Below are 55,993 nucleotides of genomic sequence, written 5' to 3'. Positions count from 1 at the left end.
AGCTTCGCGTTCTGGACCTGGCGTGTCTCGAGGGGCAATACGGGATCGAGTTCGCGCTCCATGGGGCCGACGTGCTCGCCATCGAGGGTCGGGAGGCGAACCTTGAGAAGGTGCACTTCGCTAAGGAGGTACTCTCCCTGGACAACCTCGAACTCGCCCTAAATGACGTGCGCAACCTCGACGAGGAGCGCCATGGTCGTTTCGATGTAGTTCTATGTTTGGGGATCCTTTATCACTTGGATGCTCCGGATGTCATGGACTTCGTGGAGAGAATCTCGAAGGTTTGCGGAAAGATGTCAATAATCGATACCCATATCAGCCTCAGCGACGAAGCGTCATACACTTGGAAGGGGAAGACCTACTGGGGCAGGTATGGCAAGGAACACGATACTGATGCGACCTCCGAGGAGAAGCTGGCAGCGCACTGGAACTCGCTCGACAACCCGAAGGCCTTCCTCTTCACGCGTGCATCGCTCTGCAACCTACTCCGACACGTGGGCTTCACGTCCGTCTACGAGTGCTTGAACCCCTACGAGTATCATAATCCCAACTGGCCGCTGGCTGCAGAAGGGGACAGGCATGTCGTCTGGAGGGATCGCATCACCCTGGTTGCTATCAAAGGGCGGAGTCAGCCACTGCTCTCCTCGCCCATTACGGACGCATCGCCCGAGATCGATCGCCCCGAAAGGCCAGAGTATATCGAGCAGCTCCCGTGCATTCCCGGAGTGTCGCGCAGAAGGTCGAGAGGTCTGCGGTCGCGATTGAGCAGGTTCCTGCCCGGCCCTGTGAAGGCAGTGCTGAGGAGGATCATCCAATGAAATGTCGGACAGACGGCGGCGTTGACGCACCTTCACCGACGGCTGCAAGCCGCCTGAATTCCCCGGAGGCGTAAAGGAGGTCGGCTCTTGGCACTTTTGATACTGCTGGCGAAGTCGGAAATAAGCCCAGTTCGGGGGCAACATGTTGCTTGTAAACTCGGGCTGTCAATTGTCTAGCCGCGGCCAAATTGACTTCGCCAGCAGTATCACTTTTGGTGACATCGAGCGCACGGGAACCTTAACGAGGGGAATGGAAGAATGATCAGTTCACGCGCAGAACGAGGCCGCGGCTGGGCACGGTGTCCGCCTCGCCCGGCATGGAGACATAGGGCGACGTCTCCTCGGCACGTGTGACGACGCCCTTCGCCTCGAGGTCGGCGATCCGTGCGGAAAAGCCGGCGTCCCATAGCGTGTTCTTGACCGTCAGCACGATTATCCCGCCCGGCCGGCAGATACGGATCAGTTCGTCGAGCCCCTCGGCGCCGACATGGCCCGAGGTGAAGACGCCGGCCGATATGATGCCGGCATAGGCGTCATCGGCGAAAGGCAGCTGGCCGCCGAGCGTCAGGCAGTGAAGCGCCGAATAGACGCGCTTGCGCGCTGCCTGGGCCAGCATGCCCTCGGAAATGTCGAGCGCCTCGACCTGCGGATAGCCCGCGATCTTCAGCCACTCGCCGATGAGCCCGGTGCCGGCACCGGCATCGAGGAGCGGTGCCGCGCCCCGCGGCAGATGGCGGGCAAGCAAGGCGAGGCAGATAGTCGGATGGCGATAACCGGCCGCCGACATGTCGGCGTCGTAGGTGTCGGACCAGCGGTCGTAGAGTGCCGCCACTTCGTCTGGCCGCTTCGCCGCATAGGCCGCGGCGAGCGCGCCCTCATTTTTCCTGTCCACCATCACAGTCCCGTCCGCAAAATCAAAGTGCTGCAGCGTCCTTGCGCGTCCGACAGGACGGCGCGGCGCTGGCGTGAATCGCATGCCATCCGATGATAGCCAAACGGCGAAATTTGTGGAACCGTCGTCGCCACAATAAAGACGCGAAAGAGGGGCGGAAGCGATGGTGAACGAGGAAGCACGCGCGGCGCTTGCAGCCATTCCGGTGCTGGCCGGCTACGAGGGACCCTTGGAGCGGCTTGGCGGCCTCACCAACCTCGTCTTCAGGGCTGGAGATGTCTGCCTGCGGATTCCCGGCAAAGGCACAGAGGAGTATATCAACCGCGCCAACGAGGCGGTGGCGGCACGGGAAGCCGCCAAGGCCGGCGTCAGCCCCGAGCTGCTGCATGTCGACGGCGAGACAGGCGTGATGGTGACGCGCTTCATCGCCGGCGCCGAGACGATGTCGCCGGAAAAGTTCAAGACACGGCACGGCAGTCCGGCGCGCGCCGGCAAGGCCTTTCGCAGACTGCATACATCCGGCGCGATGTTTCCCTTCCGCTTCGAGCTTTTTGCGATGATCGACGACTATCTGAAGGTGTTGTCGACCAAGGACGTCGCCCTGCCTGCCGGTTACCACGACGTCGTGCTCGAGGCGGAAACCGTGCGCTCGGCGCTTGCCGCGCATCCCCTGCCTCTTGTCGCCTGCCACTGCGATCCGCTGTGCGAAAACTTCCTCGATACGGGCGACAGGATGTGGATCGTCGACTGGGAATATTCCGGCATGAACGATCCGCTCTGGGATCTCGGCGACCTCAGCGTCGAAGGACAGTTTGATACGGCGCAGGAGGAAGAGATGATAGGCGCCTATTTCGGTGGCGAGCCAACGCCGGCGGAGCGCGGCCGCATCGTCATCTACAAGGCGATGTGCGATCTCTTGTGGACGCTGTGGGGGCTGATCCAGCTTGCCAACAGCAATCCGGTCGACGATTTCCGCGCCTATGCCGACGGTCGCTTTTCACGCTGCAGGACGCTGATGGAGACGGCCGACTTCTCAAGGCATCTGGCGGCGGTGCGCGCGGGTTAAGTACCAAAAATCTGAACCTTAAGGCACCAGAAATCTGGACCCTAGTTGACACCTTTCGGCACGTTTTCGGGCGGCACCGTGTCGACCACTTTCTGGCGATGGAAGATGAACAGGCCGGCCAGCACGATGATGCCCGAGCCGATCAGGATGCGCGGGCCGGGCATGTCGCCGAAGAACGCCAATCCGAAGATGACGGCCCACAGCAGCAGGCTGTAATGCAGCGGCGCCAGCGTCGAAGCCGGCGCCAGCTTCAGCGCCCTGGTGATCATCAGGTGCGCGCCGCAGGAGACGACGCCAAGAAGCAGCATGGCGCCGAGATCGAGCGAGGACGGTGTCTGCCAGTTGCCGATGCTGAGAAACCCGCCGACCAGCAATGTGCCGATGGTTTGCCAGGTAACGAGCGAGGTGTCGCTGGTGCCACGCAACCGCCGGTTGAGGATGATGGCGAAGGCGAATGAAATGCTACCGGCCAGCGCGAAGGTCGACGACAGCGAAAACGCGGCTGAGGACGGTTTGAGCATGATCAGCACGCCGCAGAAGCCGACCAGGATCGCCATCCAGCGGCGCCAGCCGACCTTTTCACCGAGCAACAGGTGGGATAGCGCCGCCACATAGATCGGCCCCGCCATATAAAAGCTCATGACGTCGGCGAGCGGCAGATAGACGACGGCGGCGTAGAACAGCGCCGTGTCAAGCGTCGTCATGACGACGCGCAAGACCTGCAGTTCCAGGCGTTCCATGCGGAACAGCTTGGCCGTACCTTGACGCGCGATCATCGGGCCGAGCACGAAAAATGCGCCGATGGAACGGATCAGCACGACCTGGCCGACAGAAAAGCTGGCGACCAGCCATTTGCCCATTGCATCGTTCAACGCAAACAGGAAATCGCCGGCCAGCATCAGCAGAATGCCCGCCAAAAGCACGTTCCTAATCGTCGAATTCTGGGCTGGTGGCTGTGCCATGCCGATGTCGCTTCCTCCCGCATGAAAGCTCGGTGAGCAGCGTCGTAGACGCAAGCAGCCGCTTTGACGAGCGGAAATCGGGAACCCCGGCCAGACCAGAGCCGGAAATCGGCTGGGCCTATGGCGCAGATCGCAGCTTGAATGGCCGCTCTGCGGCTAAGCTAAGGGTTGCGCCTACTTTGGCCGTGGCCGAATGATGACCGAACGATTGTCGTGAAGTGGGCGGCGATGCCTGCGGTTCACTGTTCCCGGCCGTCCGGCGATCGAAAGCCGCGTTTCCTGCCTGGCCCGCTCGGCCACCACCTTGCCCCTGGCGATGACGCAGAGGCGCTCGGGGCGCAGGCGCAAGGCCTCGACCGGGTCGCCGGCATCGAGGACGACGAGACTGGCGCGCTTGCCGACCGCCAGGCCGAGATGGTCGAGGCCCATGATGGCAGCGTTGACGTTGGTGACCATGTCGAAGCAGCGTGCCATGTCGGCCGGGCTCGACATCTGGGCGACGTGAAGGCCCATGAAGGCGACGTCGAGCATGTCGGCGGTGCCCAGCGAATACCAGGGGTCAAGCACGCAATCCTGGCCCCAGCCGACGCGGATGCCGTGGGCAAGCATTTCCTTGACCCGCGTCAGGCCGCGGCGTTTGGGGTATGTGTCGTGGCGGCCCTGCAGCATGATGTTGATCAGCGGATTGGGGATCGCCGAGACGCCTGCCTCGGCGATCAGCGGCAACAGCTTCGAGACATAGTAATTGTCCATCGAGTGCATCGAAGTGAGATGCGAGCCGGCGACCCTGCCCTGCAGGCCGAGGCGTTGCGTCTCATAGGCTAGCTGTTCGATATGGCGCGACAGAGGATCATCGGTCTCGTCGCAATGCAGGTCGACCATCAGACCGCGCTTTGCCGCGATTTCGCAAAGTTCCGTCACCGAACGCGTGCCGTCGGCCATGGTGCGCTCGAAATGCGGAATGCCGCCGACGATGTCTACACCCATGTCGAGCGCCCGGATGGTGTTATCGCGCGCCGTCGGCGAGCGATAAAACCCATCCTGCGGGAAGGCGACCAGTTGCAGGTCGATATAGGGCGCGACCGTCTTCTTCACATCGAGCAGGGCTTCGACCGCCAGCAACCTGGTATCGCAGACATCGACATGGGTGCGGATGGCGAGCAGGCCCATTGTGACAGCCCAGTCGCAATAGGCGAGCGCGCGCTCGCGCACCGCTTCGTGCGTCAACAGCGGCTTCAGCTCGCCCCACAGCGAAATGCCTTCCAGCAGCGTGCCCGACGCGTTGATGCGCGGGATGCCCAAGGAGAGCGTGGCGTCCATGTGAAAATGCGGATCGACGAAAGGCGGCGAGATCAGATTGCCATGGGCGTCGATCGCCGTGCCCGCGCTAACGTTCAGCTGCGGCTCGATGGCTGCGATCGTCTCGCCGATGATGCCGATATCGGCGATCGTGCCGTCGGGCAGTATGCCGCCGCGGACGATAAGGTCGAAATCCATCTACCGTCATCCCTTTGAAGAAGCGAACCTATTCCGGCACATACCTTACAGCACCCTTTGCAGCACTGGTCGCCATCGAGGCGTAGGCGCGCAAGGCCATCGTCACCTTGCGCTTGCGCTTTTCCTCTGGCTTCCAGGCGGCAGCTCCCTTTGCCTCCATCGCGGCGCGGCGGGCGGCCAGTTCGGCATCGTCGACGGCAAGCCGGATGGTGCGGTTCGGGATATCGATCTCGATCGTGTCGCCCTCATGCACCAGCCCGATCAGCCCGCCTTCCGCCGCCTCGGGAGAGGCATGGCCGATCGACAGGCCCGAAGTGCCGCCGGAAAAGCGGCCGTCGGTGACCAGCGCGCAGGCTTTGCCGAGGCCCTTCGACTTGAGGTAGCTGGTCGGGTAGAGCATTTCCTGCATGCCGGGGCCGCCGCGCGGCCCTTCGTAGCGGATGACGACGACATCGCCGGCCTTGATCTCGTTGGACAGGATCGCCTTGACGCTGGCGTCCTGACTTTCGAACACCCTGGCCGGGCCGGTGAATTTCAGGATGGATTCATCGACGCCCGCGGTTTTTACGATGCAGCCGTCCAGTGCCAGATTGCCCTTGAGCACGGCAAGGCCGCCGTCCCTGGAAAAGGGATGCTCCACCGAGCGGATAACGCCGGTTTCGCGGTTCGTGTCGAGATCGTCCCAGCGCCGGTCCTGGCTGAAGGCGACTTGCGTCGGCACGCCGCCTGGTGCCGCAAGGAAGAAATCGCGAACGTTCTGGCTTGAAGTGCGCGAGATATCCCAATGGTCGAGCGCTTCGCCGAGACTTGCGGTGTGCACGGTCGGCAGGTCGCGGTTGATCAGCCCGGCGCTATCGAGCTGGCCGAGGATCGCCATGATGCCGCCGGCGCGGTGGACGTCCTCCATGTGCACATCCGCCTTGGCCGGCGCAACCTTGCACAGCACCGGAACCCGCCGCGACAGCCGGTCGATGTCCTCCATGGTGAAATCGACCTCGCCCTCATGCGCGGCAGCCAGGATGTGGAGCACGGTGTTGGTCGAGCCACCCATGGCGATGTCGAGCGTCATCGCATTCTCGAAGGCGCCCTTCGAGGCGATGCTGCGCGGCAGCGCGGTGTCGTCGTCCTGCTCGTAGTAGCGCTGGGCGAGATCGACGATCAGATGGCCGGCCTCGACGAACAGCCGCTTGCGGTCGGCGTGCGTCGCCAGCGTCGAGCCGTTGCCGGGCAGCGAAAGGCCGAGCGCCTCGGTCAGGCAGTTCATCGAATTGGCGGTGAACATACCCGAGCAGGAGCCGCAGGTCGGGCAGGCCGAGCGCTCGATGGTCTTGACGTCCTCGTCGGAGATCTTGTCGTCGGCGGCAGCGACCATGGCGTCGACGAGATCGAGCGCCTGCGTCTTGCCGGCGAGCACCACCTTGCCGGCTTCCATCGGCCCGCCGGAGACGAAGACCGTCGGGATGTTGAGGCGCAGCGACGCCATCAGCATGCCCGGCGTGATCTTGTCGCAATTGGAGATGCAGACCATGGCGTCGGCGCAGTGGGCATTGACCATGTACTCGACCGAGTCGGCGATCAGCTCGCGCGACGGCAGCGAATAGAGCATGCCGTCATGGCCCATGGCGATGCCGTCGTCGACAGCGATGGTGTTGAACTCCTTGGCCACGCCGCCGGCCTTCTCGATCTCGCGGGCGACCAACTGGCCGAGGTCCTTCAAATGGACATGGCCCGGAACGAACTGGGTGAAGGAATTGACGACAGCGATGATCGGCTTGCCGAAATCGGAATCCTTCATGCCGGTGGCGCGCCACAGGCCGCGGGCGCCGGCCATGTTGCGGCCATGGGTGGTGGTGCGGGAGCGATAGGCAGGCATGAATTTTCCTTGACTGGCCGGCGGCGCTCGATGGGAGCGCGGCGGCGCTGAATTCGACCTCAGGCGTTATAGACGCCGACGCCTGGTCTGGCCACAATTTTGCGCCGCGCCAGATTCTTTCGAAAATTTCGATGCCACTGTCGGATTGCGTGCCGAGCAGCCGTCCTTGGGCAAACGGCAAGAGGATGGCAGCATTCTCGGAGCTAGCCGTTTCACCGTGATAGCAACCGAAGACAGCCCGAGGAGCAAGCAAAATGCAAAAGATCACCCCCTGCCTGTGGTTCGACGACCAGGCCGAGGAGGCCATGAACCACTACATCTCCATCTTCAAGAATTCGAAGGTGCTGAGCGTGATGCGCTGGCCCAAGGGCAGCGGCGATAATGAGGGCAAGGTGCTGGTGACCTATTTCGAGCTCGACGGCGTGCAGTTCCAGGCGCTCAACGGCGGGCCACAATTCAAGTTCACCGAGGCACTCTCGCTCTCCATCGACTGCAAGACGCAGGAGGAGGTCGACTATTTCTGGGACAGGCTCATCGAGGGCGGTGGCGAGCCCAGCCAGTGCAGCTGGCTGAAGGACAAATTCGGCGTCTCCTGGCAGGTCGTGCCGGAGCAATTGCCGAGGCTGCTGCAGGACCCCGACACAGAAAAGGCCGGCCGTGTCATGCAGGCGATGATGCAAATGACCAAGATCGACATCGCCAAGATCGAAGAGGCAGCCAAGGGCTGAGTGAGCCGTCCGATCTTCCCTTCTCCCCTTGTGGGAGAAGGTGGATCGGCGCGCAGCGCCGAGACGGTTGAGGGGTGTTGGACAGAATGAGGCGTCGGTGTTCCCTGGAACACCCCTCATCCGTCGCCTTAGGCGACACCTTCTCCCACAAGGGGAGAAGGTGAAGAGTGCTCAAGCCGCCTTGTCGCGGACCTGATAATCCTTCACCGCCGCAAAGCGGATCGCCTTCCAGCGCTCGGCCTCGTAGTTGAGCGAGAAGGCGTGCTGGGCCAGGAACACCGGATCATTGTCGAGATCGCGGGCGATGTCGCCGCGATGCGCCTCGATGAAACGATGCACCTCGGCCTTGTCGTCAGCCGATATCCAGCGGCAGACGGAAAAGCGCGACATCTCGAAATCGACGGGCAGCGTGTATTCGATGCTCAGCCGCTCCTTCAGCACGTCGAGCTGCAGCGCGCCGACGACGCCGACGATTGCCGGCGAACCATCCTCCGGCGAGAACAGTTGCACGACGCCTTCCTCAGCCATCTGGTGCAGCGCTTCCTTCAGCTTCTTGGCCTTCATCGCGTCGCCGAGGCGGACGCGGCGCAGGATTTCCGGCGCGAAGTTCGGAACGCCGCGGAACAGGATCTCCTCGCCCTCGGTCAGCGTATCGCCGATGCGCAGCGTGCCGTGGTTGGGGATGCCGACGACGTCGCCGGCAAAAGCCTCGTCGGCGGTGACGCGGGTGCGGGCGAAGAAGAATTGCGGCGCCGACAGGCTCATCGGTTTTCCCGTGCGCACCAGCTTGGCCTTCATGCCGCGCTCGAGCTTGCCCGAGCAGACGCGGACGAAGGCGATGCGGTCGCGGTGGTTAGGGTCCATGTTGGCCTGGATCTTGAAGACGAACGACGTCATCTTGTCCTCGGTCGCCTCGACCTTACGCGTGTCGGCCTCCTGCGCACGCGGCGGCGGCCCGTAGGCGCCAAGCGCTTCGATCAGGTCGCGCACGCCGTAATTGCGCAGCGCCGAGCCGAAATAGACCGGCGTCAGGTGGCCCTCGCGAAACGAGTCGATGTCGAGCGGCCGGCAGGCTTCGCGCGCCAGCTCGAGTTCCTCGATGAAGGCTTCGCGCTCGTTCTCCGGCAACAGGCCGGCGACGCGGTTGGAATCCGGACCGTTGACCGGCGTGCGTTCCTTCTCCGCGTCGCCCTTTCGCACGGCGTTCAGCGCCAGGTGGTAGGTGCCGGAAAAGGTTTTGCCGCGGCCTATCGGCCAGGTGATCGGTGCGGTGTCCAGCGCCAGCTTCTGCTCGATCTCGTCGAGTATCTCGAACGGGTCGCGGCTTTCGCGGTCCATCTTGTTGACGAAGGTGATGATCGGGATGTCGCGCAGCCGGCACACCTCGAACAGTTTTAGCGTGCGCGGCTCGATGCCCTTGGCGGCGTCGATGACCATGACCGCCGCATCGACCGCCGACAGCGTACGATAGGTATCGTCGGCGAAATCCTCGTGGCCGGGCGTGTCGAGCAGGTTGAAGACGTTGTCCTCATACTCGAAGGTCATCACAGAGGTGACGACGGAGATGCCGCGCTCGCGCTCGATCTTCATCCAGTCCGACCGGGTCTGGATGCGATCCTTCTTGGCCTTGACCTCGCCGGCAAGCTGGATGGCGCCGCCGAACAGAAGCAGCTTTTCGGTTAGCGTCGTCTTGCCGGCGTCCGGATGCGCGATGATCGCGAAAGTGCGGCGGCGCGCCACCGCGTTCGTGATGTCTTCAGCCAATTTATGGAATCCCATGTGGTGCGCGGCTTCTAGCAGCGCTTTTGTGGCCTGTCGAATAAATTTGGCCCGGAGCGGCCCGACTGAGGGGACATGCTGGTTTCTCGCGCGATGGAATCGATGAAATCCTGTCACATACTTTCGATGGGCGTGGCTGTGTTCCCTCTTGTTCAAGTGAGGAGATAACCTCTCGCCGCGTTCGCGCGACCGTGGGTTCGTTGTTGGTAAGTGCATATCTTGTCTTTCAGACCCGCGGACGGCGGCTGACGTCCCTGCCGCCGAACCAAGTGATCGACGGGATTTCGGAGCGGTTTATGCCGATGTCGTGGAGCAGGTGATCCGGCAGTTCATGGAGCCGTGTCCGGTCGCTGCGAATGCGGATGATGCGGGCCAAGGCGCGCGGGCCGGCAAGGCACATTTCGGCGGCCGCAGCAACGATCCGTGAGCTGACGGGTTGATTGACGATGAAATCCGGTCCTGTACGTTCCATTGACATGGTCATATTTCCTCTTGTTCAAGCGATGGGATGACCGCTCGCCGCATTCGCGCGGCAACGGGATCGCTGTTAAGCACGAGATGATTGCAGGGGCGGCAAACGGGGTGCCGTCCGCCCTTTGGCGAAAGCGCCGCCAGTCACGCCGACTTACGCCAGGGGATGAGCATCGACACGCGCTCGCGGTAGCGCCGATACTCGTCACCAAACATTTCGATCAGGTCGCGCTCTTCGAGAAAGATGCCGACCAAGATGTAGGCCGTGGTTACCGTCGCAAACAGCAGGTGGCCGAAGGTCATCGTTGGCGCCATCCAGAACGCGGTGATGAAGCCGAGATAGATCGGGTGGCGCACGAGCTTGTAGAGCACCGGCGTCCTGAAGCGGACCGCGGGCATGTCGCGACCGACGAGGTTGTTGGCGACCTGATGCAGGCCGAACAACTCGAAATGGTTGATCAAGAAGGTACTAGTGAAGACCAGCACCCAACCGACGAGTGACACGCCGACGATCGCCATGGCGACGTTCGGATCGCCGACCTGCCACACCACCGCCGGTATAGCGCGCCACTGCCAGAACAACAGGTCGAGCGCGAGACTCGCGAGCAGCACGTAGGTGCTGCGCTCGACCGGCTTCGGGACGTAGCGCGTCCAGCGCTTCTTGAACTGCTTGCGCGCCATCACGCTGTGCTGGACGGCGAAGAGGCTCATCAGCAGGATGTTGACGATGACAGCCTCGGCAAGAGGTACGACCGCTCCGGTGTCGATGGCCTTGGGAACGACCAGATCGGTTACAAAGCCGATGGCGTAGAGAATGGTAACGAAGAATACGAGATATGCGGCTAAACCGTAGATGAATGCGAAAATGCGACCCATGGTCGATCCTCCTCCAAGTGATGGCTCATGACAGCGTCGGTCGGACGACGAGGTCGTTGATAGTTGCAAGAGTGGTGAAAACTGCTCCGGCGGCGCTCGACTGCCGGCGATCAGTCAGATCGCCCCGAAAATGTTGGGAGAGCCATGCAATGACCCTCCCCTGCGCCGCGTGAGGGGCGTCAAGACCGGTCGTGTTCGCAGCTCACATAGGGGTTCCAGTCGGCGAACATGCCGGCCGGATTGTGCCGCCAGTGCCAGACATGAACCTCGTAGTAAGGGTCCACCGGATGAACACCGACCGTCGTCTTGTGCTGGAGGGTGCGGCCGAGGAACTCGGGAATACTCTTGCCCTTCCAGTCCTTCTCGAAAACGATGTATTCCATGCCAACGAGTTGCATGGAGCCGTCGGACTCAGGTTCGTAGGTCAGCACGTCCGGCTCGCCGAGCACCAGCTTGCCGTCGCCGGCACGGCCAGGATGGATGAAGTGCACGCCCATGTTGCCGTGCCGGTCGTGCGTGGTGCATTCGAACAGCTGCTGGTAACCATCGGCCTTGGCGACCTCGATGTTGAGGTATTTTGCCGCCATTTCCCGGGACCGGTTGAGCACCGGGTCAGCCATGTCATGGGCGTCCGTGGTGCCGCAAGCGAGTGCCGAGGCCCAAATGACACCGGACAAGGCCGTGCCGAGGATGAGGTTTGCGAGGAGTTTCACGGTCCTCATGCCCCAACGCGATCGGAAGCAGTGGTCGGATCGAACAGGCGCTTGACCTGCGTGATCTTCGTGGCGGGGAAGCCGCTCATCTTGGCATGGCGCTGGATGATTGCTTCGTCCTCCGCGAGGTAGACGCAGAACGTCTTGTCGTCCGCCACGAATGACTCGATCCACTGAATCTCCGGGCCGAGTTCGGCGAGAACGGCGTTCGAGGCCTTGGATGCCTCGCGAAGTTGCTCACGCTCGAAAGTACCGACCTTCGGAATCTCCCGTTCGATGATGTACTTATGCATTTCATATCTCCTTGTGTTGGGTTCAGATGCTGCCGGAATCGCTGCCGGTGACATCGCCGGGGGCGCTGAGCTACAATGCTCGTTGGCTCGCCGGGCACAGGGAGAATGACAGGAGGGGCGGGCAACAGTCCTTACGCCGCTCTTATCTTCTTCTGATCCTTTATCCATTGTCGTAGGAGGAATGCTGCCTATGGGGGTCTATTGCTTCGGTGACTTCGAGTTAAACGAGGAATCGCGAGGCCTTCGTCTCGCCGGCAGGGAGATTGGGGTGCAGCCTCTGGTCTTCCATTTCCTGGCTACTCTTCTGCGCAACCAGGACCGGGCCCTTAGCAAAGAGGAATTGCTCGAAACGCTATGGCCAGGCGTAACGGTGACGGAGGCATCGTTGCAGCGTGTCGCCAGCCTGGCTCGCAGCATTCTTCGCCAAGGCGGCATGGAGGCAGCGCTGCGTAACCTGCCCCGGTTCGGCTACCGGATGTGTGTGGATCCCCCGGCAGTTTCGGAGCGAGGGTCCCATCTCCCAGATTCATCGATTGCGAATTCGAGCCCCAGCCTGCGGATTCTGGCCGCTCGGGCAGCTGCTTCGGCCAGGAAATGGCACGAAGCCTCGGCGTCGTTCGCCGAAGCGGACGCTGCCGATGAGTTGCTGACGGCCGACCTCGAGGAATGGGCGCTGGCCCTGGAATGCATGGGGCGGCCGGCCGAAGCCATTCCGCAGCTGACGCGCGCGGTGAGAGCATACAGCATTGCGGGGCTCGGTTCGCGGGCGGCGGCTCCGGCAATTACACTTGCAAGAATCCATCTGGAGCGAGGAGAGCTTGCGGTCGCCAAAGGCTGGCATCAGCGGGCGGCGGCATTGATCGGAACTGCCACCGATAGCCGGGAACACGGCCTGTGGTGCTGGATGGGGTCGCGGATCAAGGCAGCGGACGCGGAGCCGGAACAGGCGCTGGCGTTTGCCGAGCAGGCCTGCGTCGTTGGCAAACATCTGCAAGATCCGGTCGTGGAGTCCCTCGGCCTTGTCTATCGCGGTTTTTTCAAGCTTTGCCTTGGCGAGACCCAGTCTGGGCTCGAAGATCAGGACTTCGCCGCCGCGCTCGGTTTGTCCAGCGACGTCGATCCGGTGGTCGGCGGAATCCTCTATTGCAACGTTCTTTGGGCCTGCCGAAATTTCGGCGACTGGTCGAGAGCGAACCAGTGGACCCTCGGTTACGAGAACTGGTGCAGGGGCCATGGGCTAGAGGACCTGTCGGGCTCGTGCCGGTTGCATCGGGCCGAGGTGCTCGGCGTGCACGGCACGCTGAAGGAGGCGGAGGAATTGGTGCGCGCCGCTCTCGACCAGCTTGCACTGGACGCACCGTGGGCGACGGGCGATGCATTGCGTGTACTGGGCGACATTCATCTTGCCGCGGGCGACCTCACCGAAGCGGAAGCTGCATATCGTGGTGCCCATGCGGTCGGTTGGGACCCACAGCCGGGGCTTGCGCTGCTGCAGCTCGAGCAAGGACAGGCGGAGGCCGCGTTCAGTGCTCTCGAGCGGTCCCTGATCGGTTCAGCCTGGCCAACGCTGCAGCGCCGGGGTCTCATACTCGCCACCCTGGCAAAGGTGGCGGCACGAACGGGTCGGCTGGAGCGCGCGAAGGAGGTCATTGTCGAATTAGAGACTCAGCCCCAGCGCTGGCCGATGGCATCCATCCGGGCGCTCACCTCGGAAGCCAAGGCCGAGCTCTTCACGCGGGAAGGCCGTCTGGACGAGGCTGTTGGAGAGCTGCAAGTTGCATGCTCGCGCTGGAACGAGATCGGTTCGGCAATCAATGCGGCCAACGCGCGGCTGTCCCTCGCGGCGCTGCTCATTCAATTGGGCGATCGCACTGGCGCAGAACTGGAACTCGGCACCGTGCTGACGATCGCAAAGAAAGTGGACTCGTCACGGCTGATACGGCGCCTCGATGAGCTGAAGAGGGTGCTCGCCGGCGTGAAGAGCGAGGCACCTGCGTAAGAAGCTGCGGCGGCGTGATAACGTCTCGCCGTACCAGGCTCAGTTATTGGTCACAGTCGCTTCAGTGACCGAAGCGGCATCATCCGTTCGGATGGCGAGCCATTCATAGTCGATCGAAAAGCGAAAGGCTCTCGAGGGCTATCTCGGGAATCCACTCGGCAATTGCGGCGCCGATCCTGTCGGCATGGTCCTCCTGCAGATAATGCGCGCCGGGTCCGAGATCGATCAACCGGCAGTTTTTCAGGCCCGCCGCGAATTCCCGTGCCGCCTGCGGCGAGACGAGGGCGCCCGGATCGCCTGAGAAAAGCAGCTTCGGGTAGGAGGAAAGCCGGAGCACCCGATGGTCGTGCTCACTGATGGCGGCGACATCGGCAGGCTGGCCTTCGATCGGCAGGTCGCGCGGCAGCTGCAGGACCGGCTTGCGCGATTGCGGCGTCGGGAACGGCGCCCGGTAGGCTCCCATTTCCTCATCGCTCATCGTGCGCAGCACAGCGGCCGGCAGCACCTTTTCGACGAAGACGTTGTCTTCCAGGACAAGCTTCTCACCGATGCCCGGCGTGCGCATTGCCTTGAACAATTCGCGCGCTTGTGGACGCTGGTGAAAATCGTCCCAACTCTCGAAGGGGCGGATGAATTCCATGAAGGCGAGGCCGAGGATCCGCTGCGGCCGCCGGGCCGCGAGATGGAAGGCGAGTGCGGTGCCCCAGTCCTGCGCGACAACCAGCATGTCGGTGATGCCAAGCGTCTCGATGAAAGCATCGAGATACCGGACGTGGTCGAAGAAGCGATAGTCGATGTCCGGCTTGCCGGACTGGCCATAGCCGATCAGGTCGGGCGCTATGCAGCGGCCGAACGGCGCCACATGCGGGATGATGTCGCGCCAGATGTAGGACGACGTCGGGTTGCCGTGCAGGAAGAGCACCGTCGGACCGGCAGTATCTGCCTCGACATAGGAGATGGTGGAATCGAGTACCGCGACTTGCGAGCGCCGCAACATTGTGCGGGATTGCTGCTTTTCGAGTTTCGGGTTCATCGGATCAGCTCCTTTTTGCGAAGACTGTTTTGAAAACGATATTCTTGAAACGCTCGAGCGGTTCGGGACTGCGCTCCACCTTCATGCGCAGCATCGCGCCTTGCCAGGAGCTCAACAGGAAATCGGCGAGATCCTCGGCATCGAACGCGTCGGTGATATCGCCGGCCGCCTGGCCCTCGGCGATGCATTCCGCGAAGGGCTTGCGCCAGCGTTCGAAAATGGCGACGAGTTGCAGCCTTAGCGGCTCGCTGTGAGCCGCCGTCTCGAGGCTGAGATTGCCGATCATGCAGCCCCGTGCCCAATCATGCGCCTCCAGCTTCGAAGTGATGACATCGAGATAGCGCCGCAAGCGCCCGACCGGGGGCTTGCCGTCCCGGGCGAGGGCCTGCTCCACCAAACCGCTCACATAGGCGAAATAGCGGTCCAGCACCTCGCCGGTAAACGCCTCCTTGGATGCAAAATGATTGGTGAAGGACCCCGGGCGGGCATCGGCCGCGGCGACGATGTCGCGTACGCCGGCGGCCGAATAGCCGGAACTCCAGATGGTCTTGAAACCGGCGTCGAGAAGTTTTTCGCGAAGTGAATGTCTAGCCATCGCGATACAATACGTACGTACGTATTAAAATCAAGAGGCATATTTGATACCGAACGCTCTTGGCAGAACCCACAGGCAATGGCATCGCAGTGCTGGGCGTTGGAACGAGGGGTGGAGCATGACAGCGGCGAAAGAAGTCATCGTCATCGGCGCCGGCATCATCGGCGCCTCCATCGCCTGGCACCTGACCAGGGCCGGAGCAAAGGTGACGGTCATTGCCGGCAGCGGCGCCGGCGGGGTCGCGACGCCGAATTCCTTTGCCTGGATCAATGCCAGTTGGGGCAATCCGGAGGTCTATTTCCGCCTGCGCATTCGGTCGATGGCCGAATGGACGCGGCTTGCGCATGACGTGCCCGGCATTCCGTTGGAATGGTGCGGCGGCCTGTGCTGGGACCTGCCGCCGGCCGAGTTGGAGGCCTATGCCGTCGAGCATTCTGCCTGGGGCTACGGCATCGAGCGTGTCGACCGTGCCGGAGCGGCGCGCATCGAGCCCAATCTGACCGAGCTTCCCGATTTCGCCCTTTATGTCGCCGGGGAAGGCGTCGCCGAACCGGTCGCCGCCGCGCAGGCATTGCTGGCCGACGCCGAGCTGCGCGGCGCGCGGGTGATGACCGGCACGACCGTCAGCGCGCTAATACAGACCAATGGCAGGATTACCGGCGTCGATACATCCACCGGACCGATTGCCGCCGACGAGGTGGTGATCGCGGCGGGCGGCGGATCTCCGGCAATCGCCGCGACGGCCGGGATAAAGCTGCCGATCGAGACGCCGCCCGGCCTGATCGTCCACTCACGCCCCTACGAAAAGCTGCTCAACGGGCTGGTGATCGGCGACCGGCTGCACATGCGCCAGACTGCGGAACGCCGCATCATCGCCGGCTCCGATTTCGGCGGCGCCGATCCGGGCATGGATGCCGAAGTCACCGCTCGCGGTTTGTTTGCGGCGATGAAGAGCATGCTGCGCGGCGCCGATGGGCTGGAACTGGGTTTCCACACGGTCGGCTACCGGCCGACGCCGATCGACGGCTTTCCGATCATCGGACGTGCTGAAGGCATCAGCGGACTCTACGTCGCGGTCATGCATTCCGGCATCACGCTGGCGCCTGCCGTCGGCCTGTTCGCCGCCCGGGAAATCCTCGACGGCGCGCGCGATCCGCTGCTTGAGCCTTATGGGCTGACGCGGTTTGCTCAATAGCCGGGCGGACGGCGAAAACCGCCGCTCAGCGGCGCTATTGCCCTGGCGATGCCGAGCAGCCGCGATTCGGACCAGCGTCTGCCGACCAGCTGCAGACCAATGGGCAGGCCGTCACGATCCTGCGTGTAAGGCAGCGAAAGTGCGGGGTGGCCGCTATAGTTGAACACCGCGCCATAGGCCGGCAGCATCCAGTAGCTCTGCTCCTTGTCACCGACCTTGATCGGTGTTCCCGGCTCGCAATGCGAAAAGGCCGTGGTCATGGCGGCCGGGCACAGCAAGGCATCGCAGCCTTCGAAAAAACGCTCCCAGGCAAGGATTGACCGATCGCGGCGGCTGAGCGCCTCGAACCAGCGCGAGACCGGCGTCGGTTCTTCTGGCGGTTCAGGCTGCGTTGCCTCCAGCATCATGCCGATCAGCGCACCGCCTTGCGTCAGGTCGTCATGCAAGTCGAGCGTCGGCAGTCTTGCTTGCTCGACGATCGCGCCTGCAGACTGAAGCTCCCTTGCCAGGTTCTCGACAGCGGCCCTGATTTCGCCGGCCACCGGAAAACCCGGAAAGGCCGGCGCGAAAGCGATGCGCAGGGTCTTGAGGTCAAGCTCCGGCGTGCCCTCGACAGGCACCGGCGCAAGATCGGTGTCGCTGCCATCCGGCCCTGCTATGATCCCCAGGATCAGCGCTAGATCGTCGACGTTGCGGGCCAGCGGACCGATACAGGACATCAGCCGCACGCTGCGCGGCGCACCGGCGGGATCGGGAAAGGCGCCGGCCAGGGAGACGCGATGCTCGGTCGGCTTGAGGCCGTAGACGCCGCAAAAGGCTGCAGGCAGGCGGATCGAATCCTGCATGTCGGTGCCGACCTCGAATGGTGTCATGCCGGTGCTGAGCGCTGCCGCGGCGCCGCCGCTGGAGCCGCCGGCGGTGCGCGAGAGATCCCATGGATTATTGGTGCGGCCGAACAGCGGATTGTTCGATTGCCAGTCGCCCAGCATCGTTGCGACATTTGTCTTGCCGACCAGCACTCCGCCGGCCACCTTCAACCTGAGAACGACCGGGCTGTCCTTTCTCGCCACATAGTCGGCAAAGGGCGGGAAGCCAACCGTGGTCTTCATCCCAAGTGTTTCGTGCGTGTCCTTCAGCGTGAACGGCACGCCGTGCAGCGGCCCGAGAGCGTCGCCGCGCGCCTGCGCTTCGTCGGCCTTCTTCGCTCGAGTGCGAGCCCCTTCCCTGTCGAGCGTGACGACCGCGTTGACCGCCTCATTGTGCCTGTCGATCTCAGCCAAATGCGCGTCCAGCGCTTCCACGGCGGAAATCTTGCGGTCGCGAATCGCGGCGGCGAGTTCGATAGTCGAGGAAAAGACGAGGTCCATGACCAATGCTCCGGCTTGCTAGCGGCGCCAGCCTCACCAAATGGCGGGCTACGGCGCGTCTTCAAGCCGAGTTCAGCATTCAAGGACAGGTGGTGCTTGATCGGAATTGCGCTGCGAGAGTCTGCTGAGGGGGGCGCTGTCCAGGGCGCTGTCCCGCGATGTTGCCGCGATAGCGAGGAATCTACACGGCCAGCGCCAGTCTTACCGGTTCCGGCGCAAACGGACGAATGGTCATGCCGTCTCTGGTAATGGTGACGAAGCTAGAGGGCGGGATCGGCTGCCAGTCGCCGCCATCACGGTCGAAAGGCTCCGACATAAGGCATCGCCCGCCGCCATTGCGGAAGACGGAGGTGTAGAGCGTCGGCGCGTGGGCATCGGTCGCATAGCGCACCGCATGCAGCGATTCGCCGTCCGACAAGGCGGCGGTAAGTCTCAGCGCCGGTTCGAAGCCGGCGCGGCGCGAGGCGTCGATCACCCGCGCCGTAGCGCGCGACACCGCGCCTTGCGGATCGCCCGCCAGACCCTCGTCGATCATTGGGAGAAAGAAAAGTTCGGAATCGGTGGTGCCCTCGCGCCGATCGAAGACGTCGTCGGAGAGCGCGTTTTCCAGCGCGCGGCGGATTTTTTCGAAGCCGCCGATCTGGCCGTTGTGCATGAACGACCAGCGGCCCGATATGAAGGGATGACAGTTCATGCGGCTGGTGGCGCCGCCGGTCGAGGCGCGCACATGGGCGAGAAACAGGCCGGATTTGATCTGCCGGCACAGGCTCTTCAGATTGGGATCGGACCAGGCCGGCAGAATGTCGCGATAGAGACCCGGTTCGGGCCGGTCGCCGTACCAGGCGAGGCCAAAGCCATCGCCATTTGTTGGCGACTTGGCTTCCTGGGCGCAATGACTCTGGGCGATCAGCGAATGGCAGGGCGCCGTGACGATGTCTTCGAGGAAAACCGCTTCGCCAAGGTAGGCCGCCCACCGGCACATCGCTTAATCTTCCCTCAGGCGCGATCCATGCGAGCCGCAGGCTCCTTGATTGCGTGTGTGCCTCTGTTGTGCGTGCGCTCATAGAGCTCGCGAACGATTCGGCTGGCCGTAGTCTCAAACAGAAACGGCAAGAAAGCGTGAATGAGCGCGGCGAACGCTGCCATGAACAGACGCGAGCAGAACCACGCCGCGAAGGCCATATGGCTGAAATAGGTCTCGCCCACCTTGGCCGGGTGAGAGGTAAAGAGCCTTGCAAGCCGTGTCGTCATGGTGATCCCTCCTGCCGGGATAAGCCCCGATTGCTGAGTATTCTGGCACGAGCTTTTGGTTCATCGGTCCCAAATCATCCTTGTGTTTGGCCAATTATTGGGACAAATATCCCACATGTCTCTGGAAATCGATGAAATCGACCGAAGATTGCTGGCCGAGTTGCAACGCGACGGCACATTGTCGGTCGACCAATTGTCGGAAAGGGTGTCGCTGTCACGCAACGCCTGCTGGCGCCGGGTGAAGCGGCTCGAAGAAGACGGCGTCATTACCGGCCGGGTGGCGCTGGTCGATGCGGACAAGCTTGGCCTTGGCCTTTCGGTGTTTATCCTGGTCCGGACCTCCAACCACGATCCGGACTGGCTGCAAAAATTCCGGGCGGCAGTGACCGGCTTTCCCGAGATCACCGGCGTCTACCGCATGTCCGGCGACCTCGACTATGTCTTGCGTGCCCGCGTCGCCGACGTGAAGGCTTATGACAGGCTCTATCAGCGGCTGATCGCCAAGGTGGCGCTGTCAGACGTTTCGGCCTCCTTCGTCATGGAGGAGATCAAGGAGACGACGGTCGTCCCCGTAGAGCTGCGCTGAAGCGGAACTGCGCTGAAAGAAAGCCGTTGATAGCCTAGCCACCGAGTTGACCGAATCGGCGTTGATAGCGATAGGATCAGCCTCATGCGCGCAGCCCTCTACACTTCCTCCGTCATCGGTCCGGCCGTCGGCTTCGTCAGGTTGCCGCATGGTGAAGGCCTGCCGCTTCCCGCCTATGAAAGCGCGGGCGCCGCCGGCATGGATCTGCGCGCCGCGGTGCCGGATGACCGGCCGCTGCTGATCCTGCCGGGAAAACGCGCGCTGGTGCCGACCGGGCTGATCCTGGAGATCCCGGAGGGCGTGGAAGGTCAGGTCCGGCCGCGTTCAGGCCTCGCCTTCAAGCACGGCCTCACCTGTCTCAACACACCGGGCACCATCGACAGCGACTATCGCGGCGAGGTGAAAGTGCTGCTGATCAACCTCGGCGACGAGGATTTCGCAGTGACGCGCGGCATGCGGATCGCCCAGATCGTCTTTGCGTCCGTGATGCAGGCGACCGTGGAGGAGCGCACATTGGCCGGCGGCACGGCGCGCGGCTCGGGCGGCTTCGGATCGACCGGCACGGCCTGATGTCCCTACCCAAACTCGTCATCTTCGATTGCGACGGGGTTCTGGTCGACACCGAGAACCTGGCCAATCGGCGCCTTGCCGAATGGCTCAGCGCTGCCGGCTACCCGGCGAGCTTCGAATATTGCCGCAAGAATTTCTCCGGCCGCAGCATGGTCTCGGTGCAGAAGGAAGTCGAGGCGACCGGCGTCAGCCTCGGCGCCGATTTCGTCGAACGCTGGAACTCCGGCCTGCCGGACCTGTTCGCGCATGGCGTCGAAGCCGTCCCCTATGTCAGGGAGTTCATCGAAGCCGTGTACGCTGCCGGCATCGCAACTTGCGTCGCTTCATCGGCACGGGTTTCTAAAATGCACATCACGCTCGGCCAGACCGGGCTGCTGCCGCTGTTCGAGCATGCGCTGTTCAGCTCGACCATGGTTTCGCGCGGCAAGCCGTTTCCCGACCTGTTCCTGCATGCGGCAAGCACGATGGGCTTCGCGCCCGCCGACTGCATCGTCATTGAGGACAGTGTCGCCGGGACGTTAGCCGGCATTGCCGCCGGCATGCGCGTTTATTCCTATCACGGCGACCCGCATTCCGACCGCGACGGCCTGACCGAGGCCGGCGGCATCCTGTTCGACGACATGCGCGAACTTGCCGGGCTGGTGCCGATCCACTGATCTAATCTTCAGGCTTGTTATCCGGCTGTACGCCTCGGTCGTCCGTGCTAGCTTGCGGACGCTCGACCGTGGGAGGCGCCAGCGTATGAATTCCATCCTGCTTCGCTTCGTCCTCGCCTGTTTGCTGCTGCCGTGCCTGTGGACGACGGCCGGCGCGCAAGACGGCAGCTTCCCGGACCTTGGCAGCGCCGTTCCCGGCCACCAGGACACGACCTATTTCGACCTCGCCAGGGTGGTCATTCCCGATCTGGCGGCGGACAAGGACGGCTTCTACCGGGGTTCTATGCCGATCGAGATGCGCCATATCGAGGGCCCGGATAGCGGTGGCTCGCCGCCCGAAACGTCGGGCCTTTCCAACGCCGCCGCGCTCGACATCAAGGCCGGCGGCAAGGATCGGCTGGCCATGCTGTTCGACCTCGGCAGCTCCTCCGACAGCGCCGAGGGTTTCGCGGTGCTGGCGCTCTACGATCTTGCTGGCAAGCCGAGACTGCTCGACGCTGTCAATGTCGCCGTCGACCGAAGCAACTCTTTCCGCGATCCGGGCAAGCTGCCGATCGGGCCCGGTGATGACGCGATCATCACCCTGAGCACGCATTTCAATTCGAGCCAGGGCTATATGAGCACGCCCCTGATCCTGGTCCGCGACGACAGGTTCGAGTTGATCGACATGATCTATACGTTCGACGAGTCGCTGTGCGCCTACAGGCGCACGCAGGAGTTGGCGTTTCAGACCGTTGCGGACGGCCAGCCCTATGCGGGCATCAAGGCGACGGTGACCGATGCCACCGTGCCGAATGGCGAAAGCTGCGACGATCCGGCGCCCGAGGCTTCCTCGCGCGACATCTCCGTCACCTACCATTGGGACGGGACCGCATACTTCAAGGGGTCCGACGCATTGGACAAATTGGCAGGAGAGAACGCCAATCGCTTCTGAACCAATCGCATTCGTTTGCCCGTCGGGCAGTGGCGGGATAAAATGTGCTTCGCACTCTGGGGAGCATCCATGGACAAGGGCAAAATCTTTCGCGACCTGCACAGTTCGATCTTCGTCATGCCCAACCCCTGGGACGTCGGCACGACGAAACTGCTGGCCTCCTTCGGTTTCAAGGCGTTGGCGACGACCAGCGCCGGCTTTGCCTTTTCGCGCGGCCTGCCCGACGGTGCCGTGACCTTCGAGGCGATGATCCACCACTGCCGCGACGTGGCGGCGGCGACCGGCCTGCCGATCTCGGCCGATCTCGAGAAGGGCAAGGGCGACAGCGCGACAAGTGCCTCCGAGACCGTCTTTGCGGCCGAGGCGGCAGGCCTTGCCGGCTGCTCGATCGAGGACCACACCGGCGAGCCCGACAAGCCGATCTACGATTTTTCGCATGCGGTCGAGCGCGTCGCCGCTGCAGCGGAGGCGGCGCGGGCGCTGAAGCACGATTTCGTCTTCACCGCGCGAGCCGAGAATTTTCTGTGGGGCAAGCCCGACATCGACGACACGATCAAGCGGCTGCAAGCCTTCGAGAAAGCCGGCGCCGACGTGCTCTACGCGCCGGGCCTTGGCGACATCGAGACGGTGCAAACCGTCTGCTCGGCGCTGACCAAGCCGGTCAATGTCATGGTGAGGCCCGGCTTCACCATCGCCGATCTTGCCCTGGCAGGGGTCAAGCGCATTTCGCTCGGGCCCTGGCTCACCAATTTCGCCTTCGGCATGCTGGAGACGGCGGCGCGCGAGATCCAGCAGGACGGCACCTTCGGCTTCACCCGGACCGCCATGCCGTTCGGCAAGCTGCAGGCGTTGTTTGCCCAATCCTTGGCTTAGACGGGCCCCAACGCATGACGCTCACCGTCGTCGACATGCACACCGGTGGCGAGCCGCTGCGGATCGTCACCGGCGGTTATCCCAAGATCCCCGCAGGCACGATCCTGGAAAAACGTGCCTATGTGCGCGACCACCTCGACCATCTCAGGAAGATCCTGATGTTCGAGCCGCGCGGCCATTACGACATGTATGGCGCGCTGCTGGTGGAGCCCGACCTGCCCGGCGCCGACCTCGCCGTGCTGTTCATGCACAATGAGGGCTATTCGACGATGTGCGGGCACGCCATCGTCGCGCTCGGCCGCTACGCCGTCGACGAAGGGCTGGTGGCGCGGCAGGAGCCGGTGACGACAGTCAACATCGAAGCGCCGTGCGGGCTGGTCGTCGCCTCGGTCGAGGTGCAGGACGGCAAGGCAGGTGCTGTGTCATTCGAAAGCGTGCCGGCCTTTCTGTTCGCCCGCGACCAGGAGGTCGAATTACCGGGCTTCGGGGCGATCGGCTTCGACATCGCCTATGGCGGCGCCTTCTATGCGCTCGCCGATTGCCACCAGTTCGGGCTGGAATTCGGCAAGAACCGCGTCCGCGATTTCGTCGATGCGGCGACGGCGCTGACGGAGAAGCTGAAGAAGGAATTCCCGCTGTCGCATCCCGACCATGCCGACCTTGCCTTTCTCTACGGCACCATCCTGACCGACGGACAGGACGTATTCTCCGATAGCCCGACCAAGAACATCTGCGTCTTCGCCGAGGCCGAGGTCGACCGCTCGCCGACCGGATCCGGCGTCACAGCGCGGCTGGCGGCAATGCATGCTAAGGGCGAAATCGCCGGCCAGACGCGGCTGTTCGAGAGTATCGCCGGCTCGCGCTTTTCCGGCAGCGTGGCGAGGATCGCGAAAGCCGGGACGCATGACGCCATCATCGCCCGTGTCGGCGGCCGCGCCTTCTACTGCGGCCGGGCCGAATTCATCGTCGAACCCGACGACGAGCTGGGACGCGGTTTTCTCTTACGCTAGCGCCGGGCCTAACAAACGGAACGGAGCGTAACGTTTAGCTACGCACCGGAAGCACCGGACACCGCCATTCGCACGCCGGCATCACCTGAGCATCAGCACTCCTAAGCCGCTTCCCGCGCAGAGATCGCCTTGTGCAAATGCACCATCATGGCGGCGGCGAACAGCGGCGTCAGAAGGTTGAGCAGCGGCACGGCGAGGAAGGCAGCGACAACCAGCCCGGCGAGGAACACCGTGACGGCATGTTTTTTGCGCAACGCCCGTGCCTCGGCCTCCGGGCGGAAGCGCATGGCGGCGAATTCGAAGAATTCGCGCCCCAGCAGATAGCCGTTGACGATGAAGAAGGCGGCGATGTTGATGCCCGGCACCAGCAGCAGCAAGGCGACGATGTTGCCGAGGATGACGACGCCGAAGAATCTTATCGCCAGCACCATCGAGCGCAGTGCCGGCATGGCGCGACCGGGCGGTTCGCCGGGATAGTCGGTGCGTTCGACCACTTCGGCGACGTCATCGAGAAACAGGCCGGCGATGATCGCTGTCACCGGCGCGATCAGCAGCGCCAGACCCAGCGCGAGACCGATCCCGGCGACGATGACGCCCAGCCATCCGGCCCAGGACGGCAGGCCGGGCAGCCATGCGTCGATCCATGGCCAGGCCAGCCATTCGAACAGGCCCTCGATAGCGAACCACAGCGCGGCGAGCGCCAGCAAGGTCAGCCCCAGCGTTTTCACGAACACCGAGCGGAATTCGGGCGAGAACAACCGGCTGGCGGCGGCGCGTGCGGCGCTGGAGATCACGGCGTTTCCAATTCCAGGGCTGGTAGTTTCGAGGCAGGCGGGGACAGGACAAAGCACGCACAGCGCGATGCAGTGCATCTGCCGTTCGACCAGATTAATAGATCCCGACCCTAGGCAAAGCCGCATCAAATCGCTAGACCCGCCCGCGGCCGGCGTGGCAGAAAGCCGGTGGTTTTCGCGGAGACATCATTGATGCCGAACTATGACGTGCTTTGTATCGGTAATGCCATCGTCGACATCATCGCGCAGTGCGACGAGGCATTCCTGGAGACGAACGGCATCATCAAGGGCGCGATGAACCTGATCGACACGAGGCGCGCCGAGCTGCTCTACAGCCGCATGGGCCCGGCCATCGAAGCCTCCGGCGGCAGCGCCGGCAACACGGCGGCGGGTGTCGCCAGCTTCGGCGGACGCGCCGCCTTCTTCGGCAAGGTCTCGAACGATGCGCTCGGCGAAATCTACGCCCATGACATCCACGCGCAGGGCGTCGCCTTCGACACCAAGCCGCTCAACGGCGAGCCGCCGACGGCGCGCTCGATGATCTTCGTCACGCCGGACGGCGAGCGCTCGATGAACACCTATCTCGGCGCCTGCATCGAGCTCGGGCCGGAAGATGTCGAGGCCGACAAGGCTTCCGGTGCGGCGGTCACCTATTTCGAAGGGTATCTGTGGGACCCGCCGCGCGCCAAGGAAGCGATCCGGCAGACGGCCAAGCTCGCGCATGCCGCCGGGCGCGAAGTGTCGATGACATTGTCGGATTCGTTCTGCGTCGACCGCTATCGCGAGGAGTTTCTGGACCTAATGCGCTCGGGCACCGTCGACATCGTCTTTGCCAACAGCCACGAGATCAAGGCGCTCTACCAGACCGCCTCGTTCGACGAGGCGCTGGCCCAGATCCGCAAGGACTGCAAGATCGCCGCCGTCACCCGCTCGGAAATGGGCTCGGTCATCGTGCGCGGCGACGAGACCGTCACTGTCGACGCGACCAAAATCCGGGAGCTGGTCGACACCACCGGCGCCGGCGACCTCTATGCCGCCGGCTTCCTCTACGGCTACACGCAAGGGCGCAGCCTGAAGCATTGCGGCGACCTCGGCTCGCTGGCGGCCGGGCTGGTCATCCAGCAGATCGGGCCAAGGCCTCGGCAGAATTTGCGCCACGAGGCTGAGCAGGCGGGGCTGCTGTAGGGAGGCGGCACCTCCCCCTCGATGGGGAGGTAAGGGACGCGAGCGGCGGGTGAGGGTGTTTTGGCATCCCGCGCATTCGGCATCACCCTCCCCATCAAAAAGCCCATCGTAGCCTCGCCTAGAACCCACGTCTTCGCCGATGGCCGGAGAAGTACCTGTTAAGAACGCTCCTTTCGGCCGAAACGTACGATTGCGTCAGCTTTGTAATCCGTGCTTATTAAGTTCAATTTTGAAGGTGCACTGGGTTAGCCAGTGTTCTTGAAATTATGCACTTTACAGTGCGACAAGGGTGCCCAACGTCGATGGATTCTGTAGATTCAAGCTCGCCAGTCCATCGGGGCGGTGAGTATTCGGCTTCGGGCAGATTAAGTGCACTCCCTCGCCCGTTCCTGAGGTGGGCAGGTTCAAAGCAAGCGCTTCTTCCCCGCATTTCACAAGTACTTCCAAAAACGTTTGGAACATACTATGAACCATTTCTGGGGGCCGGAGCCTTATTTTTTCATTTAAAGCCCAAGCACGCGATTTTATCGGATGCAAGTTCAGAACTAATTGAGACTTGGAAAGCTGTCAGATCTAATGTTGACGGGTTGATCGGATATCTGTCACCGCTCAAGCCTGATAAAGAGCTATTTTATAAAATTAGAGAAAATAGATCCGAAGACAGCCTCATCCGCGCCGGAGAATTTCTGTACCTAAACAAAACGTGCTGGAATGGTCTGTATCGCGTCAACGCACAGGGTAAATTCAACGTTCCGTACGGGGCACCTCGAAGTCAATTCATTTTTGACGAGGAAAATCTAACGGCGTGCTCAAAGGCGTTATCCCATCCAAAAATACATATTAAATGCGGTGACTTTACGGACTTCACGAACAATACGAAGTTTGGTGATTTTGTTTATTTCGATCCTCCCTATGTTACGACACACAATAATAATGGGTTTCGAGATTGGAATGAAAAATTGTTCCGCTGGGATGATCAAATCCGCTTAGCTAAAGAGGCGGAGAGATTAAGATTACTGGGCGTCAAAATCGTGATTTCTAACGCCAACCACGTCGACGTGGTTGCTCTCTACCCAGAATTTAAGAAGACTGAATTTGAGAGGTCATCAACACTATCGTCTTCTGCTAAATTTAGAGGTAGTGTGGGGGAAGTGCTTTTAACAGCCAACACATAGGACAGAGATGGCCCGAGACGCAGCTGAGAGTATCCGTCTCGTTAATCCCGCCGAGATTGATCGGAATCCGGAGAATCCGCGACTCATATTCCGAGAGGACGAGTTGCTTGCGCTGCAGGAGAGCATCGCGAGCCAAGGAATTCTCGTTCCTCTGACTATCTATCAAAGCGGTCAGGGATACATAATTTTGGACGGTGAGCGCCGATGGCGATGCGCGCTCAAATTGGGATTGTCCGCAGTACCGGCCATCATTCAGCCCGAACCTGACGCGGTAACGAACATCATGATGATGTTCGCGATACACAAGACCAGAAGTGACTGGGATCCCTTACCAACCGCAATAAAGCTGGAGAAGCTAGAAGGCGCATTAGCTGAACGGCTAGGCAGACCTCCTTCTGAACAAGACCTGGCAGCAGCAGCGTCTTTATCTCGGGGCGAAGTGCGTCGGTACCGAAATATCTTGGCTTTACCGACCCGGTATAAAGATCAGCTTCTTGCCGAATTAGAAAAACCGCGCCCGCTTCAAGTTCTGACTGTAGACCACGTTCTTGAATCTGTTCGCGGTGCTGACGCCCTTATGAAGCAAGACGTTATTACTGACGACGAGCAAATAAGTTTGACTAATTCTCTTGTAGAAAAGTTCATAAACAGAACATTAACAAGTACGGTCGAGCCGAGAATGCTACCGCGGATTGCTCGCGCAGTCCAACGTCGTGAAATTCCAAGATCCGAAGCAAGAAATGTAGCTATTCGATTAATTCGTGACCCCGCATACACTGTAAACAACGCTTTTCGTGACTCGGTAGAACGAGTTGACTTTGAGCATGGGACTGAACAGCTCGCCGAACGAGTTAATAATCGACTTCAAGAACATCTGTCTCGATCATATGAACTCGGGGCGGCGCTGGAAGATCGCCTACGCCTGCTAAGCGAAACCGTTCGGCAAGTTCTTAGCAATGCCCGCCGATAACTTTAAAACCGTAGCTGATGAACTTCTTCACGTTGCAACCGACGCGGAAACGCATTTTGGTAATGAGGGTTTCGACGTCACTCTAGAAACGAGAGAAATTGGTTTCCCATTTACTCCAACCCTTGTATGCCGCAGAGGACATGAGACTGTAATCGTAGAAGTCTCATCTGCACTTGACATAGGGCGAACGGAACGATGGGTGAGGTATTGCAAGTCGCAGACAGTTGATACTCGTTATTGTGCTGTACTGCGTAGCCTAACGGGCGTCGATCAGCAGACTATGGATTTTGTTATAAAAAATTGGCTTGGTCTTTGCGTTCATAACGACCGGAATTTGATGGTAATCCGACTTCCTACCGACTTGGCTGTACATGTTGAGCTGCCGGAGTTGAAAGACTTACCGAAGCCGGTTCGCCCTCTACTTGCGCCTGCTTTTCGCAAGGTTCAAGAGAACGATTGGCGCGATGGGCTTAACCACGCTTACTCCGAGGTTGAGCAACATGCTCGTGACTATCTCAAACAAGGGATAGACGCTGGCCGAACGATAGTGGCGAGAAGCCGACGTAGCCAAGCGGCAAATCTTACCTCTGAGGAGGTTGACAATATGACGCTAGGACAACTTAAAGACGCTTTTGCCCTAATTCAGAATCAAACATACAAAGATGCTGTAATTGGGACGACATTGGCCATGATCAACAAGACTCGGGTTGGTCTTGCTCACAGGCGACGTAGCAAAACTGTCGAGGCTGAACTTCGTTTGCAAGTCGGCCAGAATATGTATGCAGCAATAACATGCCTTGAGGAATTGACGTCTTAGCAGCAAGTCGGACGCAATAAGTTGTGTCAAGCCCCGCGATCGCCGCCCTTGTCAAATGTTTAGCTCTCCCGGCATGCGGGGGGCTTTTTGCCCGCTCACCGCGGAGCCGCTCGAAGATTATCAGCGTCCTAGAGCGTTTTGCGTTGTAGTGGAGACAAAAACCCCGCTCCAGGTCTTTGTTTGACGCATTTTTTCGGACGCAAAATGCTCTAGTGCCAATCTGGATCGAGCGGTCTCCTTACGCCCCCGCCGTATACGCCGCGATGGCCGCCATATTCACGATGTCCGAGTCCTTGGCGTTGAGCGAGACGATCTGAACCGGCTTGTCCAGGCCGACCAGCAGCGGGCCGATGACGGTCGAGCCGCCGAGTTCCTGCAGCATTTTGGTCGAGATCGAGGCCGAGTGGAAGGCCGGCATGATCAGCACATTGGCCGGACCGGTGAGCCGAATGAACGGGTATTGCGCCATGGCGCGCGCGTTGAGCGCCACGTCGGCGGCCATCTCGCCGTCATACTCGAAATCGACGCGCCGCTTGTCGAGGATGCGCACCGCTTCCTGGACGCGCTCGGAGCGCTCACCCTGCGGATGGCCGAAGGTGGAATAGGCAAGCATGGCGAGCCTTGGTTCATAACCCATGCGGCGGGCAAAGCCGGCGGCTTCCTCGGCGATGTCGGCGATCTGTTCGGCGTTCGGCATGTCGTGCACGGCGGTGTCGGCGACAATCACGGTCCGGCCCCGCGCCAGCACGATCGAGGCGCCGATGACGCGGTGGCCGGGCTTGGCGTCGATGGCACGGCGGATGTCGTCGAGCGCCGTGGAATAGTTGCGGGTGACGCCTGTGACGATGCCGTCGGCATCGCCCAGCGCCACCATGCAGGCGGCGAAATGGTTGCGGTCGGTGTTGATCAGGCGCTGGCAATCGCGGAACAGGAAGCCCTTGCGCTGCATGCGCTCGTACAAATAGTCGGTGTAGACGCCGTTGCGGCGCGACAGCCGCGCATTGATGATCTCGATGCCTTGCTTGCCAAGCTCGATGCCGGCGTTCCTGGCATTCTCCTTGATGATGTCGTCGCGGCCGAGCAGGATGGCGGTGCCGAGCCGCTGGTTCACATAGGAGACGGCGGCGCGCATCACCTGCTCCTCCTCGCCCTCGGCGAAGACGATGCGCTTGGGCTGGCGGCGCACGCGGTCGTAGATGCGCTGCAGCGTCGAGGCGATCGGATCGCGACGGGCGGAAAGCTCCTGCGCGTAGCGGTCGAGGTCGAGGATCGGCTTGCGCGCGACGCCGGACTCCATCGCTGCCTTGGCAACCGCGATCGGAATGGCCGAGATCAGGCGCGGATCGAACGGCACCGGGATGATGTAGTTGGGGCCGAATTTCGGCCGCATGCCCTGGTAGGCGGCGGCGACGTCGTCGGGCACGTCCTGGCGCGCGAGTTCGGCGAGCGCCCGCGCCGCGGCGATCTTCATGTCGTCATTGATGGTGGTGGCCCGCACGTCGAGCGCGCCGCGGAAGATATAGGGGAAGCCGAGCACGTTGTTGACCTGGTTCGGATAGTCCGAACGCCCGGTGGCCATGATGGCATCGGTGCGGATTTCGGCGACTTCCTCCGGCGTGATCTCGGGATCTGGGTTGGCCATGGCGAAGATGATCGGCTTCTCGGCCATCGACTGCACCATCTTGGTGGTCAGCGCGCCCTTGGCGGACACGCCGAGGAACACGTCGGCTCCGTCCAGCGCCTCGGCCAGCGAGCGCGCGTCGGTCTTGACGGCGTGCGCCGACTTCCACTGGTTCATGCCTTCGGTGCGGCCCTGGAAGACGACGCCCTTGGTGTCGCACAGGATGATGTTTTCAGGCGCAAAGCCCATCGCCTTCATCAGCTCGATGCAGGCGATGCCGGCCGCACCCGCGCCATTGCAGACCATTTTCGTGGTCTTCATGTCGCGGCCGGTGATCTCCAGCGCGTTGATCAGGCCGGCGGCCGAGATGATGGCGGTGCCGTGCTGGTCGTCATGGAAGACCGGTATGTCCATCAGCTCGCGCAGCCGCTGCTCGATGATGAAGCACTCCGGCGCCTTGATGTCTTCCAGATTGATACCGCCAAAGGACGGGCCAAGGAAACGCACGCTATTGATGAACTCGTCGGCATCCTCGGTGTCGACCTCGAGATCGATGGAATCGACATCGGCGAAGCGCTTGAACAACACCGCCTTGCCTTCCATCACCGGCTTGGCGGCCAGCGCGCCGAGATTGCCGAGGCCGAGGATGGCGGTGCCATTGGAAATGACGGCGACCATGTTGCCGCGCGCCGTGTAGTCGAAGGCGCGGCTGGGATCCTCGGCGATGGCGAGGACGGGAACCGCGACGCCTGGCGAATAGGCGAGGCTCAAGTCGCGCTGGGTGGCCATCGGCTTGGTGGCGACGATCTCCAGCTTGCCGGGGCGGCCCATGGCGTGGAATTCCAGCGCCTCCTGCGCACTGACGGAGGGTCCGGGGTTTTCGGGTTTCCTGGCCATGATGCTTTCGATTTCCTCACCCGTGCGGCACCGCTTGAGACGGGTGCAATGCTTTCTTTTGTGGAACGTTCGGGATTAAGGCTACACTTCGCCGCTGTAAACCGCCAAGCAGATGGCTTGGCAAATTTTGGAAGCAGCTTCTTGAACGACGAAACGCCCATTCGCAGCGACAGCGCTACGACGGCCTTTGCGCCGGCGACGCCGATGATGGAGCAGTATATCGAGATCAAGGCGGCAAACCCGGATTCGCTGCTGTTTTACCGCATGGGCGATTTCTACGAGCTGTTCTTCGACGACGCCGAGAAGGCGAGCCGGGCGCTCGGCATCGTCTTGACCAAACGCGGCAAGCACCAGGGCCTCGACATCCCGATGTGCGGCGTGCCGGTGCATGCCGCCGACGACTATTTGCAGAAGCTGATCGGACAGGGGTTCCGTGTCGCCGTCTGCGAGCAGATCGAGGATCCGGCCGAGGCGAAGAAGCGCGGCGGCAAGTCGGTGGTGCGACGCGACGTGGTGCGGCTGGTGACGCCAGGCACGATCACCGAGGACAAGTTGCTGGCGCCGTCGGAATCGAGTTTCTTGATGGCGCTTGGCCGAGTCAAAGGCGGAGCGGAACCAAGAGGCGGGGAGCTCGGCAGCGCGACAGGGAACCAAGGAAGTTTTGCATTGGCCTGGATCGAGATCTCGACCGGCGCCTTCCGTGTTGCAGAAACCACCGCCGACCGGCTGCTCGCCGATGTCTTTCGCGTCGACCCGCGCGAGCTGATCGTCGCCGAGCCGGTGTTTTTCGATCCCGACCTGAAACCGGTGTTCGATGTGCTCGGCCGGGTCGCCAATCCGCAGCCGCCGAGCCTGTTCGACTCAGCGTCGGCCGCCGGGCGCATCGCCCGTTTCTTCGAGGTGGCGACGCCGGACAGTTTCGGCACGTTTTCCCGCGCCGAGCTGTCGGCGATCTCAGGCGCCATCGCCTATGTCGAAAAAACGCAGAAGGCCGAGCGGCCGCCGCTGTCGCGGCCCGAGCGCGAGGAGCAGGGTTCGACGCTGTTCATCGATCCGGCGACACGCGCCAATCTGGAACTGCTGCGCACCCTGTCCGGCAGCCGTGAGGGTTCGCTGTTCAAGGCGATCGACCGCACGGTGACCGGCGGCGGCGCGCGGCTGCTCGCCGACCGGCTGATGGCGCCACTGACCGACCCGGCGGCAATTGGTGCAAGGCTGGATTCGGTATCGTTCTTCCGCTCCGAGACTCGACTGTGCCAGGCGGTGCGGGCGAGCCTGAAGAGCGTCGCCGACATGCCCCGCGCCCTGTCGCGGCTGGCGCTCAACCGCGGTGGCCCGCGCGACCTCGGCGCGCTGCGCGCCGGGTTCGAGGCAGCCGGCGCTATTGCCGAACTGTTTGGGGCGACCGCCCTGCCGCAGGAACTGGCGGCGGCGCTGGCGGCGATCGAGGCGCTGCCACGCCCGCTGGCCGAGCATCTGACGCAGGCGCTCAGTGACGAGCTGCCGCTGCTCAAGCGCGATGGCGGCTTCGTCCGTTCCAGCTATCATGGTGAGCTCGATGAGATGCGAGCGCTGCGCGACGAATCGCGCAAGGTCATCGCCGGGCTGGAGCGCTCGCTGATCGACGAAACCGGCATCCGCTCGCTGAAAATCCGGCACAACAATGTGCTTGGCTACTACATCGAAGTCACCGCCAACCACCATGCGATCATGACGAGCAGCGATGGGGCGAAGGCGCGCTTCATCCATCGCCAGACCATGGCCAACGCCATGCGCTTCACCACGACGGAACTGGCCGAGCTGGAATCGAAGATCGCCAATGCCGCCGACCGGGCGCTGGCGATCGAGCTTGCCGCCTTCGACAGGCTGACAGCGGAAGCGGTCGGCCTGTCGGACAAGATCCGCGCCGGCGCCGATGCGCTTGCCGTGCTTGACGTGTCGTCGGCACTTGCGCTGCTTTCCGAAAGCGAGGCCTGGTGCCGGCCGGTGGTGGACGCGAGCCTCGCCTTCGCAATTTCGGGCGGGCGGCATCCGGTGGTCGAACAGTCGCTGCGGCGTTCGGGCGAAGGACCGTTCGTCGCCAATGATTGCGACCTATCACCAGAGGGCGATGCCAAAAACGGCGCGATCTGGCTGCTGACCGGACCCAATATGGGCGGCAAATCGACCTTCCTCAGGCAGAACGCGCTGATCGCCATCCTCGCCCAGACCGGCTCCTTCGTGCCCGCGGCATCAGCTCATATCGGCGTCGTCGACCGGCTGTTTTCACGTGTCGGCGCTTCCGACGATCTGGCGCGCGGCCGTTCGACCTTCATGGTCGAGATGGTCGAAACGGCGGCGATCCTCAACCAGGCCGGCGAGCGCGCGCTGGTGATCCTCGACGAGATTGGCCGCGGCACCGCTACCTTCGACGGCCTGTCGATCGCCTGGGCGGCGGTCGAGTATCTGCACGAGAAGAACCGCTGCCGGGCGATTTTCGCCACCCATTTCCACGAGATGACGGCGCTGGCCAGCAAGCTCGCTCGACTGCACAATGTCACCATGCGGGTCAAGGAATGGGAGGGCGACGTGGTCTTCCTGCACGAGGTCGGCAAGGGTGCCGCCGACCGCTCCTATGGCGTGCAGGTGGCGCGTCTGGCCGGCCTGCCGGAAGCGGCGGTCGGGCGGGCCAGGGAAGTGCTGCACCAGCTGGAAGCGGGCGAGGTGTCGGGCAAGGCAAACCGGCTGGTCGACGATCTGCCGCTGTTTTCGGTGGCGGTGAAACGAGAGGCGCAAAAGCCGGCAAAGAGCGATGGACTGAGCGCGGCGCTAGGGGAGATCAATCCCGACGAGATGACGCCACGGGAGGCGCTGGAGGCGCTGTATCGGCTGAAGGGAATGGCGGGGAAGTAGTCAAGCTTCGTACGATAGTGCTCTACGGCGCCCCCTCTGTCCCGCCGGACATCTCCCCCACTTGGGGGGAGGTTGGCAGCTTCGCAGACAGCATCTTTTCTCCAGCGTTGGAGCTTGGCGAAAGCGATGGTGATAGCCAATCTCCCCACCTGTGGGGGAGATGTCCGGCAGGACAGAGAGGGCGCGAAGGAATGCGACCTTAGCCTGATCCCCGCTACTATCCTCAAATCATCTGCAGCCCGCGCTTGCGGGTCGGTGGCGGGAAGGCACGGTTGATGTCGGCGAAATCTTCCGAGGTGAGCTCGATGTCCAACGCAGCGACATTCTGGCGGACATGCTCTTGCCTGCCGGCCTTTGGAATGGCAATGACGCCGTCCTGTGCCATCACCCAGGCCAGCGCCAGCTGAGCCGCCGTGGCATTGTGGCGGGCGGCAATGGCTTCGAGCCTGGCGTTGCGCGCCAATACGCCCTGATCGACCGGCGAATAGGCCATCAGCGGAATGCCGCGCTGCCGGCTCCAGGGCGCAAGGTCGAATTCCGGGCCGCGCTGGGACAGATTGTAGAGGATCTGGTTGGTCTGGACGCTGTCGCCGGCAGGCAGGCTGACCAGTTCCTCCATCTCATGGGTGTCGAAATTGCTGACGCCCCAGTGGCGGATCTTGCCGGCCTTTTTCAACGCCTCGAAGGCCTCGGCCGTTTCCGCCAGAGGCACGCTGCCGGGCCAATGCAGCAGATAGAGATCGATCCGGTCGGTGCGCAGATGCCTGAGGCTTCTGTCGCAGGCCGCCAGCACGCCGGTGCGCGAGGCGTTGGACGGCAGCACCTTGGAGACCAGGAACACCTCGTCGCGGCGCCCGGCAATGGCATCCGCCACCACCTCCTCGGCCCCGCCGCTGGCATACATTTCGGCGGTGTCGATCAGCATCATGCCGAGATCGAGCCCGAGCTTGAGCGCGTTGACCTCATCGGCGTGGCGGCGGGCGTCCTCACCCATTTTCCACGTGCCTTGACCAAGCACGGGAACGGCTTCGCCCGAGGGCAATGTGGTGGTTCTTATCGTTGCCGGCATGGCGCACTCCAGTCGAGACCGGATGGCACCACACCCTTCGGGAGAAATCCACCCCGGATTTCCCGCGATCTGCCTGGTGCTACTTCACCGGATGGGCGGCGAGCCAGGCCTGCATCTGCTTGATCTCGGCTTCCTGCGCGGCGATCACCGCTTCGGCCAGCTTGCGCATTTCCGGATCCTTGCCATTGGCAAGCTCGACCTTGGCCATGTCGATGGCCGCCTGGTGATGCGGAATCATGCCGCGGGCGAAATCGACATCGGCATTGCCGGAATATTCGATCGCCATCATGGCGGTGTGCATCTTGTCCATCGCCGCCTTGTAGCCATCGGTCGAGGGACTTTGCGCGCCCATCGCGCCCATGTCGTGCGCCCCCATGTCATGTTTCGTCTCCTGGGCTTGCGACGGAATGCTTTCGAGGAAAACGGCAAGCAGCATTCCCGCTGCCATCAGCAGCAGCACGATCTTCTTGGCCAAGGTCATTCATCGTCTCCCTTTTGAACGATTTTCATCTGGGGGCTTGGCTCAGAGTTTCAACGTCCTGAGCCGCAACGCGTTGGAGATGACAGAAACCGAGGACAGGCTCATCGCCGCCGCCGCAATCATCGGCGACAAAAGCGTGCCGGTGAGCGGATAGAGCACGCCGGCGGCGACCGGCACGCCAAGCAAATTGTAGAGGAAGGCGAAGAACAGGTTCTGGCGGATGTTGCGGATCGTTGCCTGGGCGAGTGTGCGGGCCCGGACGATGCCGTTGAGATCGCCCTTGACCAGCGTGATCCCAGCGCTTTCGACCGCGACATCGGCGCCGGTGCCCATGGCGATGCCGACATCGGCGGCGGCCAGCGCCGGCGCGTCGTTGACGCCGTCACCGGCCATGGCGACGCCGGCGCCCCTGGCGCGCAACTCCTCGACCAGCGCGCTCTTCTGTTCCGGCAGCAGGCCCGCACGCACCTCGTCGATGCCGAGTTTGCTTGCGATGGCTTTCGCCGTGCGTTCGTTATCGCCGGTCGCCATGATGATCTTGAGGCCGCGATCGTGCAGCGCCCTGATCGCCTCGGATGTCGTCGCCTTGATCGGGTCGGCGACGGCGACGATGCCGGCCAGTTTGTTGCCGACGGCGACGAACATCGCAGTCTTACCCTCGGCTTGCAGCGCCTCGGCACTGGTCGAGATGGATGTGATATCGATGCCGAGATCGGCCATCATCGCAGCGTTGCCGAGCGCGACCTTCTTTCCCGACACCGTGCCGGAAACGCCCTTGCCGGTGACCGCCTCGAAACCGCCGGAGTCGGGGATCTTTACCCGGCGTTCACGGGCACCTTCGACGATCGCCTCGGCCAGCGGATGCTCGGAGCCTTTTTCCAGGCTGGCGGCAAGTGCCAGCAGATCATCTTGCGTCATGCCCTCGGCAGCAACGACGTCGGTCACTCTCGGCCGGCCTTCGGTCAATGTGCCGGTCTTGTCGACGATCAGCGTGTCGACCGAGGCAAAACGTTCGAGCGCCTCGGCATCCTTGATCAGCACGCCGGCATGCGCGCCGCGCCCCGTGGCAGTCATGATCGACATCGGCGTGGCAAGGCCCAGTGCGCAAGGACAGGCGATGATCAGCACCGAGACCGCCGAGACGATGGCGAAGATCAGGCTGGGTTGCGGCCCGAAGATCGCCCAGGCGATGAACGCAACGATCGCAACCACTACGACGGCCGGGACGAAATAGAAAGAAACGCGGTCGGCCAGGCCCTGGATCGGCGCGCGCGAGCGCTGCGCCTTGGCGACGAGCTCGACGATCCGCGCCAGCGTGGTTTCGGCGCCGACCCTCTCGGCGCGCATGATCAGCGAGCCGTTCTTGTTGAGCGTGCCGCCGGTGAGGGGGTCGCCTTCAGTCTTTTCGACCGGCAGCGGCTCGCCCGACAGCATCGATTCGTCGATGGAAGAGCGGCCTTCCAGCACGATGCCGTCGACCGGCACGGCATCGCCGGGGCGGACGCGCAGGCGATCGCCGGCCTTGACCGTGTCGAGCGGCACGTCGTTTTCGGAACCGTCGTCGCCGATCAGCCGCGCGGTCTTCGGCGCGAGGTCGAGCAGCGCGCGGATCGCCGAGCCGGTTTTTTCACGGGCGCGCAATTCCAACACCTGGCCGAGGAAAACCAGCGCCACGATGACGGCGGCCGCCTCGAAATAGACCGGCACCGAGCCCTCATGACCGCGGAACTGGTGCGGGAATATATCCGGGAACAGCGTGGCGACGACGCTGTAGAGATAGGCGGCGCCAACGCCGAGCGAAATCAGCGTCCACATGTTGGGGCTGCGGTTGAGAACCGATTCCCAGCCGCGATGGAAGAAGGGGAATGCCGCCCACAGCACAACCGGGCTCGCCAGCGCCAATTCCACCCGGATCTTGGTCGAATCCTCGATGAAGGCGCTAAACGTCACACCGAGCATCGGCGCCATGGCGAAGATCAGCAATGGCACGGACAACACGGCACTCACCCAGAAGCGCCTGGTAAAATCGACCAGTTCCGGGTTCGGCCCCTCATCGCCGGTCGGCACGCCCATCGGTTCCAGCGCCATGCCGCAGATCGGGCAGGCGCCGGGCTTGTCGCGGACGATTTCCGGATGCATCGGACAGGTGTATTGCGTGCCTTTCGGCATTGGCTGCGGCTCTGGCTTGTCGCCAAGATACTTTGCCGGCTCCGCCTCGAATTTCACCTTGCAACCGGCCGAACAGAAATAGAAGCCCTGGCCTTCATGCCGGGAAAAGTGCTTCGCGGTGGCACGGTCGACACGCATGCCGCAGACCGGGTCGGTGGCGGTCAGGTAGTTTTCCGGCTCGGCCGTGAATTTCGAACGGCAGCGCTCGCTGCAGAAATGATAGCGATGGCCGCCATGCTCGGCTGTCGGCTTGCCGGCGGTCGGATCGACGGTCATGCCGCAGACCGGATCGCGAATGACGGCTTCGGCGACGGACGGAGCAGCTTTCGCCGCGCAGCAGCCGCTATGGGCGTGATGGTCGTGGTCGGAATGCGTCATGCGGAAAGGCCTCTCTGTCTCGATCTCGAAACGGAGGTAGTGCTTCCAGTGACTGGAAGGTCAAGGGCCAATTTCGACGTTTCGTTGCCCTGGTGCATGCCGGACGGGCCTGGGCGGAAAAATCCCGCAGCCAAACCGCATCCACGCTATGGACGCCGCCACTTTTGGGCTTGGCAACATCGTCCAGCAAGACCATCTATCAGCATGTTCCAGCGCTGTGCGTCCAGGGCCAGTTCCTGGACGAAGCGACCATCTGCCGGCGGCGGCAGGAGGCGATCATCGCGTTGGACTACCGTGAAGAGCGTGTCCGTCCGCCCCATACCCAGCGCCGGGAAAACGCGCTATAGACGCCGCCGAAACGGCGAGGCCGAACGGCACTTATGGCAAGAATCTCTCTAAAGCTCGATGAACTGATCGACGGCGAAGCCTTGCGCTGCGAGATGACCGCGCTGACCGCGGCCACGGCAGGCGACGGCTCCGGCAAGGCTGCGCGCGCCGGTGTTCTCCAGCTTCTCAAGGGCAGGCTGGCCGCCGGCCGCAGCATCGCCGAACGCATGCTGATGGACGACGGCAGCGGCACCGCCTGCGCCGCCCGGCTGTCGCATCTCATGGACGAGATCATCCGCGCGCTCTACGATTTCGCCGCCACCCATGTCTATCGCGTCAAAAACCCGTCTTCGGCCGAACGCATGGCCGTCGTCGCGGTCGGCGGCTATGGCCGCGGCACGCTGGCGCCGGGGTCCGATATCGATCTCCTCTTCCTGCTGCCCTACAAGCAGACGCCATGGGGCGAGCAGATCGTCGAATACATGCTCTACATGCTGTGGGATCTGGGGCTGAAGGTCGGCCACGCCACCCGCAACATCGACGAATGCCTGCGGCTGTCGCGCACCGACATCACCATCCGCACCTCGATCCTGGAGGCGCGTTTTCTGTGGGGCGAGCAGAAACTCTATGACGAGCTCCTGCAGCGCTTTGACCGCGAGGTGGTGCGCACGACCGGGCCCGAATATGTGCAGGCCAAGCTTGCCGAACGCGACGAGCGCCATGCCAAGGCCGGCGAAAGCCGCTATCTGGTCGAACCCAACGTCAAGGACGGCAAGGGCGGCCTGCGCGACCTGCAGACGCTGTTCTGGATCGGCAAGTATTTCTACCGGGTGCGCACCGGCGAGGAGCTGGTCGACAAGGGCGTCTTCACCGGCACCGAATACCGGGAATTCCAGAAGGCCGAGGACTTCCTGTGGGCGGTGCGCTGCCACATGCATTTCCTCACCGGCAAGGCCGAGGAACGGCTGCATTTCGACATCCAGCGCGAGATCGCCGAGCGGCTGGGCTACACCACACATCCGGGCCTGTCGGCGGTCGAACGCTTCATGAAGCATTACTTCCTCGTCGCCAAGGATGTCGGCGATCTGACCCGCATCTTCTGCGCGGCGCTGGAGGAAGAGCAGGCCAAGCATGTGCCGGGCTTCAACCGTATCTTCCTCACCTTCTCGCGCCGCAAGCGCAAGCTTGCCGGCACGTCCGATTTCATTATCGACAACCATCGCATCAACATCGCCGACGACCTGGTGTTCGAGCGCGATCCGGTCAATCTCTTGAGGCTGTTCTGGTTCGCCGACAAGCACGGGCTGGAATTTCACCCCGATGCGCTGAAGCTGCTAACCCGTTCGCTCGGCCTCGTCGGCAAGGCGCTCAGGCGCGACGAGGAAGCCAACCGGCTGTTCCTCGACATATTGACGTCGGACCGCAATGCCGAACTCAATCTCAGGCGCATGAACGAGGCGGGACTGCTGGCAAAGCTGATCCCGGATTTCGGCAAGATCGTCGCCATGATGCAGTTCTCGATGTACCACCACTATACGGTGGACGAGCATTTGATCCGCTGTATCGGCGTGCTGGCCGAGATCGAGCGTGGCGACGGCGGAAAGATCCACCCGCTCGCCCACACGCTGATGCCGGGGCTGAAGAAAAGCCGCGAGGCGCTCTATGTCGCGGTGCTTTTGCACGACATCGCCAAGGGGCGGCCGGAGGACCATTCCGAAGCGGGCGCTCGGATCGCGCGGCGCACCTGCCCGCATATGGGGCTGTCGGCCGCCGACACCGAAACAGTCGCCTGGCTGGTCGAGAACCATCTGATCATGTCGATGACGGCGCAAACGCGCGATCTCAATGACCGCAAGACGATCGAGGATTTTGCCGCGACCGTGCAGTCGGTCGAACGGCTGAAGCTGCTGCTCGTCCTCACCGTCTGCGATATCAGGGGCGTCGGGCCGGGCGTCTGGAACGGCTGGAAAGGGCAGTTGCTGCGCACGCTCTACTACGAGACCGAATTGCTGTTGACCGGCGGGTTTTCGGAGGTGTCGCGTGCGATGCGCACCGCAGCTGCCCGCGAAAAGCTGGCCGAAGCGCTCGCCGATTGGCCGGAGAAGGCGCGCAAGCGCTATGTCACCAAGCACTACGAGAATTATCTGCTGGCGGTCGATCTCGCCGACCAGCTTCGCCACGCCGAATTCATCCGCGAGGCGGATGCGGCGGGCAAGAAGCTCGCCACGATGATCAAGACCCACCAGTTCGAGGCGGTGACCGAGATTACCGTGCTGGCGCAGGACCATCCGCGCCTGCTGTCGGTCATTGCCGGCGCCTGTGTGGCGGCCGGCGGCAACATCGTCGACGCGCAGATCTTCACCACGTCCGATGGCCGCGCGCTGGACACCATCCTGATCTCGAGGGAATTCGACCGCGACGAGGACGAGCGCCGCCGCGCCGAGCGCGTCGGCCGCCTGATCGAGGACGTGCTGTCGGGCAAGAGCTGGCTGCCGGAGATGATCGAAAAGCGGACCAAGCCGCGGCGCGGCGCCAAGGTCTTCCGCATCCAGCCGCGCGCCGAACTCCGCAACACGCTGTCGAACCGGTTCTCGGTGATCGAGGTCGAGGGGCTGGACCGGCCGGGCCTGCTGTCCGAGATCACCGGGGCGTTGTCCGACCTGTCGCTCGACATTGCGTCGGCACACATCACCACTTTCGGCGAAAAGGTCATCGATACCTTCTATGTCACCGATCTCACCGGCCAGAAGATCGACAGCCCGACACGCATGGCCGTCATCCAAAACAGGCTGATCGCGGTCCTCGAAGGCACCGTGCCCGAGCGCGGCGGCAAGGCCAAGGCCGCGGCCGAGTGATAACCACCATTTATTTGTCCCAATCCTGCAGGCAGTCTCCAGACGCATGAGCCTTGTCAAAAAGTTCGCGACGGTCGCTTCCGGCACGCTGATGAGCCGTGCCCTCGGCTTCGGCCGTGAGATGCTGATGGCGGCCGCACTCGGCACTGGGCCGATAGCCGACGCCTTCAACGCCGCCTTCCAGTTTCCCAACACCTTTCGCCGGCTGTTTGCCGAAGGCGCCTTCAACGCCGCCTTCGTGCCGCTCTTCGCCAAGGAGATCGAGACCCACGGCATCGATGGCGCCAAGCGCTTTTCGGAAGAGGTGTTCGGCGTGCTGTTCACGGCGCTGCTGGCGCTGACCATCGCCATGGAACTGGCGATGCCGCTGATCGTGCGCTACCTGGTGGCGCCGGGCTTTGCCGACACGCCGGGAAAGTTCGAGATGACGGTCAGGCTTGCGACCATCATGTTTCCCTATCTGATCTGCATGTCGCTCGGCGCCATGATGGCCGGCATGCTGAATTCGCTGCGCCGCTATTTCGCCGCCGCGGTGGCGCCGGTGTTCCTCAACATCATCCTGATCGGCGTGCTCGCCTATGCCTGGCACAAGGGATCTGACGCGCGCACCGTCGGCTTCGCACTGGCCTGGGGCGTGCTGGCGGCGGGGCTGGTGCAACTGGCGATCGTCTGGGTGGCGGTGCGCCATGCCGGCATCTCGATCGGTTTCCGCCGGCCAAAGATGACGCCCAATGTCAAGCGGCTGCTGATCCTGGCGCTGCCGGCGGCGATCACCGGCGGCATCACCCAGATCAACCAGCTGATCGGCACCGCGATCGCCTCGGCGCAGGACAGTGCGGTGTCGTCGCTCGCCTATGCCGACCGCATCTACCAGCTGCCGCTCGGCGTCGTCGGCGTTGCCGTCGCCATCGTGCTTCTGCCCGAACTGTCGCGGGCGCTGAAGTCAGGCAATCTGATCGAGGCGGCCAATCTGCAGAACCGGTCGGTGGAGTTCACGCTGTTCCTGACCTTGCCGGCGGCGGCGGCACTGCTGGTCATGTCGGAGCCGATCGTGGGGCTGGTCTACGAACGCGGGGCGTTTGCCGCCAACAACTCGACGCCGATCGTGGCGGCAATCCTGGCGATCTTCGGCTTGGGCTTGCCGGCCTTCGTGCTGATCAAGGCGTTCACCCCCGGCTATTTCGCCCGCGAGGACACGCGCACGCCGATGATCTTCGCCGCCATCTCGGTGGCTGTGAACATCACCACCGCGCTGACGCTGTTTCCGTCGATGGGCGCGCCGGGCATCGCCGTCGCCTCGGCTGTCGCCGGCTGGGTCAATGCGCTGATGCTGCTCGGCGTGCTGATCCGGCGCGGCCATTGGGGCCGTGACGTGCCGCTGATGAGACGCATCCCACGGCTGGTGCTGTCGGCGGCGGTGATGGGGGCGGCGCTCTATGCCGCCGAGCACTGGTTTGCCACCCAACTTGCCTCGGCCTCACCGCTGGTCATCAAGGCTACGACGCTTCTCGCGCTGGTAGCCGGAGGGGCGTTGCTTTATTTCGTCACCGCCTTCGCCATCGGCGGCGCCGATTTCGGCATGATCCGGCGCAATATCAGGCGGAAGGGCTCCCCTTCGACTAGGGAATAGTCTCCAGATCCGTAAACCTAACCGTAGCGATCCGGTCGACAAGCATCAGTCTTCGCCGGACAATTCGTCATAGACCGGGCGCGGCAGCGGCTTACGTGCCTGCTTGCTAAGTTCGATCCCGAATTCGGCCCGAAGTCGCGCCGCTGTCTCCAACAGCGTCTCGCGGCCATGTCGGCGCTCCAAAGCTTTCTCGTTGGAAATGGTCATCCATTTCTCGTCAGATCGTTTGCAGAATATGTTCCACCCTATCATACATATCGATGTCGGCGCTGCCCCTCATTGCCCTGCCGGGCATTTCTCCCCGTAAACGGGGAGAAAGAAGCTGACCGCCCCTCGGCGCCCTTCCTGCAACGCTTGTCGTTGGCGAAACCGTCGATGACGCGTCTTTCTCCCCGTCTCTATACGGGGAGAAATGTCCGGCAGGACAATGAGGGGCGGCGCCGACCTGTCAAGCCGAGACAGGCGCTATAGGCGCGGCGCCAACAACATCGAACAAGCAATCCGACCTGAAGCAATTGCTTTGCCGCGATCGCCTACAGGCTCTTGATCCGCTCCCCGCTCTCGTCCATAAGCGCGCCGTCGAAAGACTTTCGCCGCGCGCGAAACGGCCCTCCACAAGCCAGGGAAATCCCATGACTGACTCCAATCGGCCCGTGTTCAATCAGCCCGCCTTAAATCAGCCTGCCTTCAAGCCACTCGTCTTTTCCGGCGTCCAGCCGACCGGCAATCTGCATCTCGGCAACTATCTCGGCGCCATCAAGAAATTCGTCGCCCTGCAGGACACCTCCGATTGCATCTATTGCGTCGTCGACCTGCATTCGCTGACCGCGCAGCTCGTCCATGACGATCTCAGGGACCAGACGCGCTCAATCACCGCGGCGTTCCTCGCCTCCGGCATCGACCCGAACAAGCACATCGTCTTCAACCAGTCGCGGGTCATGCAGCACGCCGAGCTCGCCTGGATCTTCAACTGCGTGGCCCGCATCGGCTGGATGAACCGGATGACGCAGTTCAAGGACAAGGCCGGCAAGGATCGCGAGAACGCCTCGCTTGGGCTGCTCGCTTATCCGAGCCTGATGGCGGCCGACATCCTCGTCTACCGTGCCACCCACGTGCCGGTCGGCGATGACCAGAAGCAGCATCTGGAGCTGACACGCGACATCGCGCAAAAATTCAACAACGACTTCTCGGACCGCATCGCCGGCCTTGGCGTCGGCGTCGAGATGAAGGTCGGCGAAGAGACGGTGAACGGCTATTTCCCGCTGACAGAACCGATCATCGGCGGACCGGCGGCGCGCATCATGTCGCTGCGCGACGGCTCGAAGAAGATGTCGAAGTCGGATCCGTCGGACCTGTCGCGCATCAATCTGACCGACGATGCCGACACCATCTCCAAGAAGATCCGCAAGGCCAAGACCGACCCCGAGGCGTTGCCCGGGGAATTGGACGGCCTGGCCAGCCGGCCCGAAGCCGAAAACCTCGTCGGCATCTATGCAGGTCTCGCCGAGATATCGAAGGAGGCGGTGCTGAAAGAGTTCGGCGGCCAGCAATTTTCGGTGTTCAAGCCGGCGCTGGCCGACCTTGCCGTGGAAAAGCTGGCGCCGGTCGCCGGCGAAATGCGCCGCATTTCCGATGATCGCGCCTATGTCGACGCGGTGCTCAGGGACGGCGGCGAGCGGGCCGGCGCCTTGGCCGAGGCGACGATGAAGACCGTGCGCGACATCATCGGCCTGCTGCAAAGCTGAACCTTACAGTGCCGCGCGTCCATTTGGACGCGCAAAAGACGCACTGACGCACCGACATCGCTACATCCGCCGGTCGCTTGCGGCCGGGCTGTGGCGGTGGCAGATTGCGACCGAAACCATCGAACAGGGTGAATATGGTCTCCAAACGCCTCAGCCGAGAAGCCGGCCATCGCCGCAAGTTCTTGGCGATCATCGACGACACGCCCGAATGCGAGCGGGCCGTCGTCTACGCCTCGAAACGCGCGCAGAGCACCAACGGCGTGCTGGTGCTGCTCTATGTGATCGAGCCCGACGATTTCCAGCATTGGCTGGGTGTCGAGAAGATCATGCGCGAGGAGGCCACCGCCACCGCGCGGGCGGCGCTTGATGCGTACGCGAACAAGGTGCGCCAGAAACTCGGCATCGAGCCGGAACTGGTGGTGCGCGAAGGCAAGCCGACCGAAGAGATCCACAAATTGATCGAGGAAGACCAGGATATTGCCATCCTCGTGCTGGCGGCCGGCGCCGGCAAGGAGGGGCCGGGTCCGCTGGTCGGCGCGGTCGCCGGCAAGGGCGCCGCCTTCCCGATCCCGGTGACGGTGGTGCCGCAGAACCTGTCGGACGAAGAAATCGACAGCCTGGCGTGAAGTGTGCTGATATTCAGGTGAGGTCGGCCTGCGAACGGCCGTTTCCTGCGCTTCCGTACCCAAAAGTACGCTCCGCTCCGGTTCTCGGAAAGCGTGATTTTTCGGCTCGGCCTGACCTGAATCTCAACACACCTCAAAGTATGTTGCAGAAGACCGCAAAAACATTCTCCCAGCCAGCCGTTCCGGCGATGGCTTTCGCTTGAATGTCCTGCCGATAAGGCCTATTTAGAATTATTCCAAACTATCTGCCCGAATGGGCACGGAGACGTCCATGTTCATCCAGACCGAATCGACGCCAAATCCGGCGACATTGAAGTTCCTGCCCGGCAAGGAAGTGCTTGTCGAAGGCACCGCCGATTTCCGCGATGCCGACAGCGCCGCTACGGCTTCGCCGCTGGCCGGCCGGCTGTTCGAGATCCCCGGCGTCACCGGCGTCTTCTTCGGCTATGATTTCGTCACCGTGACCAAGGACGGCCCCGATTGGCAGCATCTGAAGCCGGCGATCCTCGGCGCCATCATGGAACACTTCATGTCCGGCGCGCCGGTGATGGCCAAGGCCGGCCCCGCCGCCGAGACCAGCCAGACCGGCGAATTCTACGACAAGGCCGACGAGGAACTGGTCATCACCATCAAGGAGCTGCTTGATACGCGGGTGCGCCCCGCCGTCGCCCAGGACGGTGGCGACATCACCTTCCGCGGCTTCGAGAACGGCACCGTGTTCCTGCACATGAAGGGCGCCTGCGCCGGCTGCCCGTCATCGACGGCGACGCTGAAGCACGGCATCCAGAACCTGCTCCGGCATTTTGTGCCCGAGGTGCAGCAGGTCGAACAGGTCTCTTAACGACTCAAAAAAACGTCAATTCGCCTGTCGCGCGACAACAAAAAACCGGGCCAAAGTGCCCGGTTTTCTGTTTTGGGACGTCAGTTGTTGCCTAGACGGTCCGCGTATGAGCTCTAGAGAACGATAACCTTGGCGCCGACCGAGGTGCGGTCGTAAAGGTCGATAATGTCTTGATTCATCAGCCGGATGCAGCCCGACGACATCGCCTTGCCGATCGAGTTCCACTCCGGGCTGCCATGCAGCCGGTAGCCCGAATCGCCGCCCTTGTTGAACAGATACAGGGCGCGCGCGCCGAGTGGGTTGGTCAATCCCGGCTCCATGCCGCCGGCAAACTTGGCGAGCTCCGGCTGGCGCTTGATCATCGCCGAAGGCGGCGTCCAGGTCGGCCATTCGCGCTTCGCCGCGATACGGGCGGTGCCGCGCCATTCAAAACCCTCGCGGCCGACGCCGATCCCGTAACGCATCGCCTCGCCGCCGCCCATGACATAATAGAGAAACTTGTTCTGCGTATCGACGACGATGGTGCCCGGCTTTTCATGGGTGTCGTAGCTAACGACCTGCCGGCGGTACTTGAACGGCACCTTTTCGATCGGAATGCGCGGCAGTTGATAGCCCGCATCGGTCATCGGGCCATAGTTGTTGGTGAATATCTGCGAGCCGATGGTGCTGCAACCAGCAATAGCCGTCGACAGCGCAAGTGCGGCGACGATTGCGAATGACTTCATGCGCATGAAAAGGTCCGATGCCCCGCCCGAAATAGAGCGGCTCGAGACGGCCGCTTTGTCGCCATCATTCATGCTGGCATTTGCTTTGCTTGCCAAGCGGGCGATGCCTATATGCAGGGGCTTACATGCCGGTAAGTCGGCAACTGTGGCTTTTCGGCAACGGCGATCATAAGATTATGTAGGAAATTCAATGGGGCGGCCTGCCAAGCCGCCGGAAGTCAAGGAACTCATCATGAATGTCGGAGATGCCGCCCAGCGTTCCGGCCTGCCGGCCAAGACCATTCGCTACTATGAGGAGATCGGCCTGATCCGGCCGCAGCGCGCCGGCAACGGCTACCGCGACTATTGCGGCGACGACATCCACCGGCTGACTTTCCTGCGCCGCGCGCGCAATCTCGGCTTTTCGATCGACGACTGCCGCCAGCTGATGGCGCTCTATCAGGACCGCAGCCGCGCCAGCCATGACGTGCGCGAGATCGCCGCCGCGCATGTGAGTGCAATCGAGGAGAAGGTGCGCGAGCTGCAGTCGATGCGCTCGACCCTGCAGAAGCTGATCCATGCCTGCCACGGCGACGACCGGCCGGACTGCCCGATCCTGGACGATATTGCGGGGGCTGCGCAGGCTGGAGATAAAATCGCTTCCGCGGCGGCGTGAGCGACTAGCCTCCGACACTCCGCGAGGCCGCAAACGGGCGGCCCTTACGACCCCGGCGGGCGATACCGGATCGACTTTGCCTTCCCAAGCGCTTGCATCGTCTCTTCGACGCTTAGGAGGACGGTGGTCTCATACGAGCTGAGCGCCCCGCCCGCACCGATAGCCAGCATGACAGATGCCATCGAAACGTTGTCTGGAGCCTCCCATAGATTCCAGCCATCGTGCTCTCCGAAGGCGTACCAGAACCCGTGTAGCTTTCCGCCCACCGATTCGATGTAGTCCGCCTCGCGTCGATCCTCGGGGTTTTCGATCAAGCGCGCCCAGGTTTCGGGCGTATAGCCGAATTGCGTGAGATACATCGGCATGGTTCGTCTCCTCCCAGAGCTGTCCCCAACGAATGTAGTAAAGCGCCCGATACAGGGAGAGGCGAGTCGTTTCCGAGGCGTAGTACCGCTGGCTTAGTTGCGGGGCCGCTAATGGAGGTGCTTCACTGGCTTTCTTCAGGGAGTAAGGCCAATGGCAGCGTATCTCATTGCTGATGTAGACATAACCGATGCCGCCGTTTTCGAGGAATACCGCCGGGATGTGCCAGCAACCGAAGCGCGCTATGGGGGACGGTACATCGCTCGTGGCGGAGCCACCAAAGTGCTGGAAGGCGATTGGGAACCTCATCGCCTGGTCATTGTCGAGTTTCCGGACATGGCCTCCCTCATGGCATGGTACGGCTCTCCAGAGTACAGCCGGCTCAAAGCTATCCGTGAACGCTGCGCAAAGACGAGGATCATTGCTCTGGAGGGCGTGATCCCCGTTGGTTGAAGGCCGGGTTTGTTAACCGGATAATCGCCCAGAGAAAGGCCGGGCGGGCGTCGACAGGTTGACTAAGCGCTGATGGATTAGGCATAGAGGCACCAAGGTCTGAGGGCGGGACGGTGACGCATCGGTCAGCAAAACCGACGTAGTGGGTTCAATTCCTACTCAGACCTCCAGCCAGCCCACTGGCGCTGATCTGTTCCGCTGTTGCATTATTTTCCGGTGGGTTTGTCAGCCAGATAATCGCCGAAAGAAAACGGGTTCAAACCGTGAACAGAATCTGGCATGGTGCCGCCATGCCAATCATCTCACCTGTACCCCTCAATCCCCTGATCGACGGCCGCCAGTCGGAACGCGCGATGCTGGTCAGGCGCGGCGTGCAGCGGCTGCTCAAGGAGATGGGCGCGCATGTGCTGCCCGAGCTGTCGCTGGCGACCGGGCGCCGTGCCGACCTCGTCGCGCTGACCCGCCAGGGTGACATCTGGATCATCGAGATCAAATCCTCGATCGAGGATTTCAGGGTCGACCGCAAATGGCCGGATTACCGGCTGCACTCCGACCGCTTCTTCTTTGCCACGCATCCCGGCGTGCCCTCGGAGATCTTTCCGCAGGAATGCGGCTTTATCCTCTCCGACGGCTACGGCGCCGAAATCCTGCGCGATGCGCCCGAGCACCGCATGGCCGCGGCAACGCGCAAGGCGCTGATGCTGAGGATCGCGCGAGCGGGTGCATCGCGGCTGCTCGCGGCGGAACTCGCCGGTGTGGCGGTGCCAGCGCTGGACGGTGAAAGCGAATAGGAGTGCGCCGGTCGGCGACAAGCCTCGCACGTCGCCACCCAGCGTTGGCATCGGACCGTGCCTTTCTGCGGGCCTGCCGATCCCCTCGAGATGATTTTTGATCTTGCACCGATGATTTCCGCCTGCCTGCGCTGTCCTGATCAATAGGCGCTGGAATGGTCCGGTGGCGGAAAGAGAGGTGATCCATGGGATCGTTACAAGGTCAGAATGTCGTCGTCATCGGAGGAAGCCGGGATGTCGGCCGCTCGATCGTGGAAGCCGCGCTTGGCGAAGGGGCAACAGTGCTTGCAGTTGCTCGTGGCACAGAAGCCCTGAAACAGCTCTCCCGGGAGACGTCACGTGTGAAGACGCTGGCGGTCGACGCCACCAAAGAGACCGCACCCGATGCGGTTTTCGCCGCGCTTGAACCAGACGTCCTAGTGATCTGCGCCGGCGCCCTCGCTCCGTCCGCGCCCGTCCAGGAACAGAGCTGGGAGGACTTCTCGGCAAACTGGGAAATGGACGTCAAGGCATCGTTCCTGTTCTGCAAGGCGGCACTCCAGGGTCGGCTCAAGCCGGGGAGCCGGGTGGTTCTGATCTCCAGCGGCGCGGCATTCAGCGGCGGGCCGCCGAACTCTGGCGGCTATGCCGGCGCAAAACGCATGCAGTTGTTCCTCGCCGGTCATAGCCAGAAGGAATCGGACCGACTTGGTTTCGGCCTGCGTTTCATGGCGCTTTCGCCGGCGCGCATCATGCCGGGCACCGGCGTCGGCGATCGCGGCATCGACGGCATTTCGGCCTATATGGGCATTAGCCCGGCGGACTTCCTGGCGGGCATGACCGACATGCAGACGCCGGCCGATGTCGCACGGGCTGTAGTCGCGCTCGCCACCGGCCAAGCGCAGGGCTGCTCCTTCGTGGTGAGCGGCAGCGGACTTGCGGCGGCGGCATGAGGCGCGCAGGATGCCAGCCGACTTCAGCACCGCGGGCTTCCTATGACAGACGCTCCTGGCCCTGTTGAGCCATTGGGCCTGCCGGTCCTCGATCGGCTGGCCTTCGAGCGCTTGACAGTGGCTCATCGCCGCGAGCTTAAGCTCCACTGCTACCGGATGATGGGCTCGTTGCACGAGGCGGACGACCTCGTGCAGGACACTTTCCTGCGGGCGTGGCGCGCACGGTCGCAGTTCGACGGACGAGGCTCGGTTCGCGGCTGGCTCTACACAATCGCCACCAATAGCTGCCTCAACGCCATCAAGGCGAGGTCGACGGCGCATCGCATTCTCCAGCAACCCGAACGGCCGCCCTCCAACGGGCGGGCCGTCGGCGGGCCTGCCGAGCTCACCTGGCTGGAGCCCTATCCGGACGCCGAGCTTCCGGACCTCGTTGACGGCGAGCCCGGCCCGGAAGCGCGCTACGAGACCCGTGAAGCGGTGCAACTTGCCTTCGTCGCGGCGATCCAGCTTCTGCCGCCCAGGCAGCGGGCCGCCCTGTTGCTTTGCGACGTGCTGGGGTGGTCTGCGGTCGAGACGGCGCAATTGCTGGGTGGATCGGCCGCTTCGATCAACAGCGCCTTGCAGCGGGCCCGCGCAACGCTTGGCGAGCGATACCCTCAGGGACGCCCCGTGCAGCGGTCACGGTCCAGTCCGGAGGAGGGCCTGCTGCTCGAACGCTACATGCGTGCCTGGCAGACCGCCAACCTCGACGGCTTCATCGAACTCTTGAGGGAGGACGCCACCTACCACATGCCGCCATGGCGGGAATGGTACCAAGGGCGCAAGGCGATCCGCGATTTCATCGAGACCGTGTGGGGCAATTTTGCCGGCTATCGCACGGTGGCCACCCGAGCCAACGGCCAGCCCGCTGTCGGGGTCTATGCACTGGACCATCGTGACCGTGTATGGCGACCCCACTCGCTGCATGTCATTGAGCCCGCCGACCGCAAAATCGTTTCCCTGACGATCTATGTACCGCCGCTCGGGCCCGAACTGTTTGCAGCCTTCGGCCTGCCGCCGGTCTAGTCCGCTTCCGCCTCGCCCGCCGCCGGCGCGATCAGCAGCACGGCGGCGCCGAGGATCGCGGCGATGAAGGAGCCGGCCAGGATGCCGACCTTGACCGCGTCCTGCAGCTCGACGTTGCTGGCAAAGGCGAGCAGGCCGATGAACAGGCTCATGGTGAAGCCGATGCCGCAGAGCAGCGAAATGCCGACCATGTGCAGCCAGCCGGCATTGACCGGCAGATCGGCAAGGCCGAGCCGGATGGCAAGCGCGGAAGAACCGAACACGCCGACCAGCTTGCCGGCGACGAGGCCGGCGGCGACGCCCAGCGTCAGCGGCTCGATCAGGGTGGCTGCGCTCAGGCCGGCGAGCGAGACGCCGGCATTGGCGAAGCCGAAGATCGGGACGACGACGAACGGCACTATCCTGTGCAGACCGTGCTCAAGCCGGTGCAGTGGTGAATGGTCTGAGTCTTGGCTGATGCCCGGGGTGATTTTCAAAGGTATGGTCAGGGCCAGCGCCACGCCGGCGAGCGTGGCATGGACGCCCGATTTCAGCACCAGCACCCACAGGACGACACCAAGCAACAGATAGGGCAGCAGCGTCAGCACCTTCATGCGGTTGAGAACGACGAGTAGAGCGATGACGGCGAAGGCAGCGCCGAGATAGGCGAGCGACAGGCCGCTCGTGTAGAACACCGCGATGATCATCACGGCGCCAAGGTCGTCGATGATGGCGAGCGCGGTGAGGAATACCTTCAGCGACCCCGGCACGCGGCTGCCGAGCAGCGACAGCACGCCAAGCGCAAACGCGATGTCGGTGGCGGTCGGGATCGCCCAGCCGGACAGAGCGGCTGGGTTGTCCCGGTTGACGGCGACATAGACAAGTGCTGGCACCAGCATGCCGCCGGCAGCGGCGATGCCGGGCAGGGCGCGGCGTGGCCAGGTCGAGAGCTGGCCGTCCAGCATCTCGCGCTTGATCTCCAGGCCGACCAGCAGGAAGAACACGGCCATCAGGCCGTCATTGATCCAGTGCGATACGCTGAGGGGTCCCAGATAGGCGTGAAGGGCATCGAAATAGGTTTCGGCCAGCGGCGAATTGGCGACGACCAGGGCCAATGCCGCGGCTGCCATCAGGACGATGCCGCCTGCCGCCTCGCTGGCTAGGAATTCGCGAAAAATGGAGATCGGCCGCGGCTTCTGGTCCTGCATGTCGTCTCCGTCCTATCGGCCGGCGGGGCCGGTGTCGCCTCGTGCGATGATGCGCAAACACCAATGGCAGGGCAAGTCTCTACAGCGCGTATCCTTTAGGGCGGGCAAAGGACGCTGTAGCACTTTGATTTTGCGCATGATCCCCAGCGAAACGCCGACGCGAACCTTCGGCTCGGTCAGGCGTCAGCGCGGCGCGCGCTTGGCGAGTATCCGCTGCAGCGTACGGCGATGCATGTTGAGCCGGCGGGCGGTCTCGGAGACGTTGCGATCGCACATTTCGTAGACGCGCTGGATGTGCTCCCAGCGCACCCGGTCGGCCGACATCGGGTTTTCAGGCGGTGCGGCGCGTTCACCCGCCGTGCGGGTAAGGGCCGCGAAAATGTCGTCGGCATCGGCCGGTTTCGACAGATAGTCGATGGCCCCCAGCTTCACCGCCGTCACCGCGGTGGCGATGTTGCCATAGCCGGTGAGGATGATGGCGCGGGCGTCGTCGCGCTTCTCGCGGATGGCGGCGACGACGTCGAGGCCGTTGCCGTCGGCGAGCCGCATGTCGACCACGGCATAGGCGGGCGGGTTGGCGCGCGCCTTGGCCACCGCCTCCTCGACGCTCTCGGCCGTCTCGACCACGAAACCCCTGGTTTCCATGGCGCGGGCAAGACGCGTGAGGAACGGCTTGTCGTCGTCGACGATCAACAGCGAGGTGTCCTCGCCTTCAACCATTGCGCCAATCGTTTCGTCGCCGTTCATCGTCTTCTAAATTCCTGCTGCCTGATTTTTACGCAAATATAGTTTTGGAGCGCTATTGTCCAATTCAAGCCGTGTCAAACATGGTGGCTGAAGCCGATTCAGGATTGAGGAAGACGCTGCGCGGCCACGATATCTGCACGACGGCGCCCTCGCCCGGCTCGTTTGAATTGCGGAAATCGAGCGTAGCCCCCGAGCGCTCAAGCAATGTCTTGGCTATGAAAAGCCCCAGTCCCAGGCCGCCGCCGGCCTCGGTGCCCTGGCGCGTCGACATATAGGGCTCGCCTATGCGATCGATGATTTCGGGAGGGAAACCCGGCCCGTCGTCGGTGATCGAGAAGGTGACGGCAGCCTCGTTCCAGCTCCAGCGCACGGTGACGGCCTTGCGGGCAAAATCGACGGCATTCTCGACCAGATTGCCGAGGCCGTAGATGACGCCGGGATTGCGCCGTCCGACTGGTTCGGGGCCGATGCGCTCGCCGGGGCGAAGCTTGATCGAGATGCCGAAATCGCGGTGCGGGGCCGTCATCTCCTCGACCAGCGAAGTCAGCGGCATGCGGGAGAGATGCGCCTCGCCCTCGGAAGACAGGCTGGTCAGGCGCTTGAGGATTTCGCGGCAACGCTCACTCTGCGAGCGCAGCAGCGTCACGTCCTCGCCGTATTTCGGATCGTCGCGGAGCGCCTTCTCCATCTCCTTGGCGACAAGCGTGATGGTGGCAAGCGGCGTGCCGAGCTCATGCGCGGCGGCGGCGGCAAGGCCGTCCAGCGCCGACAGATGCTGCTCGCGCTGCAGCACCAGTTCGGTGGCGGCAAGCGCGTTGGCGAGCAGCCGGGCTTCCTCGGCCACGCGGAAGGCGTAGATCGCGGTGAAGGCGATCGAGGAAAACACCGCCATCCACATGCCGGCGACATAGATGAACGGCATCTCCAGCGGCGCGCCCTCGTACCAGGGCAGCGGCAGATGGAAGAAGACCAGCAGGCTCGCCGCCACCATCACCAGCGCGCCGAGGATGGCGGTCAGGCGCAGCGGCAGCGACGTCGCCGAGATGACCACGGGCACGGTCACTAGCACTGAAAACGGATTGGTGAGGCCGCCGGTCAGATAGAGCAGGCCGGCAAGCTGCAGGCTGTCGATAGTCAGAATGGCGAAAGCCGGCAGCGGAGTCAGCCGATGCGCCGCCGGATAGCGGAAGGTCAGCAACAGGTTCATCCAGGCCGAGCAGGCGATCAGCGCGAAGCAGAGGCTGACGGGCAGCGGGAACTTCAATCCATAGGCAACGACGATAACCGTAAGGCTCTGGCCGACGATGGCAAGCCAGCGCAGCCTGATGAGCGTGTTGAGGCGCAGCCGCTGGCTTTGCTGGAAGTCGGGCGCCCGCAGGATGTTTATCATGGAAAAGGATTATAGCCGGAAAAGGATAAAGGCTAGGTCCCCCGCGGTTTGGCGCGGCTGGTGGCGGTGGCGAGAAGCGGGTTCTCCGGCCAGACATGCCGGGGATAGCGGCCACGCATGTCGGCCCGCACATCGGCCCAGGAGCCGCGCCAGAACCCGGGCAGGTCGCGCGTCGTCTGGATCGGCCGGTGCGCCGGCGACAAAAGCTCGAGCGTCAGCGGTACGGTGCCGTTGGCGATTGCGGGATGCCGGTCGAGACCAAACAGCTCCTGGACGCGGATCGCCAGCACCGGCCATTCACCGTCATAGCGGATCGGCACGCGGCTGCCCGAGGGAGCGTCGAAATGGGTCGGCGCCAGTGCCTCGATCCTGCGCTGGAGATCGTGCGGCACCAATGCCATGAGGCCGGCCGAGAGCACGCCCGGATCGATCGCGGCAAAGGACGCTGCGCCGGAGAGGAAGGGCAGCAGCCAATCGTCGAGGCGGTCGACGAGCGCCGCGTCGGAAACATCGGGCCAGGGCGCGCCGAGGCCGCGATGCAGCCAGCCGAGCCGTTGGCGCAACGTTTCCGCTTCCTTGCCCCACGGCAAAAGCGACAGGCCGTGTTCGCGCAAGGCGTCAAGGATCGCGCGATCCGCGTCGACGCCGGCCGGCGCCGGCAGCATGCGTTCGGACAGGGTGATGGCGCCGAGGCGAACGGTTTCACGCACGCGCACTGCGCGCCTGTCGCGGTCGAAACCGGTTTCGCGGCTGGTCTCGATCTCGTCGGCAAGCGAATCGCGAATGTCGGCCTCGTCTATCGCCGCCGCTGCCGTGATGCGGGCGTTCTGCGCCTTGCCCTGCAGATCGGCGACGACGAGCCAGGCCGCCCCCGCCAGCGGATCGGCGGCGTCGAGCATGGCGCCCGAACCGTTGGCCAGCACGAAACGGCCGCGCTCGCCGCGCGCCTTGGCGACGCGGTCCGGCCAGGCATGGATGAGGAGCGCGCCGGCGCTGCTACCCTCCCCCTTGCGGGGAGGGTCGGCGAGTGAGCCTTGCCCAGCAAGGCGAGGGAGACGGGGTGGGGTCGGCGATGGCGTGCCCGACCCGGGGGGGGGGCCCCCCCCCCCCCCCCCCGCGGCCGCCCCCCCCCCCCCGCGGGGGGGGGGGGGGGGGGGGGGGGGCCCCCCCCGCCCC

At 63.0% G+C, this 55,993-nt stretch carries 51 protein-coding genes, 1 tRNA gene and 1 pseudogene (1 of these 53 cut by a window edge); 27 read left to right on the top strand and 26 right to left on the bottom strand.

Translation table 11 applies throughout. The annotated features are described in order from the left end of the window. Positions 1-818: the 3' portion of a class I SAM-dependent methyltransferase gene (locus tag AC0L3L_RS00265; protein ID WP_473636140.1), read on the top strand. Its footprint begins 178 nt before the window's first position; 818 of the gene's 996 nt are visible here — the last part of the coding sequence; the start codon falls outside the window, past its left edge; its stop codon occupies positions 816-818. Between the two features lie 262 nt (positions 819-1,080). Here AC0L3L_RS00265 and AC0L3L_RS00260 read toward each other — a convergent pair whose 3' ends face one another. Beyond that, the gene (locus AC0L3L_RS00260) at positions 1,081-1,713 is read right to left on the bottom strand and encodes a class I SAM-dependent DNA methyltransferase (protein ID WP_473636139.1); all 633 of its coding nucleotides are present in this window, start codon (positions 1,711-1,713) and stop codon (positions 1,081-1,083) included. 160 nt (positions 1,714-1,873) lie between these two features. Between AC0L3L_RS00260 and AC0L3L_RS00255 the strand changes: the two genes are divergently transcribed. Then, entirely contained in the window at positions 1,874-2,776 is a 903-nt protein-coding gene (locus AC0L3L_RS00255; protein WP_473636138.1) for a phosphotransferase, read from the top strand. Positions 2,777-2,817: 41 nt separating this feature from the next. On the opposite strand, the gene AC0L3L_RS00250 is transcribed toward AC0L3L_RS00255, so the two are convergent. From AC0L3L_RS00250 to ilvD, 3 genes are all read right to left on the bottom strand, one after another. Beyond that, positions 2,818-3,738, bottom strand: a complete 921-nt coding sequence (locus tag AC0L3L_RS00250; RefSeq protein ID WP_473636137.1) for a DMT family transporter — start codon at positions 3,736-3,738, stop codon at positions 2,818-2,820. 174 nt (positions 3,739-3,912) lie between these two features. Next, positions 3,913-5,235: an amidohydrolase family protein gene (locus tag AC0L3L_RS00245; protein ID WP_473636136.1), complete on the bottom strand. Its 1,323-nt coding sequence runs from the start codon at positions 5,233-5,235 to the stop codon at positions 3,913-3,915. 28 nt (positions 5,236-5,263) lie between these two features. Continuing rightward, positions 5,264-7,108, bottom strand: coding sequence for a dihydroxy-acid dehydratase (gene ilvD, locus AC0L3L_RS00240; RefSeq protein ID WP_473636135.1), 1,845 nt, complete (start codon positions 7,106-7,108; stop codon positions 5,264-5,266). A 254-nt stretch (positions 7,109-7,362) separates the two neighbouring features. On the opposite strand from ilvD, the gene AC0L3L_RS00235 reads away from it, so the two are divergent. Next, entirely contained in the window at positions 7,363-7,836 is a 474-nt protein-coding gene (locus tag AC0L3L_RS00235; RefSeq protein WP_473636134.1) for a VOC family protein, read from the top strand. Positions 7,837-8,007: 171 nt separating this feature from the next. Here the strand turns inward: AC0L3L_RS00235 and AC0L3L_RS00230 are convergent, their stop codons facing one another. The 5 genes from AC0L3L_RS00230 to AC0L3L_RS00210 form a co-directional block, all read right to left on the bottom strand. Next, positions 8,008-9,615, bottom strand: coding sequence for a peptide chain release factor 3 (locus AC0L3L_RS00230; RefSeq protein WP_473636133.1), 1,608 nt, complete (start codon positions 9,613-9,615; stop codon positions 8,008-8,010). Between the two features lie 226 nt (positions 9,616-9,841). After that, positions 9,842-10,093, bottom strand: coding sequence for a DUF1127 domain-containing protein (locus tag AC0L3L_RS00225; protein WP_473636132.1), 252 nt, complete (start codon positions 10,091-10,093; stop codon positions 9,842-9,844). A 137-nt stretch (positions 10,094-10,230) separates the two neighbouring features. Continuing rightward, complete coding sequence (gene mddA / locus AC0L3L_RS00220; protein ID WP_473636131.1) at positions 10,231-10,962, bottom strand: methanethiol S-methyltransferase; 732 nt, start codon at positions 10,960-10,962, stop codon at positions 10,231-10,233. A 179-nt stretch (positions 10,963-11,141) separates the two neighbouring features. Beyond that, positions 11,142-11,675 (bottom strand): hypothetical protein, encoded by a 534-nt coding sequence (locus tag AC0L3L_RS00215; RefSeq protein ID WP_473636130.1) that lies wholly within the window; start codon positions 11,673-11,675, stop codon positions 11,142-11,144. Between the two features lie 5 nt (positions 11,676-11,680). After that, on the bottom strand, positions 11,681-11,968 hold the full coding sequence (locus tag AC0L3L_RS00210; protein ID WP_473636129.1) for a DUF4242 domain-containing protein: 288 nt from the start codon (positions 11,966-11,968) through the stop codon (positions 11,681-11,683). 181 nt (positions 11,969-12,149) lie between these two features. On the opposite strand from AC0L3L_RS00210, the gene AC0L3L_RS00205 reads away from it, so the two are divergent. Continuing rightward, entirely contained in the window at positions 12,150-13,967 is a 1,818-nt protein-coding gene (locus AC0L3L_RS00205) for a winged helix-turn-helix domain-containing protein (protein WP_473636128.1), read from the top strand. A gap of 103 nt (positions 13,968-14,070) precedes the next feature. Here AC0L3L_RS00205 and AC0L3L_RS00200 read toward each other — a convergent pair whose 3' ends face one another. Further along, positions 14,071-15,000 (bottom strand): haloalkane dehalogenase, encoded by a 930-nt coding sequence (locus tag AC0L3L_RS00200; protein WP_473636127.1) that lies wholly within the window; start codon positions 14,998-15,000, stop codon positions 14,071-14,073. Positions 15,001-15,004: 4 nt separating this feature from the next. Continuing rightward, the gene (locus tag AC0L3L_RS00195; protein ID WP_473636126.1) at positions 15,005-15,595 is read right to left on the bottom strand and encodes a TetR/AcrR family transcriptional regulator; all 591 of its coding nucleotides are present in this window, start codon (positions 15,593-15,595) and stop codon (positions 15,005-15,007) included. A 118-nt stretch (positions 15,596-15,713) separates the two neighbouring features. Between AC0L3L_RS00195 and AC0L3L_RS00190 the strand changes: the two genes are divergently transcribed. Continuing rightward, entirely contained in the window at positions 15,714-16,790 is a 1,077-nt protein-coding gene (locus AC0L3L_RS00190) for an NAD(P)/FAD-dependent oxidoreductase (RefSeq protein WP_473636125.1), read from the top strand. On the opposite strand, the gene AC0L3L_RS00185 is transcribed toward AC0L3L_RS00190, so the two are convergent. The 3 genes from AC0L3L_RS00185 to AC0L3L_RS00175 all read right to left on the bottom strand — a co-directional run bounded on the left by AC0L3L_RS00185 (position 16,784) and on the right by AC0L3L_RS00175 (position 19,408). Then, the gene (locus AC0L3L_RS00185) at positions 16,784-18,157 is read right to left on the bottom strand and encodes an amidase (RefSeq protein WP_473636124.1); all 1,374 of its coding nucleotides are present in this window, start codon (positions 18,155-18,157) and stop codon (positions 16,784-16,786) included. The genes AC0L3L_RS00190 and AC0L3L_RS00185 overlap by 7 nt on opposite strands. A gap of 181 nt (positions 18,158-18,338) precedes the next feature. After that, entirely contained in the window at positions 18,339-19,139 is an 801-nt protein-coding gene (locus AC0L3L_RS00180) for a class II glutamine amidotransferase (RefSeq protein ID WP_473636123.1), read from the bottom strand. Positions 19,140-19,153: 14 nt separating this feature from the next. Then, positions 19,154-19,408, bottom strand: coding sequence for a DUF6356 family protein (locus AC0L3L_RS00175; protein WP_292595618.1), 255 nt, complete (start codon positions 19,406-19,408; stop codon positions 19,154-19,156). Between the two features lie 115 nt (positions 19,409-19,523). Here AC0L3L_RS00175 and AC0L3L_RS00170 point away from each other — a divergent pair, with 115 nt between their 5' ends. From AC0L3L_RS00170 to AC0L3L_RS00145, 6 genes are all read left to right on the top strand, one after another. Beyond that, complete coding sequence (locus tag AC0L3L_RS00170) at positions 19,524-19,994, top strand: Lrp/AsnC family transcriptional regulator (RefSeq protein WP_473636122.1); 471 nt, start codon at positions 19,524-19,526, stop codon at positions 19,992-19,994. A gap of 84 nt (positions 19,995-20,078) precedes the next feature. Further along, positions 20,079-20,564, top strand: a complete 486-nt coding sequence (gene dut / locus AC0L3L_RS00165; RefSeq protein WP_127204038.1) for a dUTP diphosphatase — start codon at positions 20,079-20,081, stop codon at positions 20,562-20,564. Next, positions 20,564-21,220 (top strand): HAD family hydrolase, encoded by a 657-nt coding sequence (locus AC0L3L_RS00160; RefSeq protein ID WP_473636121.1) that lies wholly within the window; start codon positions 20,564-20,566, stop codon positions 21,218-21,220. The genes dut and AC0L3L_RS00160 overlap by 1 nt, the downstream gene beginning before the upstream one ends. An 85-nt stretch (positions 21,221-21,305) precedes the next feature. Further along, positions 21,306-22,154 (top strand): hypothetical protein, encoded by an 849-nt coding sequence (locus AC0L3L_RS00155; RefSeq protein ID WP_473636120.1) that lies wholly within the window; start codon positions 21,306-21,308, stop codon positions 22,152-22,154. Positions 22,155-22,223: 69 nt separating this feature from the next. Beyond that, complete coding sequence (locus AC0L3L_RS00150) at positions 22,224-23,027, top strand: isocitrate lyase/PEP mutase family protein (protein WP_473636119.1); 804 nt, start codon at positions 22,224-22,226, stop codon at positions 23,025-23,027. Positions 23,028-23,041: 14 nt separating this feature from the next. Continuing rightward, positions 23,042-24,037: a proline racemase family protein gene (locus tag AC0L3L_RS00145; RefSeq protein ID WP_473636118.1), complete on the top strand. Its 996-nt coding sequence runs from the start codon at positions 23,042-23,044 to the stop codon at positions 24,035-24,037. Positions 24,038-24,138: 101 nt separating this feature from the next. Here the strand turns inward: AC0L3L_RS00145 and AC0L3L_RS00140 are convergent, their stop codons facing one another. Beyond that, positions 24,139-24,831, bottom strand: a complete 693-nt coding sequence (locus tag AC0L3L_RS00140; RefSeq protein WP_473636117.1) for a sulfate transporter family protein — start codon at positions 24,829-24,831, stop codon at positions 24,139-24,141. Positions 24,832-25,023: 192 nt separating this feature from the next. Here AC0L3L_RS00140 and AC0L3L_RS00135 point away from each other — a divergent pair, with 192 nt between their 5' ends. The 4 genes from AC0L3L_RS00135 (at position 25,024) to AC0L3L_RS00120 (ending at position 28,978) form a co-directional block, all read left to right on the top strand. Beyond that, positions 25,024-26,016 carry an adenosine kinase gene (locus tag AC0L3L_RS00135; protein ID WP_473636116.1) on the top strand — a complete coding sequence of 331 codons (993 nt, stop codon included), beginning with the start codon at positions 25,024-25,026 and terminating at the stop codon, positions 26,014-26,016. 302 nt (positions 26,017-26,318) lie between these two features. After that, the gene (locus AC0L3L_RS00130; protein WP_473636115.1) at positions 26,319-27,191 is read left to right on the top strand and encodes a DNA adenine methylase; all 873 of its coding nucleotides are present in this window, start codon (positions 26,319-26,321) and stop codon (positions 27,189-27,191) included. A gap of 7 nt (positions 27,192-27,198) precedes the next feature. Beyond that, on the top strand, positions 27,199-28,161 hold the full coding sequence (locus AC0L3L_RS00125; protein ID WP_473636114.1) for a ParB/RepB/Spo0J family partition protein: 963 nt from the start codon (positions 27,199-27,201) through the stop codon (positions 28,159-28,161). Then, positions 28,148-28,978: a hypothetical protein gene (locus AC0L3L_RS00120; protein ID WP_473636113.1), complete on the top strand. Its 831-nt coding sequence runs from the start codon at positions 28,148-28,150 to the stop codon at positions 28,976-28,978. Before AC0L3L_RS00125 ends, AC0L3L_RS00120 begins: the two co-directional genes overlap by 14 nt. Positions 28,979-29,216: 238 nt before the next feature. Here the strand turns inward: AC0L3L_RS00120 and AC0L3L_RS00115 are convergent, their stop codons facing one another. Next, complete coding sequence (locus tag AC0L3L_RS00115; RefSeq protein ID WP_473636112.1) at positions 29,217-31,496, bottom strand: NADP-dependent malic enzyme; 2,280 nt, start codon at positions 31,494-31,496, stop codon at positions 29,217-29,219. Positions 31,497-31,637: 141 nt separating this feature from the next. Between AC0L3L_RS00115 and mutS the strand changes: the two genes are divergently transcribed. Continuing rightward, the gene (gene mutS, locus AC0L3L_RS00110; RefSeq protein ID WP_473636111.1) at positions 31,638-34,388 is read left to right on the top strand and encodes a DNA mismatch repair protein MutS; all 2,751 of its coding nucleotides are present in this window, start codon (positions 31,638-31,640) and stop codon (positions 34,386-34,388) included. Positions 34,389-34,611: 223 nt separating this feature from the next. On the opposite strand, the gene AC0L3L_RS00105 is transcribed toward mutS, so the two are convergent. The 3 genes from AC0L3L_RS00105 to AC0L3L_RS00095 all read right to left on the bottom strand — a co-directional run bounded on the left by AC0L3L_RS00105 (position 34,612) and on the right by AC0L3L_RS00095 (position 38,485). Next, positions 34,612-35,457, bottom strand: coding sequence for an aldo/keto reductase (locus AC0L3L_RS00105; RefSeq protein ID WP_473636110.1), 846 nt, complete (start codon positions 35,455-35,457; stop codon positions 34,612-34,614). Between the two features lie 79 nt (positions 35,458-35,536). After that, the gene (gene copM / locus AC0L3L_RS00100; protein ID WP_473636109.1) at positions 35,537-35,938 is read right to left on the bottom strand and encodes a CopM family metallochaperone; all 402 of its coding nucleotides are present in this window, start codon (positions 35,936-35,938) and stop codon (positions 35,537-35,539) included. Between the two features lie 42 nt (positions 35,939-35,980). Next, entirely contained in the window at positions 35,981-38,485 is a 2,505-nt protein-coding gene (locus AC0L3L_RS00095) for a heavy metal translocating P-type ATPase (protein WP_473636108.1), read from the bottom strand. Between the two features lie 380 nt (positions 38,486-38,865). Here AC0L3L_RS00095 and AC0L3L_RS00090 point away from each other — a divergent pair, with 380 nt between their 5' ends. Then, entirely contained in the window at positions 38,866-41,667 is a 2,802-nt protein-coding gene (locus tag AC0L3L_RS00090) for a [protein-PII] uridylyltransferase (protein ID WP_473636107.1), read from the top strand. Between the two features lie 46 nt (positions 41,668-41,713). Further along, positions 41,714-43,297 (top strand): murein biosynthesis integral membrane protein MurJ, encoded by a 1,584-nt coding sequence (gene murJ / locus AC0L3L_RS00085; RefSeq protein WP_473636106.1) that lies wholly within the window; start codon positions 41,714-41,716, stop codon positions 43,295-43,297. 45 nt (positions 43,298-43,342) lie between these two features. Here murJ and AC0L3L_RS00080 read toward each other — a convergent pair whose 3' ends face one another. Next, the gene (locus tag AC0L3L_RS00080; protein WP_473636105.1) at positions 43,343-43,504 is read right to left on the bottom strand and encodes a hypothetical protein; all 162 of its coding nucleotides are present in this window, start codon (positions 43,502-43,504) and stop codon (positions 43,343-43,345) included. Positions 43,505-43,929: 425 nt separating this feature from the next. Here AC0L3L_RS00080 and trpS point away from each other — a divergent pair, with 425 nt between their 5' ends. The 3 genes from trpS (at position 43,930) to AC0L3L_RS00065 (ending at position 46,509) form a co-directional block, all read left to right on the top strand. After that, on the top strand, positions 43,930-45,042 hold the full coding sequence (gene trpS, locus AC0L3L_RS00075) for a tryptophan--tRNA ligase (protein ID WP_473636104.1): 1,113 nt from the start codon (positions 43,930-43,932) through the stop codon (positions 45,040-45,042). Positions 45,043-45,176: 134 nt separating this feature from the next. Then, positions 45,177-45,668 (top strand): universal stress protein, encoded by a 492-nt coding sequence (locus AC0L3L_RS00070; protein ID WP_095493836.1) that lies wholly within the window; start codon positions 45,177-45,179, stop codon positions 45,666-45,668. A 271-nt stretch (positions 45,669-45,939) separates the two neighbouring features. Next, positions 45,940-46,509, top strand: a complete 570-nt coding sequence (locus AC0L3L_RS00065; protein ID WP_095493837.1) for a NifU family protein — start codon at positions 45,940-45,942, stop codon at positions 46,507-46,509. Between the two features lie 113 nt (positions 46,510-46,622). Here AC0L3L_RS00065 and AC0L3L_RS00060 read toward each other — a convergent pair whose 3' ends face one another. After that, the gene (locus AC0L3L_RS00060; protein WP_473636103.1) at positions 46,623-47,240 is read right to left on the bottom strand and encodes a L,D-transpeptidase; all 618 of its coding nucleotides are present in this window, start codon (positions 47,238-47,240) and stop codon (positions 46,623-46,625) included. Between the two features lie 226 nt (positions 47,241-47,466). On the opposite strand from AC0L3L_RS00060, the gene cueR reads away from it, so the two are divergent. Beyond that, positions 47,467-47,889: a Cu(I)-responsive transcriptional regulator gene (cueR, locus tag AC0L3L_RS00055; RefSeq protein WP_473636325.1), complete on the top strand. Its 423-nt coding sequence runs from the start codon at positions 47,467-47,469 to the stop codon at positions 47,887-47,889. A 44-nt stretch (positions 47,890-47,933) separates the two neighbouring features. Here cueR and AC0L3L_RS00050 read toward each other — a convergent pair whose 3' ends face one another. Further along, complete coding sequence (locus AC0L3L_RS00050; protein WP_473636102.1) at positions 47,934-48,254, bottom strand: GYD domain-containing protein; 321 nt, start codon at positions 48,252-48,254, stop codon at positions 47,934-47,936. 151 nt (positions 48,255-48,405) lie between these two features. On the opposite strand from AC0L3L_RS00050, the gene AC0L3L_RS00045 reads away from it, so the two are divergent. From AC0L3L_RS00045 to AC0L3L_RS00025, 5 genes are all read left to right on the top strand, one after another. Beyond that, a complete protein-coding gene (locus tag AC0L3L_RS00045; RefSeq protein ID WP_127317620.1) occupies positions 48,406-48,705 on the top strand; it encodes a DUF1330 domain-containing protein in 300 nt (99 codons plus the stop codon). 96 nt (positions 48,706-48,801) lie between these two features. Beyond that, positions 48,802-48,875, top strand: a tRNA-Cys gene (locus tag AC0L3L_RS00040). Positions 48,876-48,995: 120 nt separating this feature from the next. Next, positions 48,996-49,496: an MmcB family DNA repair protein gene (locus AC0L3L_RS00035; protein ID WP_473636324.1), complete on the top strand. Its 501-nt coding sequence runs from the start codon at positions 48,996-48,998 to the stop codon at positions 49,494-49,496. A 185-nt stretch (positions 49,497-49,681) separates the two neighbouring features. Continuing rightward, positions 49,682-50,428 (top strand): SDR family NAD(P)-dependent oxidoreductase, encoded by a 747-nt coding sequence (locus AC0L3L_RS00030; protein WP_473636101.1) that lies wholly within the window; start codon positions 49,682-49,684, stop codon positions 50,426-50,428. 42 nt (positions 50,429-50,470) lie between these two features. After that, positions 50,471-51,493 carry an RNA polymerase subunit sigma-70 gene (locus AC0L3L_RS00025; RefSeq protein WP_473526165.1) on the top strand — a complete coding sequence of 341 codons (1,023 nt, stop codon included), beginning with the start codon at positions 50,471-50,473 and terminating at the stop codon, positions 51,491-51,493. Here AC0L3L_RS00025 and nhaA read toward each other — a convergent pair. The 4 genes and pseudogenes from nhaA to AC0L3L_RS00005 form a co-directional block, all read right to left on the bottom strand. Next, positions 51,490-52,680 (bottom strand): Na+/H+ antiporter NhaA, encoded by a 1,191-nt coding sequence (gene nhaA, locus AC0L3L_RS00020; protein ID WP_473636100.1) that lies wholly within the window; start codon positions 52,678-52,680, stop codon positions 51,490-51,492. The genes AC0L3L_RS00025 and nhaA overlap by 4 nt on opposite strands. A gap of 183 nt (positions 52,681-52,863) precedes the next feature. Then, positions 52,864-53,427 carry an ActR/PrrA/RegA family redox response regulator transcription factor gene (locus AC0L3L_RS00015; protein ID WP_082982096.1) on the bottom strand — a complete coding sequence of 188 codons (564 nt, stop codon included), beginning with the start codon at positions 53,425-53,427 and terminating at the stop codon, positions 52,864-52,866. A gap of 64 nt (positions 53,428-53,491) precedes the next feature. Further along, the gene (locus AC0L3L_RS00010) at positions 53,492-54,817 is read right to left on the bottom strand and encodes an ActS/PrrB/RegB family redox-sensitive histidine kinase (protein ID WP_473636099.1); all 1,326 of its coding nucleotides are present in this window, start codon (positions 54,815-54,817) and stop codon (positions 53,492-53,494) included. A gap of 32 nt (positions 54,818-54,849) precedes the next feature. Next, positions 54,850-55,809 (bottom strand): annotated as a pseudogene (locus AC0L3L_RS00005) (ATP-dependent helicase C-terminal domain-containing protein); the annotation flags it as partial. Positions 55,810-55,993: the final 184 nt, after the last annotated feature.

It is taken from the genome of Mesorhizobium sp. WSM4849, assembly GCF_055811385.1.
This window is presented reverse-complemented; position numbering and strand designations above follow the sequence as displayed.

Bases quoted from the DNA above. Each gene is read 5' to 3' on its own strand.
- AC0L3L_RS00260 (WP_473636139.1), bottom strand. From the start codon at position 1,713: ATGGTGGACAGGAAAAATGAGGGCGCGCTCGCCGCGGCCTATGCGGCG.
- AC0L3L_RS00255 (WP_473636138.1), top strand. From the start codon at position 1,874: ATGGTGAACGAGGAAGCACGCGCGGCGCTTGCAGCCATTCCGGTGCTG.
- AC0L3L_RS00250 (WP_473636137.1), bottom strand. From the start codon at position 3,738: ATGGCACAGCCACCAGCCCAGAATTCGACGATTAGGAACGTGCTTTTG.
- AC0L3L_RS00245 (WP_473636136.1), bottom strand. From the start codon at position 5,235: ATGGATTTCGACCTTATCGTCCGCGGCGGCATACTGCCCGACGGCACG.
- ilvD (WP_473636135.1), bottom strand. From the start codon at position 7,108: ATGCCTGCCTATCGCTCCCGCACCACCACCCATGGCCGCAACATGGCC.
- AC0L3L_RS00235 (WP_473636134.1), top strand. From the start codon at position 7,363: ATGCAAAAGATCACCCCCTGCCTGTGGTTCGACGACCAGGCCGAGGAG.
- AC0L3L_RS00230 (WP_473636133.1), bottom strand. From the start codon at position 9,615: ATGGGATTCCATAAATTGGCTGAAGACATCACGAACGCGGTGGCGCGC.
- AC0L3L_RS00225 (WP_473636132.1), bottom strand. From the start codon at position 10,093: ATGTCAATGGAACGTACAGGACCGGATTTCATCGTCAATCAACCCGTC.
- mddA (WP_473636131.1), bottom strand. From the start codon at position 10,962: ATGGGTCGCATTTTCGCATTCATCTACGGTTTAGCCGCATATCTCGTA.
- AC0L3L_RS00210 (WP_473636129.1), bottom strand. From the start codon at position 11,968: ATGCATAAGTACATCATCGAACGGGAGATTCCGAAGGTCGGTACTTTC.
- AC0L3L_RS00205 (WP_473636128.1), top strand. From the start codon at position 12,150: ATGCTGCCTATGGGGGTCTATTGCTTCGGTGACTTCGAGTTAAACGAG.
- AC0L3L_RS00200 (WP_473636127.1), bottom strand. From the start codon at position 15,000: ATGAACCCGAAACTCGAAAAGCAGCAATCCCGCACAATGTTGCGGCGC.
- AC0L3L_RS00195 (WP_473636126.1), bottom strand. From the start codon at position 15,595: ATGGCTAGACATTCACTTCGCGAAAAACTTCTCGACGCCGGTTTCAAG.
- AC0L3L_RS00190 (WP_473636125.1), top strand. From the start codon at position 15,714: ATGACAGCGGCGAAAGAAGTCATCGTCATCGGCGCCGGCATCATCGGC.
- AC0L3L_RS00185 (WP_473636124.1), bottom strand. From the start codon at position 18,157: ATGGACCTCGTCTTTTCCTCGACTATCGAACTCGCCGCCGCGATTCGC.
- AC0L3L_RS00180 (WP_473636123.1), bottom strand. From the start codon at position 19,139: ATGTGCCGGTGGGCGGCCTACCTTGGCGAAGCGGTTTTCCTCGAAGAC.
- AC0L3L_RS00175 (WP_292595618.1), bottom strand. From the start codon at position 19,408: ATGACGACACGGCTTGCAAGGCTCTTTACCTCTCACCCGGCCAAGGTG.
- AC0L3L_RS00170 (WP_473636122.1), top strand. From the start codon at position 19,524: ATGTCTCTGGAAATCGATGAAATCGACCGAAGATTGCTGGCCGAGTTG.
- dut (WP_127204038.1), top strand. From the start codon at position 20,079: ATGCGCGCAGCCCTCTACACTTCCTCCGTCATCGGTCCGGCCGTCGGC.
- AC0L3L_RS00160 (WP_473636121.1), top strand. From the start codon at position 20,564: ATGTCCCTACCCAAACTCGTCATCTTCGATTGCGACGGGGTTCTGGTC.
- AC0L3L_RS00155 (WP_473636120.1), top strand. From the start codon at position 21,306: ATGAATTCCATCCTGCTTCGCTTCGTCCTCGCCTGTTTGCTGCTGCCG.
- AC0L3L_RS00150 (WP_473636119.1), top strand. From the start codon at position 22,224: ATGGACAAGGGCAAAATCTTTCGCGACCTGCACAGTTCGATCTTCGTC.
- AC0L3L_RS00145 (WP_473636118.1), top strand. From the start codon at position 23,042: ATGACGCTCACCGTCGTCGACATGCACACCGGTGGCGAGCCGCTGCGG.
- AC0L3L_RS00135 (WP_473636116.1), top strand. From the start codon at position 25,024: ATGCCGAACTATGACGTGCTTTGTATCGGTAATGCCATCGTCGACATC.
- AC0L3L_RS00130 (WP_473636115.1), top strand. From the start codon at position 26,319: ATGGATTCTGTAGATTCAAGCTCGCCAGTCCATCGGGGCGGTGAGTAT.
- AC0L3L_RS00125 (WP_473636114.1), top strand. From the start codon at position 27,199: ATGGCCCGAGACGCAGCTGAGAGTATCCGTCTCGTTAATCCCGCCGAG.
- AC0L3L_RS00120 (WP_473636113.1), top strand. From the start codon at position 28,148: ATGCCCGCCGATAACTTTAAAACCGTAGCTGATGAACTTCTTCACGTT.
- AC0L3L_RS00115 (WP_473636112.1), bottom strand. From the start codon at position 31,496: ATGGCCAGGAAACCCGAAAACCCCGGACCCTCCGTCAGTGCGCAGGAG.
- AC0L3L_RS00105 (WP_473636110.1), bottom strand. From the start codon at position 35,457: ATGCCGGCAACGATAAGAACCACCACATTGCCCTCGGGCGAAGCCGTT.
- copM (WP_473636109.1), bottom strand. From the start codon at position 35,938: ATGACCTTGGCCAAGAAGATCGTGCTGCTGCTGATGGCAGCGGGAATG.
- AC0L3L_RS00095 (WP_473636108.1), bottom strand. From the start codon at position 38,485: ATGACGCATTCCGACCACGACCATCACGCCCATAGCGGCTGCTGCGCG.
- AC0L3L_RS00090 (WP_473636107.1), top strand. From the start codon at position 38,866: ATGGCAAGAATCTCTCTAAAGCTCGATGAACTGATCGACGGCGAAGCC.
- murJ (WP_473636106.1), top strand. From the start codon at position 41,714: ATGAGCCTTGTCAAAAAGTTCGCGACGGTCGCTTCCGGCACGCTGATG.
- AC0L3L_RS00080 (WP_473636105.1), bottom strand. From the start codon at position 43,504: ATGACCATTTCCAACGAGAAAGCTTTGGAGCGCCGACATGGCCGCGAG.
- trpS (WP_473636104.1), top strand. From the start codon at position 43,930: ATGACTGACTCCAATCGGCCCGTGTTCAATCAGCCCGCCTTAAATCAG.
- AC0L3L_RS00070 (WP_095493836.1), top strand. From the start codon at position 45,177: ATGGTCTCCAAACGCCTCAGCCGAGAAGCCGGCCATCGCCGCAAGTTC.
- AC0L3L_RS00065 (WP_095493837.1), top strand. From the start codon at position 45,940: ATGTTCATCCAGACCGAATCGACGCCAAATCCGGCGACATTGAAGTTC.
- AC0L3L_RS00060 (WP_473636103.1), bottom strand. From the start codon at position 47,240: ATGCGCATGAAGTCATTCGCAATCGTCGCCGCACTTGCGCTGTCGACG.
- cueR (WP_473636325.1), top strand. From the start codon at position 47,467: ATGAATGTCGGAGATGCCGCCCAGCGTTCCGGCCTGCCGGCCAAGACC.
- AC0L3L_RS00050 (WP_473636102.1), bottom strand. From the start codon at position 48,254: ATGCCGATGTATCTCACGCAATTCGGCTATACGCCCGAAACCTGGGCG.
- AC0L3L_RS00045 (WP_127317620.1), top strand. From the start codon at position 48,406: ATGGCAGCGTATCTCATTGCTGATGTAGACATAACCGATGCCGCCGTT.
- AC0L3L_RS00035 (WP_473636324.1), top strand. From the start codon at position 48,996: ATGCCAATCATCTCACCTGTACCCCTCAATCCCCTGATCGACGGCCGC.
- AC0L3L_RS00030 (WP_473636101.1), top strand. From the start codon at position 49,682: ATGGGATCGTTACAAGGTCAGAATGTCGTCGTCATCGGAGGAAGCCGG.
- AC0L3L_RS00025 (WP_473526165.1), top strand. From the start codon at position 50,471: ATGACAGACGCTCCTGGCCCTGTTGAGCCATTGGGCCTGCCGGTCCTC.
- nhaA (WP_473636100.1), bottom strand. From the start codon at position 52,680: ATGCAGGACCAGAAGCCGCGGCCGATCTCCATTTTTCGCGAATTCCTA.
- AC0L3L_RS00015 (WP_082982096.1), bottom strand. From the start codon at position 53,427: ATGAACGGCGACGAAACGATTGGCGCAATGGTTGAAGGCGAGGACACC.
- AC0L3L_RS00010 (WP_473636099.1), bottom strand. From the start codon at position 54,817: ATGATAAACATCCTGCGGGCGCCCGACTTCCAGCAAAGCCAGCGGCTG.